The organism is Cytobacillus sp. NJ13 (assembly GCA_030348385.1).
Taxonomy (GTDB): domain Bacteria; phylum Bacillota; class Bacilli; order Bacillales; family Cytobacillaceae; genus Cytobacillus.
The window spans coordinates 2,467,844-2,524,831 of the sequence record JAUCFP010000006.1 but is presented as its reverse complement, the minus strand read 5'-3'; the positions used below and the strand labels follow the sequence as shown (position 1 = coordinate 2,524,831).

Genomic DNA, 56,988 nt, shown 5'->3' with positions numbered 1-56,988 from the left:
AATCGGTAATTGACACTTTTAGGGAAGGGCAGGCTGTAACGGAGGGAGAAGCACGCCATATTCTGGCCGGTTTCCTCTTTTATGGCCATACTGTTTTTCGTAAAGTATCGCAATTGAGCGGCGGTGAAAGAATGAGGCTGCGCCTGGCCCAGCTCATGCACAGGGATATTAACTTTCTTATACTTGATGAACCGACGAATCATCTTGATATCGAATCTAGAGAGGTACTCGAAGAGGCACTTGAAGAATTCGATGGAACGATTTTGGCTGTCTCTCATGACCGTTATTTTATCAATCGAATATTCAGCAAAATTTACTGGATTGATCAAAAAGACCTTCATTACTATGAAGGGAATTATGATTGGGCCAGAAAGAAAATGGAGGAGAAGCGGAAAGCGGAGATTGAAGTGCCTGCTGTTAAAAAGGCAAAGATAGCGGCTGTTTCTCCGAAAAAAAATAATAAAGGGCTGGCACTAGAGGAATTAGAGTACGCAATTGAACAACTTGAGACTAGTCTCATAAAATTAGAAACGGTTCTGGAAAAGGAAATGGATTTAGAGAAGCTGCAGATAGCTTATCAAGAAAAAGAAGAACTTGAAAAGCAGAGGGAAGAGCTGTACGGGAAATTGGATGCTATTTTATAAAGGCAAGTGAAGGCTAACAAATGGGTTAGCCTTTTTTATGCATTTTATTGAATTAATATAAAATTATTTCAAATAAACCTTTCAGTTTTCATCTATTTCCTGTAAAGTAATATTCAAAAATGAATAATTATTTAAATCTGAATAATTTTACGAGATTTTCTTTTAATAATAAGATCTTTCAAAAGAAGAAACGCTATTCAATATTGAATAATTTTTTCGGAGGACCCAAATGAACAGCTTTTTCATGGACTGGAATAATGACAAAGAAGTCATATCTTCAATGGAAGAAGACATTATGGTAACCAATGCAGACGGCATAATTATAAAAGTCAGTAGAGGCAGCGGCAGCCATTACGGCGTTGAACCGGAATCTCTTCTTGGCGAATCTGTTTATGATCTGGAAAGAAAAGGGGTCTTCAAGCCTGCGATTACTCCTGAAGTATTAAAGAAAAAGAAAAAAGTCATTCTGGTGCAAAAAGCCGGCTCGGGCAAAAAGATCCTGGTTACTGGTATTCCAGTATTCAATGAAACTGGAAAAATCGATCATATTGTCAGCTATTCCTACGATGTTTCAGAACTTCTTGTTATAAAAGAATACCTGAACAGTGTTGAGGAAGAAATGGCCAGAGTGAAGAGCGAGCTGGATCTCCTGCGCAATAAGAGCATCAAAATGGATGGCATGATAGCTGATAGCCTGGCGATGAGAAATATAGCTGAAACCATCAGAAGAATCCGGGATGTAGATGTCACAGTCCTGCTCCTGGGTGAATCAGGTGTCGGAAAATCGGCTCTCGCCAAATGGATACATCAAAACAGTATGCGAAAAGACGGGCCGTTCATTGAAGTAAACTGCAGTGCCATTCCGGAATCCATCTTTGAAGCTGAGTTTTTCGGGTATGAAGGCGGTGCTTTTACAGGGGCAAAGAATAAAGGCAAAATGGGATTTGCTGAAATGGCAAAAGGAGGCACGCTATTTCTAGATGAAATTGGCGAACTCTCAGCCCATCTGCAGGCAAAGCTGCTGAAATTCATACAAGACAAGCAGTTTTATAGAGTAGGGGGAACAAAGCCGGTTCAGGCAGACTTTCGGCTCCTGGCAGCTACAAATAAGGATCTCGAAAAAGCAGTTGAATCCAAGGATTTCAGGCAGGACTTATTCTTCCGGCTGAACGTGGTGCCATTAAAGATTCCGCCTTTAAGGGAGAGGAAAGAGGATTTATTTACCCTCATTCATTATTTTCTCCACTCTATCTCCAAGCGGCATAATCGGGAAAGGCAGCTGGAAAGATCCCTGGTCGATCACTTGCTGCAGCTGGAATGGAAGGGAAACGTTAGAGAACTTGAAAACCTAATGGAGCGCCTTATCGTTACAAGCACCAGCCTCATGATCACGAAAGAGGACCTGCCTTATGAATACCATATGCAAGGAAAAAAAGATGGTTTTATAGATTATGAGGGACAATCTCTCCCTTGTATTTTGGAAGATGTAGAGAAGAAAGTATTAATCAATGCAAGGAAGCGCTACCGAACCACTACTGAAATAGCGGGCGCCTTGGGGATCAGTCAGCCTTCAGTAGTAAGAAAATTGAAAAAATATGATTGTTAATACATACGTTGGCATGAATATTGCATTAAAGAATAGCAGAGCAAACATAGCATTTACATTTAATGCAGGATTCAGGAGGGGAAAGTATGAACGGAGAAAATTGGAGTCATCTTGTCGGAAACATTTCAAACTTATTGGCGCCAAGCATGGCAAAGGATCACCCGAATTTGCCGGTGGTCAAGGCGGAAGGCTGCTATTACTACGGAGTCGACGGAAAAGAGTATTTGGATTTTACATCAGGCATCGCAGTGGAAAATGTCGGACATCGCCATCCAAAGGTTGTACAGGCCATTAAAGACAGTGCAGATCATTTGGTGCACGGCCCGTCAGGCGTTATCATCTATGAATCGATTTTGCGGCTCGCAGATGAGCTTGGAAAAATTACGCCGGGAAATCTGGATTGCTTTTTCTTTGCGAACAGCGGGACTGAGGCAATCGAAGGAGCTATTAAGCTGGCAAAGTATGTCACGCGGAGGCCCTATGTTGTCTCCTTTACAGGCTGTTTCCATGGAAGGTCAATGGGGGCACTCAGTGTATCAACATCGAAGAGCAAATACCGCAAGTTTCAGCAGCCGTCCTGGCTGACCTATCAGCTTCCATATGCGGATGAGCGGGACTGCCCTTTTGGTGAAGATTCTGAGGAGTACTTCCCAAGAAAACTGGAAAAGGATGCTGAAACACTCTTCAAGCATCAGGTGGACCCGGAAGAAGTTGCCTGCATGATCATTGAGCCGGTTCTTGGGGAAGGAGGCTATATCATTCCTCCGAAGAAATGGATGCAGAAGATCAGGGAAATCTGTGACAGGCATGGTATCCTGCTGATATTTGATGAAGTGCAAACCGGCTTTGGGCGTACTGGAGAATGGTTTGCCGCTCAGGCTTTTGATGTTGTGCCGGATATCATGGCGATTGCAAAAGGAATCGCTGCAGGACTGCCGTTAAGTGCTACTGCAGCATCAAAGGAACTGATGGAAAAATGGCCGCTCGGCGCCCATGGAACAACTTTCGGCGGAAATCCGATTGCCTGCTCTGCCGCCTTGGCTTCTCTTGAAGTACTAAAAACGGAGAATCTTTTGGAAAATGCAAAGCAAATGGGAGAGTATGCATTAAAAAAATTACAGGATTTGAAAGCCGAATATCCTGCAATTGGCAGTGTCCGAGGTCTGGGGCTGATGATCGGCATTGAAATAATCGACCCGCAAACCGGAAAACCGGATGGAAATGCGGTAATGGATATTCTGAACTCTTCACTTGATAAGGGAGTCCTCTTTTATCTCTGCGGAAATTCAGGGGAAGTGATTCGGATGATCCCGCCGCTTATCGTGACAAAAGAGCAAATCGACCAGGGTCTGAAAGTATTGGAAGAAGCACTTACAGAACATGAAGCTGTTGTTTCCAAATCATAAGGAGGTATGAGAATGAAGCTTGAGACAAGGGTTAAACCGCAGGCTGTCACAGGAGAATATTGGAAATTCATCATTCCATCTTTAATTGGATCGCTCCTCTTTCTGGTTCCAGTTAAATTTCAGGGAGATGTAACGATTGGTGTTGGTATTTTAGCATCTCTATTAGGCAATGCGTTCAGTGAACAGATGCCTGCCATTATCATTTTTATTTTAGGGATATCAGTTTTTCTTTCCATCCTGACAAAAGCAGCAAAACCGGCATTTATACTGGATAATAAGTTTTTAAAAGGATTATTTGATACCGGCAAGTTTGGACTAACAATGAGAATCCTTGGATTCGCGGTAGGGATCATGACTTTGTTTGAGATTGGGCCTGAATTTATCTGGTCGCGGAATACAGGCGGAGTGGTTCTCTACGACCTGGCTCCCGTTTTGCTTACGTGGTTCCTGTTTGCCGGCATCCTTCTGCCGCTTTTGGTAGAGTTTGGTTTAATGGAGTTCATAGGGGCGCTTGTCCAAAAATTTATGAGGCCATTTTTTACACTTCCCGGACGGTCCTCCATCGATTGCCTTGCGTCCTGGATGGGCGCCGGAACAGTAGGTGTATTGGTAACAACGAAGCAATATGATGAAGGTTTTTACACCAAAAGAGAAGCAGCGGTCATTGCGACAACCTTTTCGATTGCATCTGTTGCTTTCAGTCTTGTCGTTGCGAATGTGGTTGGTCTTGGCCATTTATTCATCCCTTTTTACTTAACCGTTTCTGCTGCCTGTGTCGTGGCAGCATTGATTATGCCAAGAATTCCGCCATTATCCCGCAAACCAGATACTTATTATGAGCCGGTAGGACAGCAGATTGATGAAACCATTCCGGAAGGGGTTTCGAAATTGAAATGGGGATGGGAGCAGGCAATTGATAAAGCAAGGAATGCTCCGGGTCCCAAAAAGCTATTAACCAATGGCATTGAAACCGTTTTGGATATTTGGATGGGCCTGATTCCGCTTGTGATGAGCCTTGGAGCAGCAGCCCTGATCATTGCGGAATACACGCCTGCATTTGAGTTAATTTCATACCCGCTCATCCCGGTTTTGGAGTTTATGCAATTGCCGGAAGCAGGAGCGGCAGCACAAACCATGCTTGTTGGCTTTGCTGATATGTTCCTTCCGGCCGTTATAGGGAGCGGGATTGAGAGCGAGCTGACAAGATTTGTCGTGGCGGGCCTGTCATTAACACAATTAGTATACATGTCTGAAATCGGGATCCTGATCCTGCGTTCGAACATTCCGCTGAGCTTTTTGGATTTATTCGTTATTTTTATTGAAAGAACGGTTATTACTTTACCTGTTATTGTACTGATTGCACATGTTTTTGTATTTTAGCAGAAAGGAGGCCGGCATACTGCCAGCCTCCTTTTCGTTATATTATTTTCTTAAAAGTTCCAAAAGGGCAATATATTATCGGGGCATGTCTCATATCTTATATAGAATCTGCATTATATAAGGAGAGGCGCAATGAGTAAATTCTTCAAAGGAGTCATATTGCTTGCACTGGCGGCTTTTGCAAGCGAATGTATAGAGTTTGTGGTGAATATGGTGCTCGCCCGGGAACTGGGGGAGAGGGGACTTGGCATGTACATGTCGATTTTGCCGACCATATTTTTGATTGTGCTGCTGGCTAGTTTCGAGCTTCCGATCTCTATTTCCAAGTTCATAGCTGAAAAGGATAAAAGGTATCATCTCAGCATGCTCCATCATGTCATCAAGCTGACCATTATCTTTACAGCGGTTTTGGTTCCGATTGCAGCAGCAATCCTTCCGGTTGTCAGTGTCTTTAATGAGTATCATCCGCTGCTGAGGTGGGTTGTGATCGGGTTCATTCCAATCGTGTCATTTTCCTCGATTGCCAGAGGCTTTTTCATGGGCAAGCATCAAATGGGAAAAATTGCAGCCTCCAATTTTCTGCGCAAATCCGTTCAGCTCCTGCTGCTCGTGGTTCTTTATCAGGCATTTCAATTTGATGTCAATACAGCGGTCTTTATTGCATTTTGCACGTTTGTAGGAAGTGAGATTGTTGTTTTTCTCTATTTGCTGAACATGTTTATTATCCAGTATCAGCGTATTAAAAAAGAGCCATCTGACTATGTCAGCGGAAAAAGTGTGAGGCAAAACCTTTTATCTGTTTCTGTGCCGACTACCGCTTTACGAGTTTTCCATGCCTTGACCCATGCAGTTCAGCCATTTTTGATCAAAGCGGCGCTATTTAAAGCAGGGGTGCCGGGAGAAATCGCAACAGAGCATTTTGGTATGCTTGCAGGTGTGGCCATGACTATAGGCTTTTTTCCATCCTTCATTGCTCATTCATTTTTAATTATGCTGATACCAACTGTGTCTAAAGAATATGCGGATAAAAACCTGGATGAACTGAGGAGGCTTCTTCAGCAGGTGTTTTTTGTCACTTTTTTATACGGAATTCCTTCGGTTGGACTTTTTTACTTTTTCGCACGGCCGCTGACCGATGTGTTTTTTCATTCAACAGATGCAGCGGTGTATTTGCAGATGCTTTGGCCATTCTTTTTGCTTCACTTCTTCATTATCCCGATGCAGGCCTACTTAATCGGCCTGGGCCTGATGAAAGATGCAGCTTATCATTCTGTATGGTCCACGGTTGTTTCATTTACAGTCATGTACCTGCTTGGTTCTATGCATAGCCTGCAGATGGACGGGATCATTATGGGCATGAATACTGGGGCAGTACTTCTCGCCATGATGCACTATGTAACAGTATGCAGAAAAATCGGCCTGACACTATATCTGTCGCCAGCTAAGCAGTTTAACTGAAAATGAAAAAGCATCTCCGTCATGGGCAGATGCTTCATTTTTTTTTCTCATTTTTTTCCCCGAATTTGCTCTCAATCGTTTGTTCATCTCCGTACAGGATAATATGATCGCCTTCTTGAAGCTCCGTCACAAGCCGGTCTTTTCTAATCTTTACGTCACCTCGCTGGATATAGAGCACATTGATGTCCTCATCCTCTTCGATAATGTCCCCTAACTCTTTTTCCTTATATTCACATGTTTCATCAATGAAATAATCCAATACATGATCCGTATCATCCGTAAGCAGCGCTTCTCTTATCGGGAGATCTCGAAAGTCATAATGTTCTTCGAGCTCATGCTCCAGTTTCCCCGAAAGATAATCCCGCACTTTAGGCATCCTTAAAATAATAATAACCATGATCAGGGCAGCGGCCACGATCGAAATCTTGGCAGTGAAAAATTCATCTGAAAGGATACTGCTGATTGCCGAAATGATAACTGCCAATGAAAAAGCGCCAAATAATATTAAAAAGGCTCCGAATCTTCTGCGGATTGGATGGTCGATAATCAGTTCAGATTCCCCGGTTGTAAAGCCGGTTCCTGTAAGCATGCTGATCACCTGAAATCTCGCAATATGCTTATCAAGCCCTGTATATGTGAAGATTAGCGTATGAATTTCGATAACAGCCAAAACGATTCCCAAATAAATCAGGATGAAAAGAACGCCCATCTTGCTTCCTCCGAAAATTTAGAATTATGTAAAAAACCTAAGGAAGTCAGTCCTTAGGTCATTGCTGTACGGTTTCGTTATAGTAATTCACTGAATACATGGCACCTTCGTCAACCATTTTATTATCTTCAATATTATGCGGGTCCGGGTGGCCAAGTTTTTCTTCAGGCACTGTATCATTTATAAAGCGGTCTGGAAGCATGCCTTTCATTTTAACTGCAAGAGACTGAACCTTATTTCGATTATTTTTGCTTGCCAACAACAAAATACTCGTAATGCCAACACCGGCTAACAGATATGAATTTAACGGACGAGAATTCATGATTATGCTCCTCCTTCAAATTATTGGATTTGTATTTCTTGGTGATTATTTACCCGGCATATTGAAATGCAAACATTCAGTCTTAATAACATTGTTTCCAGTACTAGAAATAATTACTCTTTCTAAAGGGTTTTACTAGGGCTGTGAGAGGGGAATTATGTATTTATTAAAAAGGATTAGGATTCCAGGAGGAAGATGGGGATGGAAAAAGAATATAGCGAAGATAATTGGAAATGGTACCGTTACGATCACTTGGATGAAATAGAGTTTAATGAGGCTGCCGACTATAAAGGGGCATTACAGGAATGGGCCAGGAACACTACCGAGAACAAAACAAATGTAATGGAAATAGATACTTCCGAACGTGATAAGGAATTTCTCAGCGGCTCGCTCATTTATCAGCAGAAAGTCAAAGAGCAGCATAAAAATAGTGTGTTCCACTATTTTCTGACAAGGGATTTTCTCATCACCGTCAACTTTGATTCGTCTGTCATTCAGTCTGATGATTCATTGCTGCTAAAAAAAATGGATTATACTCATAATGCCATTGATGGATTTTTCGTGATTTTAGGCGAGATTCTAAGTGATAACATCCAGAAGATTGATAAGTTTGAAGTGCGGTTAAATGAGCTGCTATGGAAAATAAAAGAGAAAAACAATATTAACCGCCTGGAAGAAATTTATGAGCTCCGCCACCAGATCCTGGTGTGGAAGAATATCATGATTCCTGTTAAAGAAATCAGACTGGGTGTAGAAGAAACGTTTGGAGAGGGTGTTACAGAAGGAACTGAATTTAAAAGAACCTGCAAGCGAATTGAAAGGGGCTATACGCTGGTGCGGGAGTATCAGCAGGAAATTGATGATTTGGTTAATTTTGAAGAAATGGTATCCATGCACCGGGGAAATGAAATTGTTAAGACTCTTACTGTCATTACCACTCTAATGACACCAATCGCTTCCTGGGGAGCGCTCTGGGGCATGAATTTCAAAGTTATGCCCGAACTTGAGTGGAAGTATGGGTATTTATTCTCGATCATGATCATCGCTGCCACTACAGCGGGCCTCTATATCATGCTTGTAAAAAAAGGCTGGATGGGTGATATCCTAAGAGGGAAGAAGAAAAATTCATTCTTTAAATAAAGGAATGCCGCTAGATTGCGGCATTCCTTTCGTTTAGTAAATGATCCAGTGTCACTTTAATCCCAGCCTCGTATGGTGTTTTAGGGAGAGTTCCAATTATCGCTTCATATTTACTGCCGTCCAAAATAACAGGCGTCTGATTCAAATACATCAATTCTGTATATTCCCTCATCATGGGATCCACAACACCGATAGCACGAATCATCCATTTATGGACAGGTCTGAAGGTAACGCCTCTGCTAAGATGCTGAGAAACAATACTGGCTATTTCTTCTCCGGTTATGGTTCCTGCTCCAGGGATATTCCAGACTTCACCGTATGAGTTTTTATTCAATGAAAGTTCGGCTAAAGCTTCCGCCCCATCTTTAATAAAAATGAATTCTCTCGGTATATTGGTCTTGCCGACAAACATGCCCTTATTTTTCTCAATAATCTGGCTGAGTGTATAGTGTAAGAGTGTGTTTCCTGTATGAGGGCCGTAAAAGTCAGGGAAGTGGGCAATGATGTATGGCACGCCTGATTTTTTAATAGTCTCAATTAGAGCCTGGCGCAGCTTGCCTTTTTTTGTGTTCGGATTCTTGGGAGAAACTTCGTTAGCAGGGCTGGATTGAAGGCCATAGGAATATATATTATCAGCATAAATAAAAGGCTTATGATGTTTGCGGCAAGCCTGCAGGATATTATTTAAGATCATTGAGAGTGTGGGATCCCAGTCGGGGTAAGGGATATTAATGGCATGAAAAACAGCATCTGCTTCGGACACTGCCTTTTCAACATCATTTGGATTCAGTGCATCGCCTGAATGGATAACAGCACTTGGTCCCCAGTCTTTTTTGAAGTTAAGCAGGTTTTCTTCAGATCTTGCAAAAGCGATAGTTTTAATATTTCTGCGGCATAATGCCTCTGTCAAAGCATAGCCCATTCCGCCTGTTGCTCCTAAAACTGCAGCTGTTTTCATCATTCTTCATCATCCTTTTTATTTAATTGACCACTGTTCAATTATGGGGAAAAATTAAAGAAATGCGACGTCATTTCTTTAAAAAATTGCTTTTATTAAAAATTGGGCATGTGAAGAGGCGAGTTCCTTCACTTCTTCAAATGTTGTTTCCGATCTGCAATAATGTGTGACAAAGCCGTGCAAACTTAGAAATACAGACCATATATCCTTTATGGAAAGAGATCTTGGCGCGAGTGAATTAATCGCTTGCGCAAAATGCATGTAGCTTTTATTTGGTCCTTCATTTAGATAGCTTTTCACATCATCATCATGAATTAAAAACATCAGCTCATAATGTTTTTGATGGGTCATTCCAAATTGGATATAACGGTAAAAAATGTTGAAAAGCTTCTGTTCATTGGTATCTGCAGATTCTTCCAGCACACTGTCGAGGACTTGATCGAGCTTTTGAAAATCGGCTTCAACTATTTCGTAAAATAATTGAGCCTTATTTTTGAAATGATAATAGATGGCACCATGGCTGCACTGAAGGGTGTCCGCAATTTTTCTCATGGATGCTGCGGAATATCCTTCCTTTACAAACAGGTCACGTGCAACAGAGATGATTGCTTCTTTTGTTAGTTCTTCATGGGCTGATTTTCTTGGACTCATAGAATCACCTTTCATTATTGAACACTGGTCAATAAGATTATATGACGAAAGGATATTTTTAGCAATATCCTTTTAACTATCTTTCCAAATTATTTTTATTAGCCATCAGCTTTTGGTATGCTTTAAGAAAACAGGAGGGAACAACATGAATGAAACAAAAACATGCAGAGAATCTTTTACAGTAAAAACGAGCATTGTGCTGCCGCCTGACACAAATACATATGGAACATTATTCGGCGGCAAGCTTATGTCCTATATTGATGATGTGGCAGCCATCGCGGCGATGAGGCATGGAAGGAGAAATGTCGTAACCGCATCTACAGACTCTGTTGACTTTCTTCATCCGGTTTATGAAGGCAATTCAGTCTGCCTGGAGGCTTTTGTGACCTATACAGGCCGGACATCAATGGAGATCTTCGTAAAAGTTATTGCAGAAGACCTGCTGACAGGCGAACGGAATGTGTGTGCTATGTCCTTTTTGACAATGGTTGCAGTTGACGAGAATGGAAAGCCGACTCCGGTGCCGACAGTTGTACCTGAAACAGAAGAAGAAAAAAGCTTATATGAAACAGCAAAAGAACGTGCGGAATTCCGCAAAAAGCGGAGAAAGGACAGTGAAGCCAGGGCAAAGAAATACGGTACAGGTCTGCCTTGGTAAATAAGGGGGAGAAGAATGGGTTCCAGAGTGATGCATAGCATAATCAACAATGAAATTGCATCCAGAATGAAAATAGAGGACAAAGCAGCATTTTTACTGGGAGGAATAGCGCCTGACGCTGTTTCTCCGAAAGATCTTTCTCATTTTTACAAAGGAAATACGGATGATTACACGCGAAGAATTGATTATAATAGTTTCCTTGATAAATACAGGAGCAAAAGTCCTTCACCTTACATCCTCGGTTATTACACCCACTTAATTGCAGACCATGTCTGGCTGACAGGCTTCTATCTTCCCTGGCTGAAAAACAGAATGGAAAAAAATGTGGAAGTCTTTACCCGCTATCATAATGATTTTCGCCTATGTAATGCAAAGCTGTCTGAACATTACGGCCAGGTTAAATTTGAGATGTAAAGGTACCAAACCTAGATGAGGTTTCTGCAGATCAAGTCAGTGCTTTCATTCCTTATGTTTTAAAAGACTTCGAATATGATAAAAACGACGCTGAAAAGTCCCTTGAAGTGTTTACATTCCAGCAGATCATCGGCTACGTGAAAACATCCGTGGAGCTGGGGGCTGCCGAGTTAAAGAAACTTTTAATTGTAAAAAACTGACTCCTTATATCTTCCTATCCTGCAAATATAATTGAACCTTTGTACACACCAGTGTCTAGTAAAATAGATTTAACTTTCAGAATATTAACTCTTATTTCTTGATTATCCTTTTCCTTCCTTTTAAGTTAGACGTGTAGAACCTAACTGAAGGAGGAAGAATATGAGAAGAGTTTTGAAAGCTAGTATTCTAATGCTTTTAAGTATTTTACTAGTTGCCGGAACCATGCCTTTAACCGGGCAGGCGAAAAAGCCAAAGCCTGATGATGGCTATGGCGGTTATAGCCAGGTTGATGTCGGCAAGGATGGAATGGTGGCTTCAGCCCATCCGCTTGCGTCAAAAATAGGGGCAGATGTTTTGAAAAAGGGAGGTAATGCCATCGATGCGGCTGTCGCTGTTCAACTTGCCCTCAATGTTGTGGAACCGATGATGTCCGGAATTGGCGGCGGGGGTTTCATGATGGTCTATGATGGCAAAACGAAAGAAACTACCATCATTAACAGCCGTGAACGTGCCCCAGCCGGTGCCTCACCAGATATGTTCCTGGATGAAAACGGAAAGCCGATTCCATTTGCGGAGCGTTCAACTGGCGGTACGGCTGTCGGTGTGCCTGGCACATTGAAAGGATTGGAAACGGCTCTTGGAAAATGGGGAACACGCCCTATGCAGCAGCTGATCGGTCCTGCGATTAAGCTGGCAGATAAAGGCTTCCCGATTGATTCTGTATTAGCCGATGCGATTGCCGATAATCAGGATAAGCTTGGCAGAACGGCTGCAGGCAAAGTGTTTTTGCCTAAGGGTGAACCTCTTGAAGAAGGGGACCGTCTAGTACAGAAGGATCTTGCAAAAACCCTGAAGATGATACGTGCTGGCGGAACAGACGCTTTTTATAATGGGAAAATGGCAGACGCTCTTGCTGGTGTGGTGCAGGATTTTGGCGGATCGATGACATCTGAAGACCTTGCTGCATATGAAGTAACTATTGACGAGCCTATTTGGGGAGATTACCAGGGGTATGAAATTGCAAGCATGCCGCCTCCAAGCTCTGGCGGAGTGTTTTTGCTGCAGATGCTGAAGATTTTGGATGACTTTAATCTATCACAATATGATTTAAAATCCTGGGAAAAATATCACCTGCTTGCTGAGACCATGCATCTTGCCTATGCAGACCGCGCCGTCTATGCAGGGGATCCAGAGTTTGTAAATGTCCCTGTCAATGGGCTCCTGCACCCTGATTATATTAAGGAGCGCCAGGAACTGATCAGCCTGAATGAAGTGAATCCAAGCCCCGAAGCGGGAGATCCTTGGAAATATGAGAACAGTGAAGCCAATTATGAAGCAGCTGAACAGCCGAATGACCGCCAATACGGCGAGACTACCCATTTTTCCGTAACGGACAGATGGGGAAATGTTGTCTCTTATACGACAACGATTGAACAGGTATTCGGAACAGGAATCATGGTTCCTGGCTACGGGTTGATGCTGAATAATGAGCTGACAGATTTTGATGCCGTACCAGGCGGTGCAAATGAAGTCCAGCCTAACAAGAGGCCATTAAGCTCGATGACACCGACGATTGTTTTTGAAGAAGGGGAGCCTGTGCTGACAGTTGGTTCACCAGGCGGCCCAACGATTATAACATCAGTCCTGCAGACGATCCTTTACGCCATAGAATATGACATGGAGTTAAAAGCAGCAGTTGAGGAACCGCGGATCTATACAAATAACCTGAACTCCTATCGCTTTGAAGAAGGCATTCCTTTAGAAGCTATAAACCAGCTCAATGTAATGGGGCATAACTTCGGTCCGAGTCCGACCACAATCGGAAACGTCCAAAGTATTTTGATCGATCGGGACAAAGGAATTTTCAAAGGTGTGGCAGATTCAAGCCGCAATGGTGCTGCCATTGGTGTTGATTTGAAAGGAAAAGGGAAGAGAGAATAGTATATATGAGAATAGCGCCTTGTCAGTAAGGTGCTATTCTTTTGCCGGAAAATGAATAGATGTTCATTTTTCGGCAGGGATTTATCTTTATTTGTTGAAATATAATTTATGCAGGCATTTATAAAAGAAGGAGGAACATGCCATGACAGTTAAAGATGAATTATACCAGCTGGCAGATAAAATGAACGCTGATCCCGTACATATCAAGGATGAAAAAAACAGGGTGTTTCAAGTGGACTTTGAGGAAAGCGGTCTCATTCAGATTTTATTAAAGGAGGGAAAAGTAATAGTGGAAGAGGGGGCTCCTCATGAGCCTGAAGTGACACTGAAACTGTCAGACAAAAACTTTTCTAAGTTATTAAAAGATGATCTCAACACGGCAATGGCATTTATGACAGGCAGCCTGAAAGTAGACGGGAAAATGGGGCTGGCCCTGAAACTGCAGGAAATTGTAAAGAAATATCAATGATAATAAGGCAGCCCTTCAAACAGGAAGCTGCCTTATTTTATTATAAAAACAGTGCCATCAGGTCTTCATCATAGTACTTTCCATCAATCTTCAGTGCGTGCCTCTCCTTTCCGTAAACCTCGAAGCCGAAAGAATCATAAAGCTTTTTAGCAGGAATATTTTCAGACATTACGGCCAGGTGAATTTGTTCCACTCCGTCCCATGAGCGGGCCTTTTCCACAGCCTTGCCAACCAGGACCTTGCCAACACCATTCTGACGGGCGGATTCTGTGACGTACATCGCATAAATATTGGATCGATGATTCACTTTCAATCCGGTTTCTCGTACTAAACTGACTACACCTATAAGTTTTCCTTTTTCAAATGCGCCGAAGTGAAAGGAGTTATCTGCCTTAAATCTTTCTCCATACACTTCAGGAGGCCTCCCGGCTTCCTCCTCATAGCTTGAACCAAATGCTTCCGGATTCTTTTTTAAACCTTCCAATCTTATCTCTTTGTATATTTCAGCATCATCCGGACGCAGAAGCCTAATTTCCATCCTGGACACTCCTTTATTTTTTCCTAACCCTATAAATTCTCGTTAACAGTAAAAACTCCTTTAACATTTTTCTATATATAGTTTTTTTCTGCCTTTATAAGGGAACAGGATAAAAAAGGTACAGGAGGGATTGGAATGTCTCAGGAAAACAGCAAGGACTTAAAAGATATTATAAAAGGGCAGAATACCGGGCAGAAACAAGAACAGTCATTAAAAGATCAGGAGCGTAAGCCGGATCAGCAAAACCGTTTGAAGGACCAGGAGAATATGAGGAAGTAATAGGAAAAGGGGAGCTATGAAGAAAAGCTCTCCTTTTTTTAAAAGGAAAAATGAAATTTTCTTCGAAATATAATGCAAAGGGATGCCCGCAGGAGAATATATATAAATAAAGGGGGACGCAGAATGGGAGTGCTGTTTGGTTTAATTATCGCGACTCTGGCCTTTGCTTATTGGATCGACCGAAGAAGGAAAAAGATTAACAATACAATGCAAAAAGGAATCAGCCCAAGTGAAAAACCAGGGGAAGGCACGAATTATACGATGGGTGATAATCATTATACCGGAGGCGGACAATAGCCATGGAGTTTTGCGTTATCAGCAAGACTCTTCTTTTTTTCCGGAACATGCTTTCTTCTCCTGAAAATGGGAAAAGCTAATGTTGCCTGGTTTCTGTAGGGCATCAAAAAGGGTATAAGGTAACATACATATTGTAACCTTTTTAGATATGGAGAAGTGGGCTATGAAAAAAAGAAGAGTTGAATCCCTATTTGTTTTTATCCTGATTGCATCAGTGTATACGATATTTTTCACGGATGCCGGCTCGCCAATTAAAATCGGTGCTGTCCTGCTTTATGCAGCTGTGATATTGATCAGCGCCTATTCTTTGATGCTTGAGAACCGCAGCCCAAACCAGACCTTGCTGTGGATGTATGTACTGGTGTTTTTTCCGGTAGCCGGCTATCTATTTTATTTGTTTTCCGGGCAGCTTTATTTGAAAGGCTACTTGTTTAAAAGCAAAAGGAGCAGGGACAGGGATGAATGGAAAAGGCTGATGAAAAGAGAAGATACACCCGATATATCATTCCTGCAGGACAGCCAGCACTGCTTTGCAAAGTTCGCAAATAATGTGGCATTGACTCCGCTAAGCACCAATTCACGGGCCAAGATCCTTAAAAATGGCGAGGAGACATTCAACGAAATCAAGAAAAAGCTGCGTGAAGCAGAAGAGTTTATTCATATGGAATATTATATTTTCCGGTCTGACAGGCTTGGCAAAGAAATCATCAATATCTTGATTGACAAAGCCAGGCAGGGTGTAGAAGTGATGTTTATTTTTGATGCGGCAGGCAGCATGGGGATGACACTGGAGGATTTGCAGTCGATGGAGGAAGCAGGCATTAAAGTAAGGCCATTTTCTCCGCTGAAGTACGGGTTTTTCAATCAGAAATTCAACTTTCGAAACCATCGCAAGATCGTTGTAATAGATGGGAAAGTCGGCTTTGTGGGCGGACTGAACGTGGGCGTTGAATACCTGGGCGAAAATGAAAAAATCGGCTTCTGGCGGGATACTCACATGCTCCTGAAGGGGGAGGCTGTGTACACACTGCATACGGTTTTTCTCTTGGACTGGGAATATGTCAGCAAGGAAGATGTATTGGAGGACTACAGAAATGTAAAGTATCCGATTGATGATGATGTGCTCGATGGTGCGGTGCAGGTGGTGGCCAGCGGTCCCGACACACAGCAGGGGATTATGAGTGATCTGTATTATTCAATGATATCCTGCGCAACCAGATCCATTTGGATTGCCACACCCTATTTTGTCCCGGATGAATCCATTCGTACCGCATTGAGGGTGGCTGCGGCTAAAGGAGTGGAAGTGCGCATCCTGGTCCCTGAGATCAATGACAGCTTCCTGACCCAATACGCTAGCCGGTCCTATTTTGCGGAACTGCTTCGATATGGTGTCGAAATTTATACCTATAAAAAAGGCTTCTTGCATCAGAAAATCATTATCGTTGACGGAATCCTCGCTTCAATTGGGACGGCCAATATGGATATGCGCAGCTTCCACTTGAACTTTGAAGTCAACGTCTTCCTATACGGTACAAGCTCCATCCGTGATCTTGTCGCCCATTATGAGGAGGATCTGGAAGAAAGCGAAAAAATAAGCCCAGTCCAGTATTATAAACGAGGATTTGCGGAAAGATCGAAGGAATCCTTCGCCCGGCTGTTTTCCGGTGTATTATAAAAAGTGCCATGGATGTGGCGCTTTTTTTGTGTGGAAAACAGCTTTGCAAATAGAGTGAATTTGCAAATAAAGCGGCTGAACTTGCAAATAAATATGTAAACTTGCAAATAAAGCGGCTGAACATGCAAATAAATAAGCGAAATTGTAAATAAAGCAGTTGTACTTGCAAATAACCCCATTTAAGTCTCCAGACCGAGGCATAATCATCCTCCTTATTGGTCAAAAAAGGAAAAAATCATACTAAAATAAAGATCAGTTCGGTATGATTAGAATAGTTTGAAAAGTTAGAAATAGGGAGGGTCTTTATGCTTTCACAATCAATCATTCAGGATGTTATTACAGCAGCCCTGGCTACTGGCGGGGATTTTGCGGAAGTGTTTGTTGAGGATCGTTTTACCAATAACCTCGCACTGCAGGCCGGTAAAATTGAGAGCAGCTTATCGGGCAGGGATTACGGGATAGGCATTCGCGTGTTTAAGGGACTGCAGAGTGTTTATGCTTACACAACGGATGGTTCAAAGGAAGGTTTGCTTAAAGCTGCGGGCAATGCTGCCCAGGCGATCCAAGGAGAAAAAATCATTCAGCCCTCACAGCTTCAAAAAGAAATCATTCCGGCAGCACATCCTATATCTCTTAATCCGCGCGAAGTGGAGAAGCTTCGCAAAGTAGATGTGATGAAAAAGGCTTACGAGATTGCGAAAAAGTATCATAACAGCATCCAGCAGGTTACGGTCAGGTATTTGGATGAAGAACAGAATGTGCTGATTGCCAACTCGGAAGGTAAATTTGTTGAAGACCGCCGGGTGCGAAGCCGTCTTGCCATTCAGTCAATTGCTGCAGAAGGAAACCAAATGCAGACTGGCTTCTATGGACCTGGAGCCCATAAAGGCTTTGAATTCATGGAAGACCTTAACCTTGAACATTATGCCAATGAAGCTTCCCGCGTCGCGGTCACGATGCTTGGGGCAGAGCCATGCCCGAGCGGAAAATTGCCTGTCATCATCGATAATGAATTCGGCGGCATTATTTTCCATGAAGCATGCGGACATGGCCTGGAAGCTACATCTGTGGCGAAGGAAAACTCTGTTTTTGCAAACCGGATCGGCGAAAAAGTGGCCTCAGATGTCGTTACATACATTGATGACGGCACGCTTGCCAATGAGTGGGGATCGATTACGATAGATGATGAAGGCGAAAAAGCCCGTAAAAATGTGCTGATTGAAAATGGGATATTAAAAGGTTACTTGATTGATAAATTCGGCGGCCGCAGAATGGGCATGGAGTCGACAGGATCAGGAAGACGGCAGTCCTACCGCTTTGCACCGACTTCGAGGATGACGAATACGTACATTGCAAACGGCAAATCCACTCCGGAAGAAATCATCTCAAATACAGAATACGGAATATATACAAAATACATGGGCGGCGGCCAGGTCAATACCACAACTGGCGATTACAATTTCGCTGTCATGGAGGCATATCTTGTAAAAGAGGGGAAAATCGGCAAACCGTTAAAAGGTGCTACATTAATAGGAAATGGCCCGAAAACTCTCCAGCTGGTTGATATGGTGGGGAATAACCTGGACCACGGTGCAGGCATGTGCGGTTCACAAAGCGGAAGCATTCCTGTCAATGTTGGCCAGCCGATGATCCGCGTAAGCGAAATGACTGTTGGCGGAACAAAGGGGGGCGAATAATATGAATCTGCAGGAATTTAAAGAAAAGCTATTTCATCTTGGCGGGCAGCATGGTTTTACAGATATGGAGCTTTATTATGAGAGAGAGGAAAAGTTCTCCTGCGAGCTTTACAAAGGGGAAATTGACTCCTACGACACCTCCGAAGTGTTCGGAACCTCCTTCCGAGGCCTTTACGAAGGCAGGATGGGCTATGCTTTTACGGAGAAGATGGATGAGGAATCCCTGTCTTTTCTGATCGAGAATGTGAAGGAAAACTCTCAATTTATTGAAGATGAAGTACAGGAAGAAATCTTTGCCGGCAGCAAAAAGTATGAGGCAGGAAGCTACTATTCAAGTAGTCTTGCTGAAGTTACGATCCCTGAAAAAATAAATTTGCTTAAGGAAATAGAAAAGCAAATCTATGCATATGATGAGCGGGTAACCGGGACTGATTATTTCATGCTGAGCAGCGGTGAAACGGAAAGGGTCCTTCTCAATAGCAAAGGCCTGATTCTCAGCGAAAAGACAAACCATGCCGGCATTTATGTATCGGTCATCGTTAAGCAGGGTGATCTAGTGAAAAATGGTGAATACTCCAAGTTTACGAGAGACTTTTCCATCTTGAATCCTGAGGAAATTGCCAAGTATGCAGTTGAAGAAGCATTGTCACAGCTTAATGCCAGAAGTGCTGAAAGCAAGAAATATCCTGTATTATTGAGAAATGATGCTGCCAGCGCCCTCCTGCAGACATACATTCCTATCTTCTCAGCGGAAAATACTCAAAAAGGGCAATCGGCTTTAAAGGGCAAAACAGGTGAAATCATTGCTGCAGCGTCATTGAATATAGTAGATGATCCATTTTTAGAAGAAGGTCTGCTCAGCTCTAATTTCGACAGCGAAGGGGTCGCCACTGCCAGGAAAGATATTGTGAAAGACGGCAGGCTTGTTACCTTGATGCATAACCGCAAAACAGCTCAAAAAGATGGTGTAGAATCGACGGGCAATGCCTACAAAGCTTCTTATAAGGGCGCTTTAACGGTAGCTCCAACAAACCTTCATGTCATTCCATCTGATCAAAGCTATGATGAGCTGGTGTCATCGCTCTCAGAGGGCATAATCATAACCGAATTATCCGGCCTCCATTCCGGTGCCAATACCGTTTCAGGGGACTTCTCGATAGCGGCCAACGGCTATTATGTCAGAGACGGAAAAATGCAAAATGCAGTAAACCAAATGACGATTGCCGGAAACTTCTATGAGCTATTAAATAATATTGAAGCCATCGGCTCAGATCTGGAATTTTCGATGGGGTTCATGGCCACAGGCTACATTGGTTCGCCATCTCTATTAATCAGGGAGCTGGCTGTGACGGTTGAATAATTAAAAGGTGATGGCACACTACTGCAATAGGTGGTGTGCTTTCTTAATTGTGTGAGAATATTTTATTAAAAGTACCTAGATAAAAATAATAAGCTGCTGGAAAAGCTAAAAATCTTCTGGAAAAATAAAGGATGTTCTTTCGAAAAATAGAAATATTGCTGATAAACAAAAAAGGAGACAATGAGATGAAACCCCTTGAAACCAGCCGCCTAATTCTTCGCAGCCTTACCCTTAACGATGCACCTAAGGTAGAAGAATATGCAAGCGATTATGATGTGGCCAAAACAACACTAAATATTCCCCATCCCTATCCTGAAGGGGGAGCAAGGGAGTTTATTGCAAGCATCCTGGAAGCAGAGAGAAACGGTAAAATTGCGATTTTCTCCATTACGAAAAAAGAGGATAATAGCTTAATAGGACTCATCAATATTACAGGAACTAATGCAAACAGAAGAGCAGAAATCGGCTATTGGATCGGCAAGCCGTTCTGGGGAAAAGGGTATGGTACAGAGGCAGCCAGGGCAGTTATTAAATATGGATTCGAAAAGCTGCAGCATAACCGCATTTATGCCCTTGCGTTTACAGACAATCCTGGATCATGGAGGATTATGGAGAAGTCAGGAATGAAGCATGAAGGAATTTTGCGTCAGCATGCGATGAAAGATGGCAGGCCGGTAGACCTGACTTATTATGCGATTTTACGGGAGGAATATATAGGGTAAGGTACCACATTTGAATCCGGTTCCGCATTATGTTTCAATGGAAGCAAATCATTTTTTATATGGAGGTTCATGTGCGGATCATTGCTTCCCACCCTTTTATAACAGTCAGCCGGAAGATCGACTGGAATCAGCAGCAATACATTGAAAAGGAACTTTATCTTCATTTATTTGAGGATCACATCCTTTCGCCAACGGATAAATTTCTCATTGATGAAGTTTGGGATATGTCATACAGATCTTCCAATTGCGAAATTGGTTTTCTCTACCTTCATACCAATCGGGGGCTATTCTCATACCAAGTAAAGTCAGAGCCAAACCAGTTTATAAATCTTTATAGAGATCTAAAAAAGTAACAAAGCCGGAATTGCCATACACAACAATTCCGGCTTTGTTATTAGGCCTGTTCTGTCAGGCGTACAAGCATATGGGCCAGCTTATGTCTTTCTTCATCAGTGCCAGCTTTCCATAATTCTTTCAGAAGCTGTTCTTCCCGGTTTTTTGGCTCCACATTTTCAGCCAGGTAGCCAGCCACTTTTTCCGCTGTTACCGCAAGCTGTTCCTCATTTAATCCCAGCTTTTTGCCAAGTTCAATTCTTTCAGCCAGATAGCTTTTAAACTCATCGAAACTGCTTAAAATATCTTCCGCTCTTTCATTCGACATCTTGTCCATTGCATTCTTGATATTTTTCGTATCCAATTCACCATCTTGTTTGATTACATGATCCTGTTCATTCATTTTTACAGACCTCCCAAAGAACGTTTTCTTATTAAATATCCTTTTGGGGGCCAACCTAAACTTGTTTAAATCTCGCTGGATGGAGAGTCCTGAACAGCTTTCGATTTCTTGAATTTTAATTTTGATAAAATAACTCCAATTTCATATAGCCCGATAAGGGGCACAAGGACAAGAATCTGTGAAAATAAATCAGGCGGTGTAATAAGAGCTGATACGACAGCCATAATCAAATAAGCGTATTTTCGCATCGAGCTGAGCATAGCTGGGGTGACAATGCCGATCGTTGTCAGAAACAATAACAGCAAAGGCACTTCAAACAGAAAACCAAAAGGAATGGTAGACATCAGCAGAAAAGAAAAATACTCCCTGGCAGTGATCATCATCGCAAAATGTGATTCACCCAATAGCATTAAAAACTGATAAATAGCAGGGAATATAATAAAAAAGCCGAAACAAAGACCGCCGATAAAGCTGAAGAGAATGGCCGGAAAAAACATTAAGGATACTCTGCTTTCTTTTTCCGTTAATGCCGGCTTTACAAATAGCCAAATCTGATAGGAGATAAAAGGAAGCGCAAGTCCAAGGCTTATGCTTCCTGCAATTCCCGTATACAGCTTAATCACATCCAGCGGTCCAAGCATGACAAGCTCATGATCATTTGCGAGCATGGGTATCAGTCTGTTGATGAAAAACAGACATAGGGCAAAACTGGCTATAAAGAAAAGCAGTGATCGAATCAGCACTTTTCTCAGATCCGTTAAATGCTCTACAAGGGTTTGTTCTTCCGTTTTCATTCTAAACCCTCCTATTAAAGCGGTTTATCCTTCCGATCAGCCGTTTCAATTGAGCGTGTTTTTGAATCGGGTTCATCATCGTCACTCATAATATCTCTGGCTGATTTCTTGAATTCTGATAAGGTCCTTCCAAAGGCAGACCCGATCTCAGGAAGCTTTTTAGGCCCGAAGATAATTAAGGTAATAACCAGGATAATAATCAATCCGGGAATTCCTATATTTGAAAGCCCCATGATGTTCACTCCTTTTTTGTCAGTTTTAATAGGTATCCTTTATGCTAGAAGGCCGCCTTCTTTGCTGTATTTGATGATTCCTTCAGCAGCACGGTAGGCGAGTGCCCCAACTGTTCCTGTCGGATTATACCCTCCGTTGTGAGGGAAAGCGGATGCGCCAATGACAAATACATTTTCTGCATCCCACATCTGCATATAGTTATTTACAGCTGATGTTTCGGGCTCAGCCCCCATGATCACTCCGCCGGTATTGTGTGTTGTCTGATAAGGGACGATGTCATAGTGCTCCAGCTGCTGCCGGTCGTTAATTTTTGCCGGTCCCATCTCCTTCATGATTTTGTCTGTGATTTTTCCAATATAGTTATAAAGATTCTTATCCTGCTCGGTAAAATCATATGTCAGACGAAGCAGCGGAAGTCCGTAGGCATCTTTATAAGAAGGGTCCAGGTCCATATAATTGTGCTGTACAGGCATGGAAGCTCCCTGTGTCCCAATGCTTAAAGCCCTTGTGAAATACTTAATGGAATTCTCCTTGAACTTGCTTCCCCATTTCGGTGTATCAGTCGGAACCATATTATATTGAATCGGGCGATATCCTGATTGGTTGAGGGAAATGGAGCCGCCATGGATAAAGCCAAGATCAGAGTGGTCAAAATTGTCTCCATTGTAATCATCCACTGTTGCACCAAGAGCACCGGCACCCATGAATGTATTAAATTGTTCTTCATCAAAAAATCCAGCTGATCCGGGAAGGATCTGGTAGCAATAATTCTTTCCGATAACCCCTGATCCTGTATCAGGATTGTATGGCCGTCCCAGTTTGGATGTCAGCAGCAGGCGTGTATTATTCATGACATAGCTTGTCAGGATAACCATTTCTGCCGGCTGGATGAATTCTTCCTTCGTTTGCACATCCACATAGCGTACTCCTGTTGCTTTTTTGCCGTCGTGAATAATTTCTGTTACATTTGCAAAGTTGCGGATATCCACATTGCCAGTTTCTTTGGCAAAGGGAATGACGGCAACGGTCGGATCTGCCTTGGCTCCATATTCACAGCCAAAACGTTCACAGAATGCACAGTACTGACAAGGAGCCAGCTTGGCGCCATATTGGTTTTCATAAGCCTGGCTCATATTGCCGGATGGCATATGGTAAGGTTTCATACCCAATGATTTCGCGGCCTCTTTAAATCTCGTTGTAATGGGTGTTTCCTTCATTGGAGGATTTGGAAACGGATTCGCTCTCTTTGGCCCCAGCTCACCTTCTTCACCGCCAATTCCTGCCGCTTTCTCAAATTCATAGAAATAAGGCTCCAATTCATCGTATGTAATGCCCCAATCCTGAACTTGAAGACCCTTAATCTTTGCTTCTCCATATTTTTTAACTGTCTGTGATTTAATTTCAAAGTCATAAGGCAAAAAGCGGAAAGTATGCCCATTCCAGTGGACACCGGACCCTCCCAAGCCTTCACCAAGCAAAAAGGAGCCAAGCTGACGCATAGGAAGAGATCTTTCCTTCCCATGGTTGCGGAACGTGATCGTTTCTTTTGAAAGATCCTGCATTAATTCATAGCGGATTCCATAGCGAAGTTCATCATGGACAACATAGTAGTCCTTGACTCCACGCTCTTTCCCCCGTTCCAGGCCAACTACTTTTAACCCCTGTTTCCCAAGTTCAGCCGCAATGATCCCGCCTGCCCATCCGACTCCTACAACGACTGCATCTGTTTTTGGCAATGTTTTAGCCATTTTAACCACTTCCTTAAGAGATAGTACTATTTCGTATATGAATGGAGACTGTTCGGTTTAATTTCAACAAATTTTTCAGACTCAATTTGATTGATATAGCTCATCTGATGGCCAGGAAAGTCTTTCATTTTCCAGCCTTCCATATTCTTGTTTCCGGCATAGGCAGGATCTGCATAGACGCCTTCAATGGTTGCTGCCCGGAGAATATTAAAAAATGTCCTGGAAGTAACACCCCGGAGCTTTACTTTGTCTTCTTCAAAGGCTGTAAGAATTTCATCCTGCTGTTCACCCTCCAGTTCAGCGAAAGGCTTATTGAACTTATCATTGCTGTAGGTCTGCAGGGCAACAAGGCCGACATCAAAGACTTCATGCCGTTTTAAAGGGGATTGGTAACCCTGAAAGTTTGAGCCTGGGAAGAATGGGCCCTGCATATATTCCCTTGTATTGTTTCCCCATGAGCCCGCAAGCTGGTGGTCAATAAAAAATGGAACATCCAAATCATTAGCGCCAGGGCCATTTTCATCCTTTGGATAAATTCTCTCAACGGCCGCCTGCAGAATTCCGAAAATTTCAGGGTTTGTGAAATATAAAGGTGACTGCTGATAGGCAACCTGATCATGCCCGTTTGTATGGGTATTCTCTTCCGTTGCTGTACCGTCTTTATTCATGTTTGCACCAATTAAGCCTCCAAGAATGCCGCCTCCTACCAAACCGCCGGCAACTAATCCGGAATTGCGGATGAATCTCCTCCGGGACATGGTTGATTCTTGTTTTTGTTCATGTTCAGACATTTATCTAGAAACCTCCTTTTATTTGCCATTATGGTGATAAAAATACATGTCTAAACAATGATCAGGATTTTTTTTGCAGATAGTGAAAAAAGAAGAGGGAATGAGAAGGGGATTTATGAGGCATTAAAAAAGATGCAAACCGATTGGTCTGCACCTTTTTTAAGTCCGATGACGGACAACCTGAGGATTATGATTTGCATAGGGCCGAACCGATTTTAAATATATCGGTTATAGACGAGAGTGCCTTTCGAACGCTCTGCAAATCCTCCCTGGTTTCTTGCAATGCCAATGACGAACCTTGAAGTCGCTGTTACGCTTTTCATCGTCAACCAGTCCCTTCTGTTTTGTTATTGGCCTTGCATTATTTGTTTACCACGAGAACTTGTCTTAAAACCTATTTCTTAAAAAAAGTGAAGTTCTTTTTCTATTCAGTTTTATCCCTTATGGATAAAATAAAAGAAAGGAAGTGAAACGAAATGAATACGAAGAAAGAAATCCGTGAGTACATATGGAATTTTCTTGAGGAGAACAAGCTTGGCCGCTTTCCGTTTCCTTTAAAAAATAGAATCCCCAATTTCAAAGGAGCTGAAAAAGCGGCAGCATTTGTTTTTACTATGCCTGAGTATAAAAAGGCTAAGGTAATTAAGGTAAATCCTGATTCTCCGCAGCTGCCGGTCCGTACACAAATTTTAAAAGATGGAAAGACATTGCTGGTTCCAACTCCAAGGCTTAAAGCAGGGTTTATTATGGTAAAGCCGGAATGGGTGCCTGCCGGGGAGGAGCGAAAAGCAGCGAGTCTTAAGCATATCCACTCATATGGTAAAGAAGTTCCTCTTACAGAATTGCCGAAAATTGATTTGTTTTTTGCCGGATCAGTAGGTCTTCACCGGGATGGCCGGCGTGTCGGAAAAGGGGAGGGCTATGCTGACCGTGAATATGCGATAATCAGAGAACTCGGAAATCCCGAAATCCCTGTAATTGGAACAGTGAACAGCGCCCAGGTTACAGAGGCAGATATCCCGAGGGACCCATATGATTTGACTGTCGACTGGATTGCAACCGAAAAGGAACTGATCAGAACAAATACGCCATATCCAAAGCCTGAAGGCATTCAATGGGACCTAGTAACCGAGGAGCAAATGGCAGAGATGCCAGTATTGCGTGACATATGGGAGATTACAAAAGGAAAGGCAGCCAAGTAATTGACTGCCTTTTAAGCTTTAACTTCGTCCATTTTCTTTAAAACATCATCAATCTTTGCGTGATCTTCAGGTGATTCATCAATATGATTCCATAAAATTTTTCCCTGCGGTGAGAAAAGCCATGTCCCGCCCTGAATGTAGACATCCTGAGTTTTCATGGACTTCATGACAAACTCCTTCTGTTTTTCATTATCAGGGATAAACCCTTTAACCTTGCCAGTAATAAATCCAAAAGCTGCTTTTGAAAGAAGCTTCCACTTTGGCATCGTGTTATGTCCCATTCCTCTATAAGCTTCCCGGGAAGGATCGCCAAGGATCGGGAAAGGGAACGGGCCGAATTGCTCAAGGAATTGATTGATGAAGGTTCCTTTAGAAGGAGCAATGACAATGACTTGAAAACCTCTGGATTCCAATTCATTTACGCGCTCGCGCAACTGCGCAAGATATTCTCTGCAGACCGGTCAGCCAAGATGGCGGACGAAAACAGCCATTGTGTATTGGCCATTAATAACCTGTTCAAGCGTATAATTTTTATCAGGATTTTGGGTTTCTAAAATATAATTCATTTTTCTCCCGCCTCTCGGATTTTCTTCTGATCATACCTAATCTTTATAAAGGAATAAAGAAATGCGGCTTGCACAAAAAAAACAGGAGATCGCACTCCTGTTTAGTCCCTGCTCCCCAAAATTCCAAAAATGCGAAGAATGTTGATGAACAGGTTGATAAAATCAAGGTATAGGTTAAGAGCCATCAAAGGAACTTCTTCCGGTGACACTCCATAATGCTTCATTCGGTTGAAATCGAATAGCACATATCCGCTGAACACCAGCACTCCGATGAAGGAGAATGCCAGCATAGCGTTAGAGCTTAGCGGCCAAAAGATGCTGAAAATAGAGATCGCAATAAGGGCAAGCAATGCGGCCATCAGCATGCCGCCAAGGAAAGATAAATTCCGCTTTGTTGTCGTAGCGTAAACTGCCAAACCTGTGAATACAACCGTTGTCGCTGCAAGTGCAACCAGTACGGGGTTCGGGCCAATGGCAGCCAGGTAATGGGCAACAATCGGATAAGTCGTCATCCCTGAAATAAATGTAAATACAAATAGGAATGGATAACCAATGGCCTTTTTGCGGCGAAGGAAGAAAGCGAAAAGCAGCATTCCGAGTTCAAGAATCATAAGCGGCAAAAACAGGGCTGGAGGGATGAAAACACCCGCCATCGTTCCGATAAAAGCAATCCCCAATGATAAGGCAAACGCCCGTAAAACAGAAGGCAAATAACTGTTATTTGCGGTATGCTGTACATACATTTTTTCATTTCTCCTCTAAAATAATTTGTATATGTATATACGTCAGAACTATTGATTAAGTTTCATCATTTATTTAGTTTTTAAAAGGTCTCTTATTTCAGTTAAAAGCTCAACATTTTTATCCACAGCTGGTGCAGGCGCTGCTTCTTCTTTCTTTTTGAAACGATTGTTGATAATCCTGATAAAGATGAAAATCGAGAATGCCACGATGAAGAAATCAACCACATTTTGTATGAATAAACCGTATTTGATCTTTGCTCCGCCGACTTTTACCATCAGGTCTGTAAAGTCAACTCCTCCCATCAGCAATCCGACAAGCGGCATGATAATATCATCAACAAGAGAAGATACAATCTTTCCGAAGGCAGCTCCGATAACAACCCCTACAGCCAAGTCAAGGACATTTCCCTTTAGGGCGAATTTTTTAAACTCATTCCACATAACATGTCACCTTTCTTTGAAAACTATCGTAATTATACTATGAAGAATAAATGAAGACCAGATAAGGAAGCACCTATTGACAGAAACAGGCTTTTTCTCTATAGTAACAATGACAATTATATTTCGAATATTCCCGTGTGAGCGGGAGAGGTTCATAGCTTCACCCTCTATAAAAAACTATGGCTTTGATTAAAATAATCAACCATATCCATAAGAGGATATGGTTTTTATTTTTTCAAGCTGTACTTTTTGGACCTCTCCTTAGGATCAGCGGGATCATATAAAGGGAGGCTTTTTTTATGTCAGGAAGAAAAGATGAGGAATTAACGGATATTACACTATTGGGAAATCAGGGTACAAGCTATCTTTTTGAATACTCGCCTGAGATTCTGGAGGCTTTTGACAATAAGCATCCAAACCGCGATTATTTTGTAAAGTTTAACTGTCCTGAGTTTACGAGTCTTTGCCCGAAAACGGGACAGCCGGATTTTGCGACCATCTATATCAGCTATATTCCGGATCAGAAAATGGTAGAGAGCAAGTCATTAAAGCTATATCTTTTCAGCTTTAGAAATCATGGCGATTTCCATGAGGACTGCATGAACATCATTATGAACGATCTTATTGAATTAATGGATCCACGCTATATTGAGGTTTGGGGCAAATTTACGCCTCGTGGCGGAATCTCCATCGATCCATATTGCAACTACGGAAAGCCGGGGACGAAATATGAAAAAATGGCAGATTACCGTTTGATGAACCATGACCTTTACCCGGAGACAATTGACAATCGTTAAGACCATAGCTTGCTTAAAGTGTGATTTTAAAATAATATCAAAAAAGGCAGAGCAATCTGCTTTTTTTGTTGAGAAAATATGCATAAGTGGGATTATGTTTAGGGAATATTCTGTATTTTCGAGAGCATTACTATAATAAAGCTCTGAAGGGGGACAAAATGAAGAAAGGCATACATAAAAAAGATCCGCGCTTTAAAATTGCAGAGAGAGAGGCATGGATTGGCATGGGTCTCGTACTCTTCAATTTTCTTTGGTGGTATGGGTTTGCCTATGGGATGGGGTCTGGGCCTGCTGGTGAGTATACATATATTATGGGATTGCCTGCCTGGTTTTTCTGGAGCTGCGTGGCAGGGTTTGCTGTAATGGTGATTCTGGTAACAGCAGCTGTTATATTTCTGTTTAAAGAAGTTCCTTTCGAAGAAAATGAAGATGGGGGAGAATCCGAATGAACTGGCAGGTTATTGCTCCTCTTCTCATTTTTTTAATCATTATTTTTCTCGTCGGCTTATGGTCCAGCAGAAAGATTGATACCGGCAGTTCGTTCCTGCAGGATTACTTTCTTGGAGGAAGGCAGCTGGGCGGTTTTATTCTGGCTATGACCATGATTGCAACCTACGGAAGTGCCAGCAGTTTCATTGGAGGGCCGGGCGTTGCATACACACAGGGGCTTGGCTGGGTGCTGCTTGCGATGTCACAGGTTGTCACTGGTTATTTCGTTCTCATGGTTCTGGGGAAAAAGTTTGCAATCACAGCAAGAAAGTATAATGCTGTGACGCTCATCGATTTTCTAAAAGAAAGATATAACAGCAGATGGGTCGTCTGGCTATCCTCTCTCAGCATCATTATTTTCCTGTTTTCTGCCATGGCTGCCCAATGGGTTGGCGGAGCAAGATTAATTGAGTCACTGACAGGATTAAGTTATTTATCTGCTTTATTCATTTTTGCAGCTTCCGTTATGGTCTACGTGGTGATCGGCGGCTTCCGTGCTGTTGCCGTAACGGATGCCGTACAAGGGGGAATCATGTTCATCGGCACCCTGATCCTTCTGATTGCTGTTATTGTGGCAGGTGGGGGAATACCGAATATTATCACTGACCTGTCTTCAGAAAACCCGAATCTGATTACACCGTTTGGTTTTGATGGCGGATTGACTCCTTTATATGTGTCCTCATTCTGGATATTGGTGGGAGTTGGAGTTGTGGGCCTTCCTCAGGTTGCGGTGAGAGCCATGTCCTACAAAAATGCCAGAGCCATGCATAGGGCAATTATAATTGGAACTATAGTGGTCGGCTTTATCATGCTTGGCATGCATTTAATTGGCGTTTTTGCCCGGCCTATTCTTCCAGGGATTGAAGTGGGGGATAAAGTCATGCCGATGATTGCCATGGAAGTGCTTCCTCCTTGGCTGGCGGGAATTGTACTGGCAGCACCGATGGCTGCCATCATGTCAACAGTGGATTCCCTGCTCCTTCTGGTCAGTTCGGCGATTGTGAAAGATGTCTATATTAATTACATTAAGCCTGATGCCAAAGAAGCTGCCATCAAGAAACTGAGTTTTGCGGTTACGGCCCTGCTTGGGATTCTGGTTTGCATCATGGCTCTCAGTCCGCCCGATTTGCTGATCTGGCTGAATCTCTTTTCTTTTGGGGGACTGGAAGCAGCCTTCATATGGCCTGTTGTGCTGGGCCTTTATTGGGATAAGGGAAATAGATATGGTGCAGTGGCCTCGATGATATCCGGAACGGCCTCATATATTTTATTCCATACTTTTTATCCAAATGCATTGGGCATGAATACAGTCGTATTGCCTATTGCTTTGTCACTGGCGGCTTATGTAACTGTAAGTCTAATTACCGAAAAATCAGCATCTGCAGCAGCAGAAATTTAAGCAAGAGGCTCCGGAGACTATTCCGGAGCCTCTTGTATTTAACTCCAAAACGCTGATAAATAGGGCACGTGGCGAATCAATCAAACGTTTGATTGAAGCAGGAGAAGAGTCATATATAAAGGATACGGGAGGAAACCCTTGTTTTTGTAAAAAAATGAGCATATTGATAGGTTTGTAGAAACGATCCCTATTTGTTACACTTAATTAGTTAAAGGAAACGTAATTGTAATATTTGACTTTAAATGGAAATGTTTTTATAACATTAGGGAGAATATAATGAAAAACTTTATAAATATGATTATGATTGCCATGCTGTCATCCGTTATAGCAGGCTGCTCAAGTGAAATAAATGCATCTTTAAATACAGAAGAAATAAAATTTGAAAAAGAAGATAAAGTGGAAGCAGAACAAAATACATCAGCTGTACAAGAGGACGGGAAGGAGAAAAAAGATACTGTCTGGCTTGAAGGCAAGTCACTATTCCAGTTGGACGCAACAGATGGAAAAATGAAATACACGGTTTATCTTTATTCGGAAGACGAAAGAAGAACAATCCTGGAAGAAGACAGTGCGAAAGGAAAGAAAGGCGATTCTTATTTTACAGGACATTATTCAGTTTATCTGGCTGAAAAAGGTTCGAAAGAGGCTTACAGACAAGAGACTTTGAATAACAGGGCAGAAATGTCATTCAACCCTTCAAAGGAGCAGGTATACACTCAAAAAATGAGGAACAAAACCATCATCTCGATCTTTCAGTCCAAGGGGGAAAATGCGGTTAAGGGTCAGCTATTGGCGATTAAAGATGGAGAAGTGCTGAAAATCAGTACAGATAAAGAAATGACCACTTCCTCCAAAGCGAAAATAAAAAATATTAATCAGAAGTATCTACAAACTGCCCAAAATAAGAATGATAGATGGGTTATTTCAACATGGCAATTTAATGAGGAAACCCTTTCGATGAGCCTGCATGACCGAATAGAGCTGCACAAAGAAGATCATTCTGATATCGACTGGATGAATCTGTGGTTAAATGAGGAAGCCCTTTACTATCCTTTCAAAAACCTGGCACTCAGCGTGGATGCCATTGAAAAAGCAAAACAGGGAATCCCGCTCGGAAGTCCTTATCCAATTGGCACAAACATATCTGAAATTAAGAAGTCAGATCCAAATTATATAAAGGAAGGGTTTGAAAATGGCAGCCCTTTTGTCATGTACCCTGAAATTACCTATTATTTTGAACGGGAAACCGGCAATGTAACGGCTATTTCTATTCCTGGACAGCGGGTGAGAACTTCAATTGACGAGATTACTGCTATGTTTGGCACTCCTGCGCAGGTAATGGAAAAGATGCTCTCAGGTGAAACCATTTCCACCTACCTGGCAGATAAATATTCCATCGAATTCATTTCTGATTTAGAAGGAAACGTTAGTGAAATAGTATTGATGAAAACAAAAAATCATGCGGTACAATGACCGCATGATTTTTTTTGTAAAATAAGAAAACATTAAACTTTGGACTTCGAGAACTGTCTAGCTCCAGCGCCTACCCCCTCGAGGTCACAAGCCAAGCCACCCAAAAGGCAAAGGACGCCTTTCCGGGAGGCTCGTCTTGTGCTTGTCGGGGGTGGGCAAGGCGCTTCCGCTTTAAAATGCCCAATCACCTTTCCTGAATACTGGTTCAGCCTTGCCGTCTTCAGTGATTCCGTCGATATCCATTTCTGCGGAACCAATCATGAAGTCAACATGTGTTAAACTTTCGTTCAGCCCGTTTTCAGCCAGTTCTTCACTGGACATTTTCTTGCCGCCTTCAATGCAGAATGCATACGCACTGCCAATGGCAAGGTGGTTTGAAGCATTTTCATCAAATAAAGTATTATAGAAAAGCAGATTGGACTGCGAAATTGGCGAGTTGAAAGGAACCAGGGCCACTTCACCAAGGTAGTGGGAGCCTTCATCTGTCTCAACAAGCTGCTTAAGAATCTCTTCTCCTTCTTCTGCTTTCACATCGTTAATGCGGCCGTTTTCAAAGGTCAGGCTGAATTTATCGATGATATTTCCGCCATAGCTTAAAGGCTTTGTGCTGGAAACCGTGCCGTTGACTCCTGTCTTGTAAGGTACCGTAAATACTTCTTCAGTTGGCATGTTAGCCATGAATTCATGTCCCTGTTCATTAACGCTGCCTGCCCCGACCCATAAGTGGCCTTTTGGAAGCTCGATTGTCAGGTCCGTACCTGGAGCTTTATAATGAAGCTTCTGATATCGCTTGCTGTTCAAGTAATCCACTTTTTCATGGAGTGTTTCATCATGCTTTTTCCAGGCTTCAACCGGGTTATCCAAATCGGCGCGAGTTGCTTTGAAAATAGCTTCCCAAAGCATTTCCTCACGGGATTCTTCCGGTGCGTCAGGGAATACCATGTTTGCCCAGGCTTGAGATGGAGCTGCAATGACTGTCCAGCTTACTTTATCGGACTGGATGAATTTGCGGTATTTTGCAAGCGCCATTCCGGCAGCTTTCTGGAAGCTTGAGATTCGTTCTGATTTCACGCCTTTCAGCAAATCAGGGCTTGCTGAAACGATTGACATGAATGCCGCACCCTTTTCAGCTAAATCTTCGACTTCCTTCGCACGCCATTCCGGGTATTCGGAGAAAGACTCATCCGGTGCTAAATCGTACTTTGTGCGTGTGACCGCATCATCGCTCCAGTTCACAACTACGTTATGAGCTCCTGCTTCATAGGCCTTTTTAACAATTTTACGAACCAGTTCAGCTGCATCAAGGGTTGTATTAATAACAAGCGTCTGTCCTTTTTGTACATTTACGCCGACCTTTACGGCAAGCTCCGCGTATTTCTCTAAATTCGTTTGAAATTGACTCATTATGTATTCTCCTTTGTCAGAATCTTCATTTTCATTGTAGCTGTTCTGTTCGCAAAAAGAAACCTATTGAGCTGAAAATCGTCCTCGAGAACCTTGGGGCTACATCTATGGACGGAGACAAAATTAAAAAGGAACCTTATACAGATTCCTTTTTGGCATGGAAGGCATTATTTCTTTCAGGCAAAGAAAACATCAGCCAATACAAAAATGCACTTACAACAGCCAGCAGCGCCAGAATAAAGAATGTCCAGTCATATCCGATCCAGACTGTAAGCGGAATGGAGATAGGTGCAATGGTTTTCCCGATTGTAAATCGAAGGGAGGCAGCGGCAAAGTACTGTCCCCGCATATGATCTGGAGCAATTTTTGAAACATAGCTCTGCTGAAGGCCGGCTGTCATTAATTCAGCCATAGTGAAAACGGCCATAGCCAGGATTAATCCCCATATCCATTGGGTTTGCCCCAACATGATGATGGCTGCTGCATAAGTAAGAGATGATAAGATAAAGACATTTCTTTCTTTGTACTTTAACATCATTTTGGTTACAGCTACGGTAAATAAGGCAACAAGGAAGCCGTTCTCAGACAGCAGAATGCCAAAAGCCTGTTCTCCCTGAACAGAAAAGGACCAGTCCTTCCATTTAAGCAGTGCCTGATTATGAACTGCTTCATTTGTATAGACAGGTATTAATAGATCAAGCTGCATAAAAGTCTGTGCAGCCAGAACCCCTGCGATGATAAACAGGAGAAAGGTTTTGTCCCTGAAAATAATGCCATAATCTTTCGTTTGCTTTAATAAAACTGTATGCCATTTACTATTTCCGCTTGCTGCATGTATTTGTATTGGCAATGTTTCCCTTGTCCAGCGGAAAAGGATGAAAGATAACAGAATACAGATAATGCCGGCGGCCATAAGAAGCTGAAAACGGTAATGGACATAGAAAATGGCTCCTAAAATGGGACCCACCACAACCGCGATATTAATTGAAGTGTAAAAAATAGCAAATACCTGGCTTCTGTCTTTTTCCTCCACCACATCGGCAACCATGGCCTGGCTTGCCGGCCAATAAAAGGAACCGAAAATTCCCACAAAAGCAAAGCAGATAAAACCAAGCACAGGAGAAACCAGCCAGGGTGAACTGGCAAATCCAAAAATGATAAATGAAAGTCCCTGTCCGAATGCAGAGAGAACCATCATTTTCTTGCGGCCAAAGCGGTCAGCTGTATAACCGCCCATTAAGTTGGCAAGTACGGAGAATACCTGAGAAAAAATGAGCAATAAACCAGCCTTGTCTTTTCCGAATTCATCCGCGAAATAAATCGTTAAAAACGGGAAGAACATCCAGAATGTAATATTCATAAGCGCTTCCCCAAATAACCTTACTTTTAAATTCTTATCCCAATCTTTTATTTTCATGCTGTTTCCCCAACTTCAATCTCAGAATAACGCTATCATACTACCAAAATTGGATGAAACACAAGAAGACTTTTTGTTTGAAAAAGCCAAACCTAGATTAGGCTTGGCTGTTCCTATTAATATACAAAAAGCATCAAAACAGTAGTTACAATGCCCACCCATATGGCCAGCAATGCACAGTAGCCCATAATGTGACGAATATGAAGGCCAACCACACTTAAAATAGGAAGGGCCCAGAAAGGCTGGATCAGATTCGTCCAGGCATCACCCCAGCCGACAGCCATAGCGGTAATGGCGGGATCCACACCCAGCTGCAGACCGGCAGGAACTTGAAGCGGCCCCTGCAATGCCCACTGTCCGCCGCCTGAAGGAGCAAGAATATTGACGAGTCCAGCGGCCCAATAGGTGAATATATCAAAGGTGTCTTTACTTGCTATAGATGCCATTCCATTGATTATGGATTCTGCTAACCCGGAGCTGCCGAGAACGGCGATAATGCCAGCGTAAAATGGGAATTGCAGAATGATAGGGGAAATGGCAGAACCCGCTTCTTTAAAAGCATTGGCGTATTGTACCAGCGATTTATGAAGGATGAGACCCAAGGATAGAAAGGTAATATTGATAATATTCAAGTCAAGGTCACGTCCGTTTACAAACTCAAATATTGCATAGATTAATCCGATTAATCCGGTAAAGATGCCGAGAAAGGGAGTTCTTTCAAGCTTTCCGGCAGGAGTTTTTAAAATTTCCTGCTGTTCAGCTTCCTGCTTGGGTGTCTTAGGGGGAACGTATGAGATAATGCCTTTTTTGGGTGCCATCAGCACAATAAAAATCGGCATAGTAATAACAAGAGCAATTAAAATAGCAATCGTTCCAGGATGGAAAATGGTCTCCGAAGTTGGAATGACGCCAGCCACTTCCTCCAGAAAATGGCCTTTAGTCGCAACAGTCAAACCAATTGAACTTGATAAACCAGCGGTATATAGAGCAGTTGGTGCATAGGCTGCAGCCACTAATAGAGGGAAGTGTGCGCTCTGATTTCTTTTCCCAACTTCACGGGCAATAATGGCGCCAACTACAACAGCAAGGCCCCAGTTAATATAATAAGCAGCAGAAGAAATGAGAAAAGTCAGCACGTAAGCCTGGTTGGCTGTCTTCGCTTTAGAGGACAGCTTTTCAAGGATACGCTGTACAGAAGGAACAGAAGCAAGCGCCATGCCTGTCATTAAGAGGAGCACCATCTGCATGGTAAAAGCGAGATACACCCAAAAGCCGTCACCGAAGGATTTAAACAGCTCAACAGGTTCAGAAGGCTTCATGAGAAATCCCGCAATAAATACAAACAGAGTCATTAATACCGCAATGACAAAAGCGTCAGGGAGATACCTTTCCACAAGCTTTGAGAAACGGTCTGCCATTCTGGTTAACATCTTTTCACTCTCCTTTCAGTATTAGTACATGCTATGGAGAGGACAAGCTGTGTATGCCAGTTCATACAGAAATAGCCCTGACATCAGCCAGGGCTATTTCTTAATCCTTATCTTCCATTGCAGCCTTCAGCAAATCGCCAAGGCTCGTTCCAAAAGAATCTTCCTTCTGGGTATATTTCTGAACAAGTTTGCGTTCTTCCCGTTTATTGACGGCTTTCTTTTTGTCCTGGGCTTTTTCCACCACATTGCATGGGCGGCATTGGAAGTAGGCCCCTGCTTTACCCTGGTGGATCTCCATTTTTTTGCGGCACTGAGGGCAGCGGCGGTTTGAAAGCTTTGGATCTTTGCGCTTTCGGAAATGACAATCAAGATTGGAACAGACAAGTATTTTTCCGTCCTTGGTATTCCTTTCTTTCAGGAAGGAATCGCATTCTGGACATTTTGAGCCCGTGAGATTGTGGGCACGATACGATTTATCGCTCTTTTTAATTTCTGAAACCAATGTCCGTGTCTGCTTGCGGATATTCTGCAGAAACTCTTTGGGATCTGCTTTTCCGCGTGCGATTTTCTCCAGCTCCTGTTCCCATTTAGCAGTCAGCTCCGGTGATTTTAGATCTTCATTCACCAGGTCCATCAGCTGTTTGCCCTTTTTAGTCGGAAACAGGCGTCCATTTTGCCTTTCGATCGCTTCCGTATCAAGAAGCCGTTCAATGATTTCCGCTCTTGTCGCAGGTGTTCCTAAGCTGTATTTTTCCATCTGGGTCAAAATGTCAGCTTCGGAATAGCGAAGAGGGGGTTCAGTGAGCTTGGCGGACAATTCAGCCGTTTGTACCGTATAGCTTTGTCCTTTTGAGAAGTTCTTCAGGCTCTGTTTTCCTGTTTCTTCATCACTGCTGTGTTCAACCTTGCGATAACCCAGGTCGATAACTGCTGTTTCCCTGGCTGTGAATGTTTCACCGTTAACATCAATAGCAGCATGGATGGTTTCATACTTATAAGGGTTATGGAAAATGGCCAGAAATCTGCGCAGAATCAATTCGTACAACTTCCGCTCATCAGCAGACAAATCACCGAGGTGTACACGTTCTTCAGTCGGAATTATCGCATGGTGATCAGTTACTTTTTCATTATTAAAGACTCGCTTTGCCAGCACCTTGCCTTGATTCGCGAGGATCGGCTTCACTTCATCTTTATAGGAAGCAGCTATGCCATGAAGCCGATCCATCATGGTTGCTTCCATATCTTTTGACAAATAGCGTGAGTCTGTCCGCGGATATGTGACAAGCTTATGCTGCTCATAAAGTTTTTGCAGCACATTCGACGTTTTCTTGGCTGAGAAACCAAAACGTTTATTGGCGTCACGCTGCAGCTCCGTCAAATCATAAGGAAGCGGCTGCGGCTCAGTTTTTTCCTTCCGGTTAATGGACTGGATAACCGCTTTTTGCCCCTGCACTTTAGCAAGGACTCCATCAGCTGCTTCTTTAGAAAAGCTGCGCTTTTCACCGTTTTTCTCCCAGTCAGCCTGCAGAGGGCCAATTTGAGCGCGAATCGTCCAGTACTCTTTTGGAACAAATTTTTGAATGAATGTTTCCCTTTCCATCACGAGTGCCAGTGTCGGCGTCTGCACCCGGCCGGCGGATAGGGGATCCTTATATTTAGTAGTCAGGGCCCTTGTGACATTCAGACCAATGAGCCAATCAGCCTCTGCCCGGCACACTGCGGATTCATACAGATCTTCAAATTGTTTTCCTGGCTTAAGGTTTTGAAAACCGTCCCGGATGGCGCGGTCCGTAACAGAAGAAATCCATAAGCGTTTGATTGTCTTGCGCCAGCGGATTTTCTCCAATATCCAGCGTGCGACAAGCTCCCCTTCGCGGCCTGCATCAGTAGCAATGATAATTTCCTTAATATCCTTCCGCTTTGCCAGGTTCTCAATGGCTTTATACTGGTGGCTGGTCTGCTTCATCACCTTCAGGCCCATTTGGTCAGGAATAATCGGCAGATCTTCCAGATTCCAGTTTTTATATTTGCTGTCATAATGCTCAGGCATCTTTAACTCGATTAAATGGCCAAGAGCCCAAGTCACGATATATTTATCGCCTTCCATATAGCTTTTATGAGATTGCCGGCATCCCAGAACCCGTGCAATTTCGCGGGCAACACTGGGCTTTTCAGCAAGAACAAGTGATTTCATAATAACTCCTTTCAAATTACATTCAGCCATTTCTGTCCAAACTAAGTATAGCTGAAAATCAACAATATTTGTAATGGGATAAATTTTGCTGGGCAGTGAAGTGAATAACAGCCTAAGTTGTATTACTTTTAATTAGTCACAATTCATTCTACAATAGACTTACCAGTTTGTTTACAAATAGAAAGAGACAAGGTGAAATGAATGAATGCAAAAAATCAGCATCTTTATGATTACATTCAGGAGAATTCAAAAAATATCACAGATATGTGGCTGTCTTTAAGGGATAAACAGAAAGGCTCGATTTATTCTGCAGATGCAGACCCCGCTTATGAGAAGCTCCTGAGAGAACAAAATACGTTTACCAACCGCACCGTTTCAGCAGCTCTGATTGATGAGGAAACATTTAAGAAGAATATGGAAGAATGGGCCATTACAGTAGCTGAGAGCAGAGTGGATTCTAATACGCCCATTTTTCAAGTGCTTGAAGCTTTAAGCAATGTGCGGGAAACCTATTGGCATTTTGTTGAAAAGTTCATTAACGAAAACCTGTCTGATGTCACAGCAGATGATGTATTAAAATGGAGCACGATCATTAACAAGGCTTTTGATAAGCTCATCAATAAATTTTCAGAGAAATATTATGAACTAACTACCAATAGGCTTGTTGCCCAGCAAAGTTTGATCAATGAACTTGGAACTCCAGTCATTCCTGTAAAAGACCATACAGCTGTACTGCCGCTTATAGGCAATATTGACACAGAACGTGCACGAATCCTGCTGGAGGAAATTCCGAAAAAATGTGCAAAAGAAGATGTGGAACACCTATTTATTGATTTATCAGGTGTAGCCATCATCGACACGATGGTTGCCCATCAAATATTCTCTTTAACGACAGCTTTACATCTGCTGGGGGTAAAATCCACCATCTCCGGCATCAGCCCTGAAGTTGCCCAGACTTCCATTCAGCTTGGCCTGGACTTCACAGGCATTAATACTTGCGGTACATTAAAGCAAGCACTGAAAAGACAAGACATTGAAGGAAACTAAGCTGGCAGAAATGCCGGCTTTTAAATTTGCTAAAATAAAAACGCTTTACTGTATTACCATTCTAACAATCTAACTTGTTAAAAAATGGTAAAAATCAATTGACAGCCTCCTAAATGACACTTAGAATTAAATATATTCAGAAAATATATCAAAATTAGGCTGTGATAAAGATGAGGCATCTAAAAACTGATACTGCAAATAATCTTTTTAAAAAGGCTGTATTTCAAACCTGTGTTTGAGATACAGCCTTTTCTTTATCTCGCTAACGTACCGGGGAGGATATGAAATGGAAAAAATGACAAAATCGATGATGACTTTAACTCACGGGGAGGAGAGCAACGTGGTTACTTTAAATGGAAATACCCTTACTCTGTCTGAAGTCAAAAAAGTGCTTTTTGAAAGTGTAAAGGCTGCAGCATCAGAGGAAAGCATGCTTCGTGTAAAAAACAGCCTGGAAGCCGTTAAGAGAATTGTAAATGAAGAAAAAGTCATTTACGGCATTAACACTGGCTTTGGCAAATTCAGCGACGTAAGAATTGATCAGGAAGATGTAGAGGACCTTCAGCTGAATTTAATCCGCTCGCATGCCTGCGGTGTAGGGGAACCATTCCCTGAGTCTGTCTCTAGAGCTATGCTCCTATTAAGAGCAAATGCTTTATTAAAAGGGTTCTCAGGAGTCCGTCCTGTCTTGATAGAAACTCTTTTAGCGCTTGTGAATAAACAAATTCATCCTGTTATCCCGCAGCAGGGATCTCTTGGAGCGAGCGGTGATTTGGCGCCTCTTTCCCATTTGGCATTAGTATTAATGGGAGAAGGCGAAGTGTTTTTCAAGGGTGAAAGAAGGCCAGCGCTGGAAGTGCTTGTTCAGGAGGGAGTCGAGCCTTTAACATTGCAGGCGAAGGAAGGGTTAGCCCTGATTAACGGCACTCAAGCGATGACGGCAATGGGAGTCATTGGTTATCTGGAAGCGGAAAAAATCGCTTATCAAAGTGAACTCATCGCTGCAGTTACAATGGAGGGCTTAAACGGCATTATTGATGCGTTTGATGAAAATATCCATCAGGCAAGAGGCTATCAGCAGCAGGTGGATACAGCAAGAAGAGTGAGGGAATACCTGTCAGGCAGCAGCCTGATCACAAGACAGGGAGAAATCCGTGTGCAGGACGCCTATTCCATCCGCTGCATCCCGCAGGTGCATGGAGCATCCTGGCAGGCGCTTGATTATGTAAAAGAAAAGCTTGAAATTGAAATGAATGCAGCTACGGATAACCCGCTTATTTTTGAAAATGGGGAAAGCGTCATATCCGGCGGAAACTTTCATGGACAGCCAATCGCACTTGCAATGGACTTCATGAAAATCGCGGTTGCGGAGTTGGCCAATATTTCAGAGCGCCGGATTGAAAGACTTGTTAACCCGCAGCTGAGTGATTTGCCGCCATTTTTAAGCCCGGAGCCTGGACTGCAGTCTGGTGCGATGATTCTCCAATATGTTGCAGCATCACTTGTTTCGGAAAATAAGACACTTGCCCATCCCGCGAGTGTGGATTCGATCCCTTCATCAGGGAATCAGGAAGACCATGTGAGCATGGGAACCATCGGATCAAGACATGCTTATCAGATTATCCAGAATGTCAATAAAGTGCTTGCAATTGAACTGATTTGCGCGCTGCAGGCAGCAGAATTCCGGGGTTCTGATAAAATGGCTGATAAAACAAATCGTTTTTATGAAGAAGCAAGAAAAGTGGTGCCTTCCATTACAAAAGATCGCGTGTTTTCAAAGGATATTGAAGCATGCGCGTCCTGGCTGAAAGAAGTTGAAATAGACGCAATATAAGCAGCAGGGGTCTGAATGTTCTCAGACCCCTGACTAAATTTATAAAGTAAATAATTCTGAACGTCGAGAACTGTCTAGCTCCAGCGCCTACCCCCTCGAGGTCACAAGCCAAGCCTCCCAAAAAGGCAAAGAACGCCTTTCCGGGAGGCTCGTCTTGTGCTTGTCGGGGGTGAGCAAGGCGCTTCCGCTTTTCTTAATCTTTGGCTCTTTCCTCAAGTTCCTTTGCTTCATCTTCTTCAAAGCGGTTTTTAAACGCTTCCTGTGTCACAATAAATTCTTCATCTTCCTGTGCCTCTGTAGTGTGCCGCTCGACCATTGTGTGTTCAGGGAATTCCCCGGGGTGATGTTTTCTTTTATGATTAAAATGGACTCCGCGTGACATAGTCAGGCTCCTTTCATTCTTGAAGTAGCATTCTTTCACTATTTTTCCCTTGGGCATCAGGACTATGTATGGCTCTCTCATTCAATATTTTCCGTTCAATTTTGCTTTTATGCGCATAAGTATATATAGCAGAGACGAAAGAGGAAGGGAGGGGGATAGCCGTGAATGATTCGAATGCTTCCGTATTCTGTGCGGGCCGGGGAGACCGTGCTCCGGTTTTTATTGCAGATGCTGTCATTGATCATCAAATAAAAAAGGTCAATTTGGAGAATTATATTGGAAAATGGGTGCTGCTGTTTTTTTACCCGAGTGATTTCACATTTGTCTGACCGACAGAATTGGCGGCGGTCGCCGCTGTGAATCCATATTTAAAAGCCTTAAACTGTGAAGCAATGTCCATCAGTACGGACAGTGTATATGCTCATAAAGTCTTTAAGGAAACATCTCCCTCTTTAAAAAATGTAAATTATCCAATGGTAAGCGATCGAACCCATCAAATAAGCAGAGCTTATAAGGTTTTGGACGAAAAGTCTGGAGCTGCGGTCAGGGCATCTATTTTTATTGACCCCAATGGCATTATTGCGGCGAAGCTCATTTACCCCGGTGAAGTCGGCAGAAATCTGCATGAACATGTCAGAATCATGCAGGGAATTCAATATGCAAAGCAGACAGGGAAAGGTGTACCGGCCAATTGGCAGCCTGGCCAGACCGGGATTAACATTGATCCGAACTTAATAGGAAAAATCTGAAGGGAGGAGGCGCAAGCTTTCTCTTGTTTTTTCTGCAGGTCCTCCATATACATAATTACTTTAATAAGCAGCACCGAAAATATATAATAATAAGTAACAAATGAAGTGAAGGGGGAACTTGAGATTGGACTTCTTTTCTATACTGTCTGAAGATCGGATAAAAAAAGCGTACAAGGATGGCGATTTTGATAATTTGCCAGGCTATGGGAAACCGCTTCCGTTCGATGACTTGTCTTCCGTCCCTGAGAATTTGCGCATGGCCTACCGCATCATGAAAAATGCAGGATTCACTGATGAAGAAAACCAAATGAAGAAGGAAATGCTGACAATCGAAGATCTTATTAAACAATGTGAGGATCAGGAAGAAAAAAAAGCATTGCAGAAGAAACTTAACGAAAAGATGCTTCGCTTTAACAGCATGATGTCGAAAAGAAGACAAAACACCAACTCATCCCTTTTCAAAAACTACGGAGAAAAAATTAACAATAAATTATTCTAATGGATTAGATGATTGGAATTGAGGAGAATATATGAACAAAGATGAATATATAACGGTCCTTGAAAAAAGAGTGGAAGAATATGTGGCAGCTATAGCGGATATGACTGCACCGATTATTCCATCGATTATTCCCCAGGCGATACTGGTGCCCATTACAGGCCTGCTCATGGCAGAAAGATTCGAAAAAATTACGGCTAAAATCCTGAATCATATTAAAGACCATGACACTGAATTTGCCATCATAGATTTTACCGATATTACGGTCGACCGCATAGAGCAGATGTGCCTTTCCGAAGTTGGAGAGCAAATCCGCAACCTGACTGATTCCATTAATCTCATGGGAGTAAAGCCTTACTTTGTAGGAATGACCCCGCAGCTGATAAAGGAAATCGTCTTATCCGGCATTGAATTAAATGCTGAAACACATGCTACCTTCCAGGCGGCCTTAAAGCATTTAATGAAAATAAACAGCCTCGTCTTTCAAAAAGTATAAATTCTCAAAACTCCTCTCCTGAATAGGACTGGGGTTTTTTTCTTTAAACAGGCACATTTTCTTTCTGATTGGGGATTTGTCCATGCGAAAAACTCCTGTGGCACATATTCTATAGTATCCATTAGAAAGGAGGTAGACTTATGTCGAGAGATTGGAGAAGAAGATTAGAGATTAATGCAGATGAAGTGGAGATCAGAGCCGATAGAGTAATTGTAAAAGAAGATGATGATCGCCGCAGGAATCACCGCCGAGATGACGATGTAGCTGGAATCGAGGACAATCGAAGAAGACATTGCGGCTGTGGAAGAGACAGTGTTGGCGGAGCAGAGGATGACCGCAGAAGACATCGCCGTGATGATGTATCGCGTGCAGGTGACTTATGGTACAACAGAGATTTAGCTGGATCTGGAAGAGGATGCAGACGCCGAAGAGATGACGATGACCGCAGAAGAGATGATGATGACCGCAGAAGAGATGACGATGACCGCAGAAGAAGAGGTTTCTGCGGATGCCGCTGGTTCTAAAAACAATAAAAACGAAGGCGGGGGAAGCACCTCTGCCTTTTATATATGAAAAATTTCCTAAAGAACTGTAAAAATCATCCGAAATTAATAATAGAAGGTTTTAGAGAATTTCAGACTACATAGAAGGTGTGGCTTGCATGGATAAAACAACGATTATAGGAGTAATATTAGGGATCATAGCAGTTGGTGTAGGGATGGTTTTTAAAGGGGTTTCCCCGTCTGTTCTGATTAACCCGGCCGCTATTCTGATCATTATCCTGGGAACTGCAGCAGCAGTGGCAATTGCATTTCCAACAAATGAAATCAAACGGGTGCCCAAGCTTTTTGGGATTTTATTTAAAGAAGAAAAGCTGATGAACCCGGCTGAGATGATTAAGATGTTTTCGGATTGGGCCCAGCTGGCAAGAAAAGAAGGATTGCTTGCACTTGAAGTCAAAACGAACGAAATCGAAAATACTTTTTTAAAGAACGGCTTATCTCTGGCTGTTGATGGGCAAAGTGCCGATTATATACGTGATGTATTAAGCGAAGAAATCGAAGCGATGGAAGAAAGACATCAGGCCGGAGCGCAAATTTTCAGCCAGGCAGGTACCTATGCCCCATCCCTTGGGGTGCTGGGAGCAGTAATTGGATTAATTGCAGCACTTGGAAATATGGAGGACACCACCAGCCTCGGTCATGCCATAAGTGCGGCATTCGTAGCAACCTTGCTGGGGATTTTCACGGGTTATGTGTTTTGGCATCCGTTTGCTAATAAGCTAAAGAGAAAATCCAAGCAGGAAGCAAAAATTAAAAGTATGATGATCGAAGGAATTCTTTCTATATTGGAAGGCGAGGCTCCTCGGGTAATAGAACAAAAGCTTGCTTCCTACCTTCCTGCAGGAGAACGCCGAAAATTCCTTGAAGAAAGCAGCGTGACGAAGGATGAGTAGGCGGAAAAAGAAGCAGCACCATGAGGATCATGTAGATGAATCCTGGCTTTTGCCGTATGCTGATTTATTAACTCTGCTTCTGGCCCTATTCATTGTCCTATTCGCAATGAGTTCCGTAGATGCCCAGAAATTTCAAAAGCTATCAAAGGCATTTAACGATGTCTTTTCAGGCGGAACCGGGGTATTGGAATTCCCAAGCCCAATGCCTGAAGGCCAAATGCAATCCACTGATGCTGTGTCCGAAAAGCCAAGCAAGGATCTGGAGGAAATGGCAGCTCTGGATGAATTGGAAAAAGAAAAGCTGAAGCAGGCTGCCGATCAGGAAGAACTGGCAGAGCTGCAGCAAAGAGTCAATGCATTTATCGAAAATCAAAATCTGGCAGATAAACTGGAAACCTCTTTAACCACCGAAGGACTGCTTGTGTCAATCCGGGATAATGTCCTGTTCGGCTCAGGCAGTGCAGAAGTCCGTGAGCAGGATTTAAAAATGGCAAGTGAAATTGCAGAGCTTCTCATCATGGACCCGCCAAGAAACATCATCATCAGCGGCCATACAGACAATGTCCCGATCCGCAACTCAAACTTCGAATCAAACTGGGAGCTCAGTGTGATGCGCGCTGTCAACTTTATGAAAATAATCCTGAAGAATGACCAGCTGGACCCTAAATGGTTCAGTGCCAAAGGCTTTGGAGAATTTCAGCCGGTTGCCGGAAATGATACCAAGGAAGGCAGAGCGAAGAACAGACGGGTAGAGATTTTAATATTGCCAAGAACGGGGAATCAGCCTTAGAGGCTGGTTTCTTTTTGCATTGAAAATAAAAAAGCGCTGTAATCCAGCCGCTTTGAAGTTAAAAATCATTATTCATTTGCTTTCTGTTCCGTGCCATCCGGTTTGCACATGCGGTCGACCATGACACCAAATAAAAATACACAGGCAATTGGAATAGAAAAATTCAATACATGAACAATGGTCATTAGCGAACCTCCCAAAAGGTATTAATTACATTATATGCCAATGTTCACAAAAATACAAATAATATTCTGAAAATATACATAATTTTAGATTGACAAAAAGAAAGAGCCGCTAATGGGCTCTTATAATGGAAGATCTGCTTCTGAATGAATGGTTTTTGGTTCTGTCTTTTTTCCGTGAAGAAGGTAGTAGACGAGCAAGCCAAACAATGCTACTCCACCAAGCATAAAATAAAGCGATGAGAAGCCTGTCTTAACAGCAAGTATGCCGAGAACATAGGATCCTAATCCAATCCCGGTATCAAAGAGTGTGAAAAAGGTCGAGGTTGCAAGCCCGCGTTTAGCGGGATCCGCCTGCTTGATTGCAACGGTTTGAAGGCTCGGAACAATAGTGCCATACCCCAATCCGATTATCGCACCTGACAGCAGAAACACAAAGGTGCTGTTTGCCTGACTGAGTAAAAACAACCCAGCAGCAAAAAGAATAATGGCCGGATAGATTACTTTATTTTCTCCGTACGCATCAAACCAGCGGCCTGTAAATGGGCGGGACATAATAATGAATGCGGCATATACCACAAAAAAGAAGCTTGCAGCTTCAAGCAAATCAAGCTCTTTCGCATAAACAGAAATAAAGGAAAGAATTCCTGAGTAAGCAAAAGCAAGGATGCCTGCAGAAATTGCCACAGGAACTGCATTTTTTTCAAATAAGCTTGAAAGTGTAAATTTTGGATGCTTCACAGTGCTCTCTGCTTTTTGCGGTATTTTTACAAAAACACCCAGCACTATAGCAATAAAAGATAAAACTGTACATAAAGCAAAAATCCATGAAAAGCTTGCGTATTGAACGATCGTCAAACCGGCAAACGGGCCAATGACCATGGCCAGATTCATGAACATCGCATAATAGCCAAGTCCTTCGCCTCTGCGTTCATTCGGCACAATATCAGCAACGATAGCCCCAGTTGCAGTAGTGGCCATGCCAAATCCAACTCCGTGCAGGAATCTCAGTGCTAAAAGAGCAGGCGTAGAGTCAGCCCAGAAATAAAGCAGGGAAGATACGGCAAACACAATCAAGGAAGCAATTAGGATCTTTCGGCGTCCAACCTCGTCAATCCATTTCCCTGTAAAAGGCCGGCTGATTACTGCAGCAATCAGAAAGACCGAAATAATTAGGCCTACCTGTGTTTCGTCCCCTTTTAAATCATCCAAAATATAAAGGGGAAGCGTAGTCAGCAAAACATAAAACCCCATAAATAAGAAAAAACTAGTAATAGAAATACTCAAAAAATCCTTCGTCCATAATGGCTGTTTCTTCATGTTGTCCTCCTAACAATGAAGTACCAGGTACCTATACCAATTTGGTGAAATGGTCTAGGTGCCTGGTACCATATTTTCTCTCATTTTTGCCATAAGCCTGATCATCGTGCCGATTTCTTCTTCCGTAATGTTCTGAAGGACATTACTTTCACTTGATCGCACGGCGGCAAGCCAATTGTCGTATTCCTGGATGGCTGCATCAGTCAGTGAAATCAATTTTTCACGTTTGTCCTTGCCTGCCGTTCTGATGATCCAGCCCGATTTCTCAAGACGGGCCAATGTCCTGGTCATGGTCGGAGCCTCAACTCCCAGATAAGAAGAAATCTCTTTTTGAGTGCTCGGGCCACCAATTTTTAGACGGTAAATAATCGTCCATTGAGCAGCATATAAACCAAGGGGCACCAAACTTTCATTAAGTACTTTGGAAAAATGGCGTGTAAATTGGTTGATGGAATGAAAAAATTCACTTTGATTTGGGTGCATCGTATTCACCTGCTTAAAATAGTTACCTAGCTAACTATACATGAAATTTATGAATATGTCTACCTCACATATTCTTTTGGTAACTAAGTGTTTAACTGGTAAATAAAAGGGAATGGAGTCATAAGAGCAACTGTGCATAACATTAAGGGGGAAATTTTTTTGGATACGTTATTAGAAGTCGTTGGAGATATTTCAGGATGGCTGTGGGGATATCCCATAATCCTATTATTAGCTGGAACGGGTCTGTACTTGACCTTTTTGCTTGGTTTCTTCCAGTTCCGTTATCCGGTATATATTTTTAAGCAAACATTTGGAAGTGTATTTAAAAAGCCAAAGGGAAAAGGAACCGTTACACCATTACAGGCCCTCACATCAGCGCTGGCTTCCACCATTGGTGCCGCGAATATTGTAGGTGTACCGGCAGCCATCATGTTTGGCGGTCCGGGTGCGGTATTTTGGATGTGGGTCATTGCGTTCATTGGAATGGCCATTAAGTTCTCGGAAAGTGTATTGGCCATTAAGTACAGAGAAAAAAATGAAGATGGAGAATATGTGGGCGGCCCTATGTATTACATGACGAAAGGGCTTAACATGAAGTGGCTTGGTGTGATCTTTGCGTTCGCGCTGATGATTGAACTGATTCCAAGCATCATGGTACAGGGAAATGCAGTAGCAGCTGCAGTTAGCGAGACATTTAAGATTGATGGCCTTTACACAGGAATCGCTGCAGCAGTACTTGTTTCATTAGTTGTTTTTGGCGGGATTCAGAGAATCGGCAAGGTGACTGAAATCTTTGTTCCGTTTATGGCTCTCATTTATGTAGGTGCTGCGTTAGTAGTGTTATTTATGAATCTTGGGAAACTTCCTGAAGTGTTGGAATTAATCTTCACTTATGCGTTTCAGCCAATGTCTGCGATTGGCGGATTTGCTGGGGCGGCAATTGGCGAAATCATTCGATGGGGATTTGCACGAGGATTATATTCCAATGAGGCAGGACTCGGGACTGCACCGATTGCCCATGCAGCTGCCACCACTGATCACCCGGTCCGACAAGGCTTTTGGGCGATTATCGGTATTGTTGTTGATACGCTGATTGTTTGTACTGCAACTGCATTTGTTGTGCTTTCTTCTGGTGTGTGGACAAGGGAAGGGGCAATGGAAGATCCTTCGGCCCTGACAGCAGCGGCATTTACGGAATACTTTGGATCATTTGGAGGTATTCTTGTTGCTGTATCCCTAGTATTCTTTGTCATTTCAACGATCATTGTCGTAGTCTTTTATGGATCCAAAATGGCAGAGTTCCTATTTGGCTCTTTTGCCGGAAAAGCCATAAAAGTCGTTTATATTGCAGCCATTGTTCTTGGCTCAGTGGGAGCAGCGAAAACAATCTGGCAGTTCCTTGATCTGGCTCTTGCCATGATTTTAATACCGAACATCGTGGCTGTTCTTCTTCTAAGCAAAGAGGTTAAACAGCTGAAAAACGAGTTTTTCACTTCGGAAAAGTATTATTTAAAGGATATTAAAAAAGATGATAATGCTGCGTAAAGTTTGGTCTTCCGCTTATGGCGGGAGCCTTTTTTATTAACTTGGCAATTTTTTGAAAAATAACACTTGTATTACAAACAGACATAAGTTTAAAATAAGACAAAAGTTTAATAAGGCAGGGCTGGTCAATTATGAATGATAAAGAAATATTAATTTTGCAGATGATTAAAGAGGATCCTTTTATGGCCCAAAACGAGCTGGCTGAAAAAACAGGACTTTCCAGGTCCGCTGTAGCCGGCTATATCTCTTCACTGACCAAGCAGGGGAAAATTCTTGGCAGAGCTTATGTCCTGCCGCAAAAGAAAGAAGTGTTTTGTGTTGGAGGGGCCAATGTGGACAGAAAAATCCAGACAACAGGGCAGATTCAATACGGAACATCGAACCCTGCAGGAAGCTCCCAGTCCTGCGGCGGAGTGGCCCGCAACATTGCTGAAAACCTTGGCAGGCTGGGCTGTGATGTGGGTTTGATGACAGTAGTGGGCGATGATCCGGAGGGCGAATGGCTTCTTGAATATACGAAAGCCTTTGCTGATGTCACTCCTTCACAGTCGCTGGCAGGGTCCACCACCGGTACTTATACAGCAGTGCTTGACCTTGAAGGAGAAATGGCAGTAGCACTCGCTGATATGTCCATTTATGAAAACGTTAACAGCGAATTTATCGAGAAAAAGTGGGGTTACCTGGCGTCATCTGAAATGGTGATTTTGGATACAAACTTCTCGCCAAAGGTTTTAGAACAGATTATTACAAGGTGTTATGAAGAGAGCATTCCGCTTTGCATTACTCCTGTTTCAGCACCAAAAATAAAAAATCTGCCGGAAGATTTGAAGGGTGTTACCTGGATGATTGCCAACAAAAATGAGGCAGAAGCACTAACGGGGATAGAGATCAGCAATGAAGGAGACTTCTTTAAGGCGGCACAGGAAATTATGAAAAAAGGTGTTGAAAAAGTCGTCATCAGCCGGGGAGATAAAGGGCTGATCTACTTCACAAACAACGGTGAAGCAGGCGTGCAGCTTCCTCCGAAGGTGAAAATTGCTGATGTGACAGGTGCAGGCGATTCGCTTGTATCGGGAATTATTTTTGCCCATTTAAAGGGCCTGGGTACAGAGGATGCCTGCAAAATCGGGATGTCCTGCTCCATGCTGGCTCTGCAGTCCCTTGAAACCGTTAATCCGAACCTAAACAACACACGCTTGCAGGAAACATTCAAACAATATTTCGACTAAGGAGAAGTGACATCATGTTAGAAAAATGGCTTGAGTACTCAGAAGAAGTGTTAGAGGCAAAGAAAGCAAATAGTTGCAGCCCTTGAGTCCACAATCATTTAACATGGAATGCCGTACCCGCAAAATGTTCAGACAGCAAAAGAGGTAGAAGAAATCATCCGCAAAAACTGGGAACCGGGCCTAAAAGGCGGAGTTAACTGCACTTATTTAAGCAAAAGAAAACAGCATCGCCGGCAAAAAAGTAACGCCATTCCTTCTTGGAAAAGTGAAGGAATTAACAGAAGGAAGAAGCTTGACAGCGAACATTGCTTTGTTGAAGCATAATGCCGAAGTAGGTTCTAGAATTGCTGTTAGTTTGAATAAGTAAAGGAAAAGCCAGACTTTGAGAGTCTGGCTTTTTATACTGATAGAATGATAGCTGTAATGAGAATGCCTAAATAAAGCACTAATCTTAAGAAGTTAATCATCTGGATACGTCCCTTCTGGAAACCCATATAGTGAAGGATATGTACAGGTTCTTTTATGGGGGAAGGGGGTTTGTCTAGAAGAAAGTAAAAAGGGCGCTTTCCTGGGGAAAGAGCCTCTTAATTTTGTATTCTTTTTGCATTCAGGATATAACGGGATGGTGCATTGCCCACATAGGAGAAGGGATAACAGGTGGAAACAGTAAGGATTTCGTGAGGTGCGGTAGAACGGATTACGGTGGTATCATCTGCATCCACAATCTTTGAATCTGTAATTTCGTATGTAAACTCACCATATGGCATGCTGACTAGAAAAATATCACCGATTTCAAGTTCGCCAAGACTGCGAAATACTGTATCTCGATGCCCTGATAATAAAATCTGGTCGGGCTGCCCAGGAAATACAGTTGTGGAGTAATGGCCAACCCCTTTTTCGAGTTCATCCTCATCTGTTCCTTCTATAATGGGAAGTTCAGCTTTCAAGCGGGGGATCTTTAAAATGCCAATGGCTTCACCCTGCTCGAAGGAAACATCTGCAGGCTGTTCTGTTTGGAGAACACTATTGCTTTCTTTATTCATTTCGTTTTGAATTCTTTCTTGTGCGTGGGCTAAGGAATCCTTTGTTTTCTTCTCCTGAGCGTACATTTCCTGCAGTGAGAAAAGAACCAATCCGCCTCCGATTAGAATAATGAAGGAGGCAGCTATAAGCAGCAAACGGCCTCTAACCTTCAACTAAACGTTCCCTCCATTCATCTTCTTAAATTTAATAAACTCCAGATAGTAGGTGAAATCCTCTTTTGTGATTCCCTGCCTGATTGCTTCTTTGACAAGTGAAACCCACTCCTCATCCAACTTAGACAAATCGGTAATTTCTAATTTATTCTCTTCCAGCAGATCTTCAAGATTAGCATCCAGTGTCCTGGCAATTCGTGATAAAACCTGCAATGAAGGGTTTTCCTGTATGCCTCTCTCTATGTAGCTCAAATACGATTTGGATACCTCGGCTTTTTCAGAAAGCTCATTAATTGAGTATCCTTTTTTGATTCTTAAGCTTTTAATCCGGCCACCTATCATAGGCATAATACTCCCTTATCATAAATTATAAAGATGTTTTCATTATAACGAACAAATCGTTCAATAAAAAATACAAAATAGTGAGAATTATCGAGATATTATTAGAAAAAGAACGAAAAACATTCTTTAAAACGAAAAAACGGCTGAATTTGGAATTTTTCAAAATAATACGGATGGACTATACTCAACTTATCGGTTCGATAAAAAGAACGAAAATAATAAATTCAAAGAACATCAACTCACTAGGAGGGGGTTCTTATACGATACAAACGGATTAGGAAATTTGGGAAGAAGAATAAAATCCTTTTGCTTGCATTTAAGTTTGTGGCTGCCTGGTATCTGCTTATTGGGATGTCGGCAACTCTGACTGGGCAAACGAATGCATATTTTAGTGATAGGGACACAGTAACTGGAACCATTCAAGCCGGTACTTGGGAGACAGAAGAGCCTGGGTGTTCCAAAGATGAGAAGCATGGTGAATGGGATTGCAGCTCTCTAAAATTCATTGGACAAAAATATGATGGACAGAAGATATATGCAACCATCCAAAATACTGGTTCCGATATGAAGTCAGCAGGAAGATATGAAATTTACTACAGCGAGAAAGGTAATGCCAAAAAAGGTGAGTCTATTACAGGAGTAATAGCTTTTGACCCTATTAAAGAGGGGCAAAAAGTAGAATTGTCCTTTATTCCTCAGCAAAGTGGATCCTATATGTTTAAAGCTTATCAGCACAAAGATCATCCTGGAAATGGAGAACTCTGGAGTGAAGAAATAATAGTTACTTTAGAATCAGGTGGAACTTCCAAAGTGGAAGAAGAGAAAACGGAACAAAAGGCAGATGAAACAGAAGAGACTGCCAAGGAACAAGAAAACAATAAGACAGAGCAAACTGGCAAAGAAGCAGCTGAACCAACAAAAGATAAACCTCAAGAGAATCCAGAGCAAAAAACAGCAGAAGAACCAAAAGAAGAGCCAAAAGAAGAACCAAAAGAAGAACCAAAAGAAGAGCAGAAAGCAGAACAGCCTGTAGTTGAAGAAAAGTCAGAAGAGAAACCAAAAGAAGAATCAAAGCCGGAAGATACCAAGGTTAAGGCTTCAGAAGCTCCGGTTAATTCTGAAGAAAGCACAAATGAGGCAGGTGAATAGCTTGAAAAAAGCATTGAAAATTATAAGCAACATTATAACAGCGGTTCTATTCATTAATTTAATTTTAATGGCCTTCCTAGTGGTCTCCTCCAAAGCATCAGGAGGAGAGCCGAAGGCCTTTGGATATCAGCTGAAGACAGTGTTATCAGGCTCTATGGAGCCTACCTTCCAAACTGGGTCTGTTATTGCAGTAAAGCCGCTTAGCTCGGAAGAAAGCAAGTCTCTCAAGAAAGATGATGTCATTACATTCCAGGCAAGTGAAGAAAAATTAATTACTCACCGAATAATCGGAGTCACTAATAGCGGAGATCATGTCATGTATGAAACAAAGGGAGATAACAATAAGACTGCAGACATGGAACCTGTGCTATCTGACAATGTAAGAGCTGTTTACACTGGTTTCACCATTCCTTTTGTAGGATATTTTATAGATTTTGCTCAATCGAAAGAAGGAAGTGCCATTTTGCTTATTGGCCCGGGACTATTACTCCTAGGATATGCTGTATTTAGCATCTTCCAAGCCATTAGAGAAATTGATCCTAAGAACAATAAAACAGACTCAGAAGAAAAAACTGCTTAAATTGGTTGCACTCCTTGTAGAAATGCAAGGGTCAATATATAAAAATTATACATACCCAAAAAGGGGTAAGAGGAGGAAGCTTTATTATGAATCTTAAGAAAAAGTTAGGTATGGGAATTGCATCTGCAGCACTTGGTATTTCATTAGTTGGTGGGGGAACATTTGCTTACTTTAGTGACAGTGCAGAAGCTACTGCTAAATTTGCAGCTGGAACATTGGATTTAAGTGTAAATCCAACAACCATTATTGATGTAAATAATATTAAACCAGGAGATACTATGCTCCGTTCATTCCAACTAGTTAATGGTGGTACCTTGGATATAGCTACAATTGATTTGATGACCGATTATAAAGTTAATGATGCAAATGGAAATAATGGGGATGATCTTGGGAAACATATTCGTGTTAATTTCTTAATTAATGCTGATAAATTAGACGCGCCAATTTGGTCAACTACACTTTATGATCTGAAAAATTCAAGCCCTGATGTTATTGCTGGGAACTTCTGGAGTGGTTGGTTTGCAGAAAATGGAGGAAACTTAGCAGCAGGTACTTCTGATACTCTTTATGTACAATATGAGTTTGTAGAAAACAATGCTGATCAAAACGAATTCCAAGGCGATTCTTTAGAACTGAAATGGACATTTGATGGTAAGCAAGGCGCTGGTGTTGCAAGATAATAGGATTTCAAAACAAAGGGTGGGAATTAAATTCCCGCCTTTTGTTAAATATATCGTTGTGAGGGAATGCCATGAAAGTTAAAAGTTTACTGGCAAAACCTATAAAAATATTTATTATTTATAGCTTTATTTTCTTAATTGTTTTTGGAAACGAAACTGCAATAGCAGTGGAGAAGGAAATTGATATTAATACGAACTTAGAAAACTCAAATAGATACCTATTTAAAGTAGAGAATTTAAAACCAGGGGACTGGATGCCCCGAAATATAACGATAAAAAATGATGGCAATCAAGATTTTAAATATACTTCTAACATTGGAAAATCGAAGTCTGTCAAAGGACTTTTTGAGGAATTAGAGCTTGAGGTTAAGAAAGATACAAAGCTGCTTTACGAAGGGAAACTTAAAGACTTTAAAGGCTTCTCTCCCAGAGAATTAGCGAAAGGTACAGAAGAAACTTTATTTTTCCAAGTAACAATGCCTGAGCATTTGGGAAATGAGTTTCAAAACTCCGCTGCAGAGGTTGAAATCATTTTTCTTGCCGAAGCAACAGGTGATCCTGGAACCGACAACGAGACTCCCGGATCAGGAGATAATAATAATTCTGGAGGGGGAACTAATAATTCACCACCATCCACAGATGCCACGGTAATTCCAGAGAAGGTTAATAAGCTCCCAAATACCGCAACTAATAATTATAATTTATTACTTATCGGTGCACTATTTTTAGGTGCCGGAAGCGTAATTTTATTATGGCGTTATAGAAGGCTGCGGAGTGAACATTAGATTAAGGCCTAAGGAACTGATTCTTTAAGGCCTTAATTTTTATTCGCGTTTAGAACTTTTCTAAGCAGTTAATGAATATAATCAAAAAGCTGCTCATTAAGCGGTGAACCTATGAATAAAATTCTGCAGTATCTTGCCTTCATTAATCTTCTGGATGGTCTCTTGACGTTCTTTGGAATTAGACTTTCGCTGATTGAAGAAGTGAATCCAATAATGGATTTTCTATATGCTATAGAACCCCTATTATTTCTTTTTGTTAAAGCTGTTTTTTCAGGCTTTTCAATCCTGCTGTCAACTTAGATTAATTTTCCGCCGGAAACTAAAGTATAGGTATTGGTAAAAGGTGCAGCTTATCTTTATTCATTAACATTAGTACTTTATGTTTTATGGATTTTTGAAGCTCTAACTTAATAACCGATAGAGTAAAATACTATTCTTATCAAATGAGGAGGCTGTAAATGTACCGAAAGAACTGCCATAAATGCCACAAACCTTCATATAGCAGCAGTGAATCGGATAGCTGGCTATGCCCGATCTGCCACACTGATTTAACGAATGAAGTCTTTCTGGATGCTATGACCCTTGAACCAGTCCACACGACCTTTAAGAAATGCAAAACTCCGCACACCTATTCAATAAAACAAATCAGCAAAAACTACAGAAAAAGAATCGGACTTTCCTACTACTCAAAAAAGAGTTCGACCATTAACAACAACTTCCTTTAAAAGGTGAGGGTACAGGTAATCTAAAACAACTACAGCATATAGGACTTTGTCGAAAAACAAATTAATTTAATATTAAAATAATAAACGAAAAATACAAAATCTGACAACGTTAGCAATACGCCCATAGTAGAATACATCTATGGAAAATATTTCTTTGAGCCGATAGGCGCAGAAAAAGGCAAACTCATTGAAAGATGAGGACGCAAAGTCACGGGTCTAAGGTATTGAGAAAATACTACGATGGCTGGGTTGCCTGGAATACGATACGTATCCTGGGGGGAAGATATTTTGACGGAGCAAAATGTAAAGGTCAAAGGAATTGATTTGGAGTGGCTGCAGTTAATTATGGAAGCAAAGAACTTAGGCCTGCAAAAGGAAGAAATTAGAGAGTTTTTACATAATAACAGAGCCAAAGAGGTTCTGATCGAAGCTTAATATCCGGTATTTGTAAGTATTTCTGTTAGAGGCATCTCTATATGGAAATGCTTTTTATTTTGCCAAAAAAATAAGCCTGTACATTCAGGCTCATTGCATCTATGATTTTTGTCCGCTTCTCCACTTATTAAAATCCAAAAACTCCCGAAATTGTTCCTTCGAAACCCCAGACTCCATCGCTTCCTTCACAATTTTCATCCATTCTGAATCTAGATCTTCCATGTTGATCTGCTCATGGATTAGATGTTCCACGGGAACATTCAGAACACCCGCGATTTTTTCAAGGAATTGAATCGATGGGTTGGTTTGCAGGTTGCGTTCAAGTGAGCTTAAATATGATTTTGCTACACCGGCCTGGTCTGCAAGCTCAGATAAGGACATTTTCTTTTCCTGGCGAAGTTTTTTTACACGATCACCGATCATCGTATACCACACACCTTATTTTGTATGTAATAGGATTATATCATATACATAGTTCCATATTAAGAACGATTTGTTCAATATTATTATCATCATACCACAGTGTCAACCGATTTAAATAGTTAGTTATCTATGTTTTATAAAAATATATCTTTTGTCGCTCGCAAAAAGTAATGCTCCGCGTCAGAGGACGGGAGCATTTTGATTTTCAATAATGTGAATAATTTGTTGTGCAGCTGCTTCCACATCATCCGCATTCACATGGTGGAATTGGCCTTCATAGT

Annotated in this window: 61 protein-coding genes, 3 pseudogenes and 1 riboswitch (2 of these 65 only partly in view); of the genes and pseudogenes, 40 read left to right on the top strand and 24 right to left on the bottom strand. The window is 42.2% G+C overall.

All coding sequences use genetic code 11. The features are described from left to right. From abc-f to QUF73_12370, 5 genes are all read left to right on the top strand, one after another. Positions 1-644 carry the final stretch of an ABC-F type ribosomal protection protein gene (gene abc-f, locus QUF73_12390; protein ID MDM5227004.1) on the top strand. It extends 1,237 nt beyond the left edge of the window, so the window shows 644 of its 1,881 coding nt (coding positions 1,238-1,881); its start codon lies off the left edge, out of view; the stop codon is at positions 642-644. A gap of 229 nt (positions 645-873) precedes the next feature. Further along, the gene (locus tag QUF73_12385; GenBank protein MDM5227003.1) at positions 874-2,250 is read left to right on the top strand and encodes a sigma 54-interacting transcriptional regulator; all 1,377 of its coding nucleotides are present in this window, start codon (positions 874-876) and stop codon (positions 2,248-2,250) included. Positions 2,251-2,336: 86 nt separating this feature from the next. Continuing rightward, positions 2,337-3,656 (top strand): aspartate aminotransferase family protein, encoded by a 1,320-nt coding sequence (locus tag QUF73_12380; protein ID MDM5227002.1) that lies wholly within the window; start codon positions 2,337-2,339, stop codon positions 3,654-3,656. A 12-nt stretch (positions 3,657-3,668) separates the two neighbouring features. Then, the gene (locus tag QUF73_12375; GenBank protein ID MDM5227001.1) at positions 3,669-5,036 is read left to right on the top strand and encodes a YjiH family protein; all 1,368 of its coding nucleotides are present in this window, start codon (positions 3,669-3,671) and stop codon (positions 5,034-5,036) included. Between the two features lie 132 nt (positions 5,037-5,168). Then, a complete protein-coding gene (locus QUF73_12370) occupies positions 5,169-6,494 on the top strand; it encodes a polysaccharide biosynthesis protein (GenBank protein ID MDM5227000.1) in 1,326 nt (441 codons plus the stop codon). A gap of 34 nt (positions 6,495-6,528) precedes the next feature. On the opposite strand, the gene QUF73_12365 is transcribed toward QUF73_12370, so the two are convergent. Both QUF73_12365 and QUF73_12360 read right to left on the bottom strand, forming a co-directional pair. Further along, complete coding sequence (locus tag QUF73_12365; GenBank protein MDM5226999.1) at positions 6,529-7,203, bottom strand: hypothetical protein; 675 nt, start codon at positions 7,201-7,203, stop codon at positions 6,529-6,531. Between the two features lie 58 nt (positions 7,204-7,261). Next, complete coding sequence (locus QUF73_12360; GenBank protein MDM5226998.1) at positions 7,262-7,525, bottom strand: hypothetical protein; 264 nt, start codon at positions 7,523-7,525, stop codon at positions 7,262-7,264. 201 nt (positions 7,526-7,726) lie between these two features. Here QUF73_12360 and QUF73_12355 point away from each other — a divergent pair, with 201 nt between their 5' ends. After that, complete coding sequence (locus QUF73_12355; protein ID MDM5226997.1) at positions 7,727-8,665, top strand: magnesium transporter CorA family protein; 939 nt, start codon at positions 7,727-7,729, stop codon at positions 8,663-8,665. 10 nt (positions 8,666-8,675) lie between these two features. On the opposite strand, the gene QUF73_12350 is transcribed toward QUF73_12355, so the two are convergent. Both QUF73_12350 and QUF73_12345 read right to left on the bottom strand, forming a co-directional pair. Beyond that, positions 8,676-9,626 carry an SDR family NAD(P)-dependent oxidoreductase gene (locus tag QUF73_12350; GenBank protein MDM5226996.1) on the bottom strand — a complete coding sequence of 317 codons (951 nt, stop codon included), beginning with the start codon at positions 9,624-9,626 and terminating at the stop codon, positions 8,676-8,678. A 75-nt stretch (positions 9,627-9,701) separates the two neighbouring features. Further along, positions 9,702-10,274 carry a TetR/AcrR family transcriptional regulator gene (locus tag QUF73_12345; protein MDM5226995.1) on the bottom strand — a complete coding sequence of 191 codons (573 nt, stop codon included), beginning with the start codon at positions 10,272-10,274 and terminating at the stop codon, positions 9,702-9,704. A gap of 145 nt (positions 10,275-10,419) precedes the next feature. On the opposite strand from QUF73_12345, the gene QUF73_12340 reads away from it, so the two are divergent. The 4 genes and pseudogenes from QUF73_12340 (at position 10,420) to QUF73_12325 (ending at position 13,957) form a co-directional block, all read left to right on the top strand. Further along, positions 10,420-10,932 carry an acyl-CoA thioesterase gene (locus QUF73_12340; GenBank protein MDM5226994.1) on the top strand — a complete coding sequence of 171 codons (513 nt, stop codon included), beginning with the start codon at positions 10,420-10,422 and terminating at the stop codon, positions 10,930-10,932. 15 nt (positions 10,933-10,947) lie between these two features. Beyond that, positions 10,948-11,546: pseudogene (locus QUF73_12335) on the top strand (zinc dependent phospholipase C family protein). 160 nt (positions 11,547-11,706) lie between these two features. Then, positions 11,707-13,488: a gamma-glutamyltransferase gene (gene ggt / locus QUF73_12330; protein ID MDM5226993.1), complete on the top strand. Its 1,782-nt coding sequence runs from the start codon at positions 11,707-11,709 to the stop codon at positions 13,486-13,488. 142 nt (positions 13,489-13,630) lie between these two features. After that, positions 13,631-13,957 carry an SCP2 sterol-binding domain-containing protein gene (locus QUF73_12325; GenBank protein ID MDM5226992.1) on the top strand — a complete coding sequence of 109 codons (327 nt, stop codon included), beginning with the start codon at positions 13,631-13,633 and terminating at the stop codon, positions 13,955-13,957. A 40-nt stretch (positions 13,958-13,997) separates the two neighbouring features. On the opposite strand, the gene QUF73_12320 is transcribed toward QUF73_12325, so the two are convergent. Continuing rightward, complete coding sequence (locus QUF73_12320; GenBank protein ID MDM5226991.1) at positions 13,998-14,495, bottom strand: GNAT family N-acetyltransferase; 498 nt, start codon at positions 14,493-14,495, stop codon at positions 13,998-14,000. Positions 14,496-14,630: 135 nt separating this feature from the next. Between QUF73_12320 and QUF73_12315 the strand changes: the two genes are divergently transcribed. From QUF73_12315 to QUF73_12285, 7 genes are all read left to right on the top strand, one after another. Continuing rightward, entirely contained in the window at positions 14,631-14,774 is a 144-nt protein-coding gene (locus QUF73_12315) for a hypothetical protein (GenBank protein MDM5226990.1), read from the top strand. A 123-nt stretch (positions 14,775-14,897) separates the two neighbouring features. After that, positions 14,898-15,071, top strand: a complete 174-nt coding sequence (locus QUF73_12310; GenBank protein ID MDM5226989.1) for a hypothetical protein — start codon at positions 14,898-14,900, stop codon at positions 15,069-15,071. 163 nt (positions 15,072-15,234) lie between these two features. Beyond that, complete coding sequence (cls, locus tag QUF73_12305) at positions 15,235-16,746, top strand: cardiolipin synthase (GenBank protein ID MDM5226988.1); 1,512 nt, start codon at positions 15,235-15,237, stop codon at positions 16,744-16,746. Positions 16,747-17,051: 305 nt separating this feature from the next. Then, entirely contained in the window at positions 17,052-18,443 is a 1,392-nt protein-coding gene (locus QUF73_12300; protein MDM5226987.1) for a TldD/PmbA family protein, read from the top strand. Position 18,444: 1 nt separating this feature from the next. After that, on the top strand, positions 18,445-19,803 hold the full coding sequence (locus QUF73_12295) for a TldD/PmbA family protein (protein ID MDM5226986.1): 1,359 nt from the start codon (positions 18,445-18,447) through the stop codon (positions 19,801-19,803). A gap of 185 nt (positions 19,804-19,988) precedes the next feature. Next, the gene (locus QUF73_12290; protein MDM5226985.1) at positions 19,989-20,525 is read left to right on the top strand and encodes a GNAT family protein; all 537 of its coding nucleotides are present in this window, start codon (positions 19,989-19,991) and stop codon (positions 20,523-20,525) included. Positions 20,526-20,596: 71 nt separating this feature from the next. After that, complete coding sequence (locus QUF73_12285) at positions 20,597-20,878, top strand: hypothetical protein (GenBank protein ID MDM5226984.1); 282 nt, start codon at positions 20,597-20,599, stop codon at positions 20,876-20,878. Between the two features lie 41 nt (positions 20,879-20,919). On the opposite strand, the gene QUF73_12280 is transcribed toward QUF73_12285, so the two are convergent. From QUF73_12280 to QUF73_12260, 5 genes are all read right to left on the bottom strand, one after another. Beyond that, entirely contained in the window at positions 20,920-21,261 is a 342-nt protein-coding gene (locus QUF73_12280) for a DUF3243 domain-containing protein (protein MDM5226983.1), read from the bottom strand. A 65-nt stretch (positions 21,262-21,326) separates the two neighbouring features. Next, positions 21,327-22,055 (bottom strand): twin-arginine translocase subunit TatC, encoded by a 729-nt coding sequence (gene tatC / locus QUF73_12275; protein MDM5226982.1) that lies wholly within the window; start codon positions 22,053-22,055, stop codon positions 21,327-21,329. Positions 22,056-22,069: 14 nt separating this feature from the next. Continuing rightward, on the bottom strand, positions 22,070-22,288 hold the full coding sequence (gene tatA, locus QUF73_12270; protein ID MDM5226981.1) for a twin-arginine translocase TatA/TatE family subunit: 219 nt from the start codon (positions 22,286-22,288) through the stop codon (positions 22,070-22,072). 39 nt (positions 22,289-22,327) lie between these two features. Then, positions 22,328-24,037 (bottom strand): GMC family oxidoreductase, encoded by a 1,710-nt coding sequence (locus QUF73_12265; GenBank protein ID MDM5226980.1) that lies wholly within the window; start codon positions 24,035-24,037, stop codon positions 22,328-22,330. A 26-nt stretch (positions 24,038-24,063) separates the two neighbouring features. Next, complete coding sequence (locus QUF73_12260; GenBank protein MDM5226979.1) at positions 24,064-24,828, bottom strand: gluconate 2-dehydrogenase subunit 3 family protein; 765 nt, start codon at positions 24,826-24,828, stop codon at positions 24,064-24,066. A gap of 476 nt (positions 24,829-25,304) precedes the next feature. Here QUF73_12260 and QUF73_12255 point away from each other — a divergent pair, with 476 nt between their 5' ends. Next, positions 25,305-26,030: a 5-formyltetrahydrofolate cyclo-ligase gene (locus QUF73_12255; protein MDM5226978.1), complete on the top strand. Its 726-nt coding sequence runs from the start codon at positions 25,305-25,307 to the stop codon at positions 26,028-26,030. An 11-nt stretch (positions 26,031-26,041) separates the two neighbouring features. Here the strand turns inward: QUF73_12255 and QUF73_12250 are convergent. From QUF73_12250 to mscL, 3 genes and pseudogenes are all read right to left on the bottom strand, one after another. Further along, a pseudogene (locus tag QUF73_12250) lies at positions 26,042-26,479 on the bottom strand (peroxiredoxin-like family protein). Positions 26,480-26,697: 218 nt separating this feature from the next. Then, positions 26,698-27,339 (bottom strand): Bax inhibitor-1/YccA family protein, encoded by a 642-nt coding sequence (locus QUF73_12245; GenBank protein MDM5226977.1) that lies wholly within the window; start codon positions 27,337-27,339, stop codon positions 26,698-26,700. A 69-nt stretch (positions 27,340-27,408) separates the two neighbouring features. Beyond that, entirely contained in the window at positions 27,409-27,780 is a 372-nt protein-coding gene (gene mscL / locus QUF73_12240) for a large conductance mechanosensitive channel protein MscL (GenBank protein ID MDM5226976.1), read from the bottom strand. 299 nt (positions 27,781-28,079) lie between these two features. Here mscL and queF point away from each other — a divergent pair, with 299 nt between their 5' ends. The 4 genes from queF to QUF73_12220 all read left to right on the top strand — a co-directional run bounded on the left by queF (position 28,080) and on the right by QUF73_12220 (position 31,938). Next, on the top strand, positions 28,080-28,577 hold the full coding sequence (gene queF, locus QUF73_12235) for a preQ(1) synthase (GenBank protein MDM5226975.1): 498 nt from the start codon (positions 28,080-28,082) through the stop codon (positions 28,575-28,577). Between the two features lie 158 nt (positions 28,578-28,735). Beyond that, positions 28,736-29,026 (top strand): YhdT family protein, encoded by a 291-nt coding sequence (locus QUF73_12230; GenBank protein ID MDM5226974.1) that lies wholly within the window; start codon positions 28,736-28,738, stop codon positions 29,024-29,026. After that, on the top strand, positions 29,023-30,465 hold the full coding sequence (gene panF / locus QUF73_12225; GenBank protein ID MDM5226973.1) for a sodium/pantothenate symporter: 1,443 nt from the start codon (positions 29,023-29,025) through the stop codon (positions 30,463-30,465). Before QUF73_12230 ends, panF begins: the two co-directional genes overlap by 4 nt. 276 nt (positions 30,466-30,741) lie before the next feature. Next, positions 30,742-31,938: a hypothetical protein gene (locus QUF73_12220; GenBank protein ID MDM5226972.1), complete on the top strand. Its 1,197-nt coding sequence runs from the start codon at positions 30,742-30,744 to the stop codon at positions 31,936-31,938. A 171-nt stretch (positions 31,939-32,109) separates the two neighbouring features. Here QUF73_12220 and QUF73_12215 read toward each other — a convergent pair whose 3' ends face one another. The 4 genes from QUF73_12215 to QUF73_12200 all read right to left on the bottom strand — a co-directional run bounded on the left by QUF73_12215 (position 32,110) and on the right by QUF73_12200 (position 38,383). Continuing rightward, on the bottom strand, positions 32,110-33,342 hold the full coding sequence (locus tag QUF73_12215) for an aminopeptidase (GenBank protein ID MDM5226971.1): 1,233 nt from the start codon (positions 33,340-33,342) through the stop codon (positions 32,110-32,112). A 136-nt stretch (positions 33,343-33,478) separates the two neighbouring features. Continuing rightward, positions 33,479-34,759, bottom strand: a complete 1,281-nt coding sequence (locus QUF73_12210; GenBank protein MDM5226970.1) for an MFS transporter — start codon at positions 34,757-34,759, stop codon at positions 33,479-33,481. Between the two features lie 116 nt (positions 34,760-34,875). Beyond that, complete coding sequence (locus tag QUF73_12205; GenBank protein ID MDM5226969.1) at positions 34,876-36,189, bottom strand: TIGR00366 family protein; 1,314 nt, start codon at positions 36,187-36,189, stop codon at positions 34,876-34,878. A 100-nt stretch (positions 36,190-36,289) separates the two neighbouring features. Continuing rightward, positions 36,290-38,383 carry a DNA topoisomerase III gene (locus QUF73_12200; protein ID MDM5226968.1) on the bottom strand — a complete coding sequence of 698 codons (2,094 nt, stop codon included), beginning with the start codon at positions 38,381-38,383 and terminating at the stop codon, positions 36,290-36,292. A gap of 201 nt (positions 38,384-38,584) precedes the next feature. On the opposite strand from QUF73_12200, the gene QUF73_12195 reads away from it, so the two are divergent. Both QUF73_12195 and hutH read left to right on the top strand, forming a co-directional pair. Next, entirely contained in the window at positions 38,585-39,430 is an 846-nt protein-coding gene (locus QUF73_12195; GenBank protein ID MDM5226967.1) for an STAS domain-containing protein, read from the top strand. Positions 39,431-39,770: 340 nt separating this feature from the next. Further along, positions 39,771-41,264: a histidine ammonia-lyase gene (hutH, locus tag QUF73_12190; protein MDM5226966.1), complete on the top strand. Its 1,494-nt coding sequence runs from the start codon at positions 39,771-39,773 to the stop codon at positions 41,262-41,264. A gap of 193 nt (positions 41,265-41,457) precedes the next feature. On the opposite strand, the gene QUF73_12185 is transcribed toward hutH, so the two are convergent. After that, positions 41,458-41,646 (bottom strand): hypothetical protein, encoded by a 189-nt coding sequence (locus QUF73_12185; protein ID MDM5226965.1) that lies wholly within the window; start codon positions 41,644-41,646, stop codon positions 41,458-41,460. 161 nt (positions 41,647-41,807) lie between these two features. Here QUF73_12185 and QUF73_12180 point away from each other — a divergent pair, with 161 nt between their 5' ends. The 6 genes from QUF73_12180 to motB all read left to right on the top strand — a co-directional run bounded on the left by QUF73_12180 (position 41,808) and on the right by motB (position 45,633). Further along, a complete protein-coding gene (locus QUF73_12180; GenBank protein ID MDM5226964.1) occupies positions 41,808-42,395 on the top strand; it encodes a peroxiredoxin in 588 nt (195 codons plus the stop codon). Positions 42,396-42,519: 124 nt separating this feature from the next. Then, positions 42,520-42,894, top strand: coding sequence for a DUF1992 domain-containing protein (locus QUF73_12175; GenBank protein ID MDM5226963.1), 375 nt, complete (start codon positions 42,520-42,522; stop codon positions 42,892-42,894). 31 nt (positions 42,895-42,925) lie between these two features. Further along, positions 42,926-43,387: an STAS domain-containing protein gene (locus QUF73_12170; GenBank protein MDM5226962.1), complete on the top strand. Its 462-nt coding sequence runs from the start codon at positions 42,926-42,928 to the stop codon at positions 43,385-43,387. A 140-nt stretch (positions 43,388-43,527) separates the two neighbouring features. Next, positions 43,528-43,911 carry a hypothetical protein gene (locus QUF73_12165; GenBank protein ID MDM5226961.1) on the top strand — a complete coding sequence of 128 codons (384 nt, stop codon included), beginning with the start codon at positions 43,528-43,530 and terminating at the stop codon, positions 43,909-43,911. Between the two features lie 137 nt (positions 43,912-44,048). Then, positions 44,049-44,843: a flagellar motor stator protein MotA gene (gene motA / locus QUF73_12160; protein ID MDM5226960.1), complete on the top strand. Its 795-nt coding sequence runs from the start codon at positions 44,049-44,051 to the stop codon at positions 44,841-44,843. Continuing rightward, entirely contained in the window at positions 44,836-45,633 is a 798-nt protein-coding gene (motB, locus tag QUF73_12155) for a flagellar motor protein MotB (protein ID MDM5226959.1), read from the top strand. Before motA ends, motB begins: the two co-directional genes overlap by 8 nt. A gap of 305 nt (positions 45,634-45,938) precedes the next feature. On the opposite strand, the gene QUF73_12150 is transcribed toward motB, so the two are convergent. Next, positions 45,939-47,135: an MFS transporter gene (locus tag QUF73_12150; protein ID MDM5226958.1), complete on the bottom strand. Its 1,197-nt coding sequence runs from the start codon at positions 47,133-47,135 to the stop codon at positions 45,939-45,941. 54 nt (positions 47,136-47,189) lie between these two features. After that, positions 47,190-47,618: a MarR family transcriptional regulator gene (locus QUF73_12145; protein ID MDM5226957.1), complete on the bottom strand. Its 429-nt coding sequence runs from the start codon at positions 47,616-47,618 to the stop codon at positions 47,190-47,192. A gap of 159 nt (positions 47,619-47,777) precedes the next feature. On the opposite strand from QUF73_12145, the gene QUF73_12140 reads away from it, so the two are divergent. The 3 genes and pseudogenes from QUF73_12140 to QUF73_12130 all read left to right on the top strand — a co-directional run bounded on the left by QUF73_12140 (position 47,778) and on the right by QUF73_12130 (position 50,759). Next, positions 47,778-49,163 carry a sodium:alanine symporter family protein gene (locus tag QUF73_12140; GenBank protein ID MDM5226956.1) on the top strand — a complete coding sequence of 462 codons (1,386 nt, stop codon included), beginning with the start codon at positions 47,778-47,780 and terminating at the stop codon, positions 49,161-49,163. Positions 49,164-49,294: 131 nt separating this feature from the next. After that, the gene (locus tag QUF73_12135) at positions 49,295-50,392 is read left to right on the top strand and encodes a winged helix-turn-helix transcriptional regulator (GenBank protein ID MDM5226955.1); all 1,098 of its coding nucleotides are present in this window, start codon (positions 49,295-49,297) and stop codon (positions 50,390-50,392) included. Between the two features lie 126 nt (positions 50,393-50,518). Further along, positions 50,519-50,759 (top strand): annotated as a pseudogene (locus QUF73_12130) (pseudouridine-5'-phosphate glycosidase). Between the two features lie 217 nt (positions 50,760-50,976). Here QUF73_12130 and QUF73_12125 read toward each other — a convergent pair. After that, on the bottom strand, positions 50,977-51,588 hold the full coding sequence (locus QUF73_12125; GenBank protein ID MDM5226954.1) for a class D sortase: 612 nt from the start codon (positions 51,586-51,588) through the stop codon (positions 50,977-50,979). After that, complete coding sequence (locus tag QUF73_12120) at positions 51,589-51,930, bottom strand: helix-turn-helix domain-containing protein (GenBank protein MDM5226953.1); 342 nt, start codon at positions 51,928-51,930, stop codon at positions 51,589-51,591. Positions 51,931-52,203: 273 nt separating this feature from the next. Here QUF73_12120 and tapA point away from each other — a divergent pair, with 273 nt between their 5' ends. The 7 genes from tapA (at position 52,204) to QUF73_12085 (ending at position 56,284) form a co-directional block, all read left to right on the top strand. Next, entirely contained in the window at positions 52,204-53,079 is an 876-nt protein-coding gene (tapA, locus tag QUF73_12115) for an amyloid fiber anchoring/assembly protein TapA (protein MDM5226952.1), read from the top strand. Between the two features lies 1 nt (position 53,080). Continuing rightward, positions 53,081-53,659, top strand: a complete 579-nt coding sequence (locus QUF73_12110; protein ID MDM5226951.1) for a signal peptidase I — start codon at positions 53,081-53,083, stop codon at positions 53,657-53,659. Positions 53,660-53,745: 86 nt separating this feature from the next. After that, positions 53,746-54,339, top strand: a complete 594-nt coding sequence (locus QUF73_12105; protein ID MDM5226950.1) for a CalY family protein — start codon at positions 53,746-53,748, stop codon at positions 54,337-54,339. Between the two features lie 71 nt (positions 54,340-54,410). Then, the gene (locus QUF73_12100) at positions 54,411-55,124 is read left to right on the top strand and encodes an LPXTG cell wall anchor domain-containing protein (GenBank protein ID MDM5226949.1); all 714 of its coding nucleotides are present in this window, start codon (positions 54,411-54,413) and stop codon (positions 55,122-55,124) included. A 111-nt stretch (positions 55,125-55,235) separates the two neighbouring features. Further along, positions 55,236-55,424, top strand: coding sequence for a DUF5658 family protein (locus QUF73_12095; GenBank protein MDM5226948.1), 189 nt, complete (start codon positions 55,236-55,238; stop codon positions 55,422-55,424). 158 nt (positions 55,425-55,582) lie between these two features. After that, entirely contained in the window at positions 55,583-55,849 is a 267-nt protein-coding gene (locus QUF73_12090; protein ID MDM5226947.1) for a hypothetical protein, read from the top strand. A gap of 167 nt (positions 55,850-56,016) precedes the next feature. After that, positions 56,017-56,106: riboswitch (cyclic di-GMP riboswitch) on the top strand. Positions 56,107-56,137: 31 nt separating this feature from the next. Next, positions 56,138-56,284 (top strand): anti-repressor SinI family protein, encoded by a 147-nt coding sequence (locus QUF73_12085; protein ID MDM5226946.1) that lies wholly within the window; start codon positions 56,138-56,140, stop codon positions 56,282-56,284. A 99-nt stretch (positions 56,285-56,383) separates the two neighbouring features. On the opposite strand, the gene QUF73_12080 is transcribed toward QUF73_12085, so the two are convergent. Further along, positions 56,384-56,707, bottom strand: coding sequence for a helix-turn-helix domain-containing protein (locus QUF73_12080; protein ID MDM5226945.1), 324 nt, complete (start codon positions 56,705-56,707; stop codon positions 56,384-56,386). Positions 56,708-56,887: 180 nt separating this feature from the next. Next, positions 56,888-56,988 carry the 3' end of a tRNA 2-selenouridine(34) synthase MnmH gene (gene mnmH, locus QUF73_12075; protein ID MDM5226944.1) on the bottom strand. 958 nt of this gene lie beyond the right edge of the window, so 101 of the gene's 1,059 nt are visible here — the last part of the coding sequence; its start codon lies beyond the right edge, outside the window; it ends in the stop codon at positions 56,888-56,890.

Coding starts and splice junctions, on each gene's coding strand:
- QUF73_12385 (MDM5227003.1), top strand. CDS start 874: ATGAACAGCTTTTTCATGGACTGGAATAATGACAAAGAAGTCATATCT.
- QUF73_12380 (MDM5227002.1), top strand. CDS start 2,337: ATGAACGGAGAAAATTGGAGTCATCTTGTCGGAAACATTTCAAACTTA.
- QUF73_12375 (MDM5227001.1), top strand. CDS start 3,669: ATGAAGCTTGAGACAAGGGTTAAACCGCAGGCTGTCACAGGAGAATAT.
- QUF73_12370 (MDM5227000.1), top strand. CDS start 5,169: ATGAGTAAATTCTTCAAAGGAGTCATATTGCTTGCACTGGCGGCTTTT.
- QUF73_12365 (MDM5226999.1), bottom strand. CDS start 7,203: ATGGGCGTTCTTTTCATCCTGATTTATTTGGGAATCGTTTTGGCTGTT.
- QUF73_12360 (MDM5226998.1), bottom strand. CDS start 7,525: ATGAATTCTCGTCCGTTAAATTCATATCTGTTAGCCGGTGTTGGCATT.
- QUF73_12355 (MDM5226997.1), top strand. CDS start 7,727: ATGGAAAAAGAATATAGCGAAGATAATTGGAAATGGTACCGTTACGAT.
- QUF73_12350 (MDM5226996.1), bottom strand. CDS start 9,626: ATGATGAAAACAGCTGCAGTTTTAGGAGCAACAGGCGGAATGGGCTAT.
- QUF73_12345 (MDM5226995.1), bottom strand. CDS start 10,274: ATGAGTCCAAGAAAATCAGCCCATGAAGAACTAACAAAAGAAGCAATC.
- QUF73_12340 (MDM5226994.1), top strand. CDS start 10,420: ATGAATGAAACAAAAACATGCAGAGAATCTTTTACAGTAAAAACGAGC.
- ggt (MDM5226993.1), top strand. CDS start 11,707: ATGAGAAGAGTTTTGAAAGCTAGTATTCTAATGCTTTTAAGTATTTTA.
- QUF73_12325 (MDM5226992.1), top strand. CDS start 13,631: ATGACAGTTAAAGATGAATTATACCAGCTGGCAGATAAAATGAACGCT.
- QUF73_12320 (MDM5226991.1), bottom strand. CDS start 14,495: ATGGAAATTAGGCTTCTGCGTCCGGATGATGCTGAAATATACAAAGAG.
- QUF73_12315 (MDM5226990.1), top strand. CDS start 14,631: ATGTCTCAGGAAAACAGCAAGGACTTAAAAGATATTATAAAAGGGCAG.
- QUF73_12310 (MDM5226989.1), top strand. CDS start 14,898: ATGGGAGTGCTGTTTGGTTTAATTATCGCGACTCTGGCCTTTGCTTAT.
- cls (MDM5226988.1), top strand. CDS start 15,235: ATGAAAAAAAGAAGAGTTGAATCCCTATTTGTTTTTATCCTGATTGCA.
- QUF73_12300 (MDM5226987.1), top strand. CDS start 17,052: ATGCTTTCACAATCAATCATTCAGGATGTTATTACAGCAGCCCTGGCT.
- QUF73_12295 (MDM5226986.1), top strand. CDS start 18,445: ATGAATCTGCAGGAATTTAAAGAAAAGCTATTTCATCTTGGCGGGCAG.
- QUF73_12290 (MDM5226985.1), top strand. CDS start 19,989: ATGAAACCCCTTGAAACCAGCCGCCTAATTCTTCGCAGCCTTACCCTT.
- QUF73_12280 (MDM5226983.1), bottom strand. CDS start 21,261: ATGAATGAACAGGATCATGTAATCAAACAAGATGGTGAATTGGATACG.
- tatC (MDM5226982.1), bottom strand. CDS start 22,055: ATGAAAACGGAAGAACAAACCCTTGTAGAGCATTTAACGGATCTGAGA.
- tatA (MDM5226981.1), bottom strand. CDS start 22,288: ATGGGGCTTTCAAATATAGGAATTCCCGGATTGATTATTATCCTGGTT.
- QUF73_12265 (MDM5226980.1), bottom strand. CDS start 24,037: ATGGCTAAAACATTGCCAAAAACAGATGCAGTCGTTGTAGGAGTCGGA.
- QUF73_12260 (MDM5226979.1), bottom strand. CDS start 24,828: ATGTCTGAACATGAACAAAAACAAGAATCAACCATGTCCCGGAGGAGA.
- QUF73_12255 (MDM5226978.1), top strand. CDS start 25,305: ATGAATACGAAGAAAGAAATCCGTGAGTACATATGGAATTTTCTTGAG.
- QUF73_12245 (MDM5226977.1), bottom strand. CDS start 27,339: ATGTATGTACAGCATACCGCAAATAACAGTTATTTGCCTTCTGTTTTA.
- mscL (MDM5226976.1), bottom strand. CDS start 27,780: ATGTGGAATGAGTTTAAAAAATTCGCCCTAAAGGGAAATGTCCTTGAC.
- queF (MDM5226975.1), top strand. CDS start 28,080: ATGTCAGGAAGAAAAGATGAGGAATTAACGGATATTACACTATTGGGA.
- QUF73_12230 (MDM5226974.1), top strand. CDS start 28,736: ATGAAGAAAGGCATACATAAAAAAGATCCGCGCTTTAAAATTGCAGAG.
- panF (MDM5226973.1), top strand. CDS start 29,023: ATGAACTGGCAGGTTATTGCTCCTCTTCTCATTTTTTTAATCATTATT.
- QUF73_12220 (MDM5226972.1), top strand. CDS start 30,742: ATGAAAAACTTTATAAATATGATTATGATTGCCATGCTGTCATCCGTT.
- QUF73_12215 (MDM5226971.1), bottom strand. CDS start 33,342: ATGAGTCAATTTCAAACGAATTTAGAGAAATACGCGGAGCTTGCCGTA.
- QUF73_12210 (MDM5226970.1), bottom strand. CDS start 34,759: ATGAAAATAAAAGATTGGGATAAGAATTTAAAAGTAAGGTTATTTGGG.
- QUF73_12205 (MDM5226969.1), bottom strand. CDS start 36,189: ATGTTAACCAGAATGGCAGACCGTTTCTCAAAGCTTGTGGAAAGGTAT.
- QUF73_12200 (MDM5226968.1), bottom strand. CDS start 38,383: ATGAAATCACTTGTTCTTGCTGAAAAGCCCAGTGTTGCCCGCGAAATT.
- QUF73_12195 (MDM5226967.1), top strand. CDS start 38,585: ATGAATGCAAAAAATCAGCATCTTTATGATTACATTCAGGAGAATTCA.
- QUF73_12185 (MDM5226965.1), bottom strand. CDS start 41,646: ATGTCACGCGGAGTCCATTTTAATCATAAAAGAAAACATCACCCCGGG.
- QUF73_12170 (MDM5226962.1), top strand. CDS start 42,926: ATGAACAAAGATGAATATATAACGGTCCTTGAAAAAAGAGTGGAAGAA.
- QUF73_12165 (MDM5226961.1), top strand. CDS start 43,528: ATGTCGAGAGATTGGAGAAGAAGATTAGAGATTAATGCAGATGAAGTG.
- motA (MDM5226960.1), top strand. CDS start 44,049: ATGGATAAAACAACGATTATAGGAGTAATATTAGGGATCATAGCAGTT.
- motB (MDM5226959.1), top strand. CDS start 44,836: ATGAGTAGGCGGAAAAAGAAGCAGCACCATGAGGATCATGTAGATGAA.
- QUF73_12150 (MDM5226958.1), bottom strand. CDS start 47,135: ATGAAGAAACAGCCATTATGGACGAAGGATTTTTTGAGTATTTCTATT.
- QUF73_12145 (MDM5226957.1), bottom strand. CDS start 47,618: ATGCACCCAAATCAAAGTGAATTTTTTCATTCCATCAACCAATTTACA.
- QUF73_12135 (MDM5226955.1), top strand. CDS start 49,295: ATGAATGATAAAGAAATATTAATTTTGCAGATGATTAAAGAGGATCCT.
- QUF73_12120 (MDM5226953.1), bottom strand. CDS start 51,930: ATGATAGGTGGCCGGATTAAAAGCTTAAGAATCAAAAAAGGATACTCA.
- QUF73_12105 (MDM5226950.1), top strand. CDS start 53,746: ATGAATCTTAAGAAAAAGTTAGGTATGGGAATTGCATCTGCAGCACTT.
- QUF73_12100 (MDM5226949.1), top strand. CDS start 54,411: ATGAAAGTTAAAAGTTTACTGGCAAAACCTATAAAAATATTTATTATT.
- QUF73_12095 (MDM5226948.1), top strand. CDS start 55,236: ATGAATAAAATTCTGCAGTATCTTGCCTTCATTAATCTTCTGGATGGT.
- QUF73_12090 (MDM5226947.1), top strand. CDS start 55,583: ATGTACCGAAAGAACTGCCATAAATGCCACAAACCTTCATATAGCAGC.
- QUF73_12080 (MDM5226945.1), bottom strand. CDS start 56,707: ATGATCGGTGATCGTGTAAAAAAACTTCGCCAGGAAAAGAAAATGTCC.